Below are 56588 nucleotides of genomic sequence, written 5' to 3'. Positions count from 1 at the left end.
TGCCAACCGGATGGCCGAACGCGCCGCCGACGTGGTCAAGAGCCTGATGAAGATGGGCATGATGGTCACGATGAACCAAGCCATCGACGCCGACACCGCCGAACTGGTGATCGAGGAATTCGGCCACAAGGCCGTCCGCGTCTCGGACGCCGACGTCGAGCAGGTCATCGACACCGTCAAGGACCTGGACGAAAGCCTGCTGTCGCGCCCGCCGATCGTCACGATCATGGGCCACGTCGATCACGGCAAGACCTCGCTGCTGGACGCGATCCGGAAGACCAGCGTCGTCTCTGGCGAGGCTGGCGGGATCACCCAGCACATCGGTGCCTATCAGGTGAAGACGCCCAACGGGCAACTCGTCACCTTCCTCGACACTCCCGGTCACGCGGCCTTCACCTCCATGCGTTCGCGCGGGGCTCAGGTGACGGACATCGTGGTCCTGGTGGTCGCAGCCGACGACGCCGTGATGCCGCAGACGATCGAGGCGATCAACCACGCCAAGGCCGCCAAGGTCCCGATGATCGTGGCGATCAACAAGATCGACAAGCACGAGGCGAACCCGACCAAGGTCCGCACCGACCTGCTCCAGCACGAGATCGTGGTGGAAGCGATGTCGGGCGACGTGCAGGATGTCGAGGTTTCGGCCAAGACGGGTCTGGGTCTGGACGACCTTCTGGAAGCCATCGCGCTGCAGGCCGAGCTTCTGGAACTGCGGGCCAACCCGAATCGGGCGGCCTCTGGTGCGGTGATCGAAGCCAAGCTTGACGTGGGCCGGGGTCCGGTCGCGACGGTGCTGGTCCAGAACGGCACGCTCCGCAAGGGCGACATCTTCGTCGTCGGCGAGCAGTGGGGCAAGGTTCGGGCGCTGATCAACGACCAGGGCGAAACGGTGGCGGAAGCCGGTCCCTCGGTTCCGGTCGAAGTGCTGGGCCTGTCGGGCACGCCGTCCGCAGGTGACACGCTGAACGTCGTCGAGACCGAGGCGCAAGCCCGCGAGATCGCCGACTACCGGATCAAGGCCGCCAAGGACAAGCGCGCCGCCGCAGGGGCTGCGACCACGCTGGAACAGCTGATGGCGAAGGCCAAGGCCGACCAGTCCGTCGCCGAACTGCCGATCCTGATCAAGGCCGACGTGCAAGGTTCCGCCGAAGCCATCGTTCAGGCAATGGAGAAGATCGGCAACGACGAGGTTCGCGTCCGCGTGCTGCACTCGGGTGTGGGTGCGATCACCGACACCGACGTGGCACTGGCCGAGGCCTCTAAGGCTCCGATCATCGGCTTCAACGTCCGCGCCAATGCGACGGCCCGGGCGTCCGCCACCCAGAAGGGGGTCGAGATCCGCTACTACTCGATCATCTACGATCTGGTCGACGACATCAAAGCCGCCGCGTCGGGTCTTCTCAAGGCCGAGGTCCGCGAGACCTTCATCGGCTACGCGAAGATCCTGGAGGTCTTCAAGGTGTCGAACGTCGGCAAGGTCGCGGGTTGCCTGGTCACCGAGGGTGTCGCTCGCCGGTCGGCTGGCGTGCGTCTCCTGCGCGACAACGTGGTGATCCACGAGGGCACGCTGAAGACGCTGAAACGCTTCAAGGACGAGGTGAAGGAAGTCATCTCGGGCCAGGAATGCGGCATGGCTTTCGAGAACTACGAGGACATCCGTCAGAACGATGTCATCGAAATCTTCGAGCGCGAGGAGGTCCAGCGCACGCTGGACTGATCCCCCGCCACGATGGCGAACCGCGGCTGACCCCGTATTTTCAAGGGGTTGGTCGTGGGCGTTCAGGAAATCTCAAGAATTGCGCCGGGCCCTTGGGTCCGGCGTTTTTCTTTGCGGAACGACGGGTCAAAGCCAGTCGCGCAGGATCGGGATCAGCGGCAGGTCGGCGGGGGGCATCGGGTAGTCGCGCAGTTGGTTGGGCCGGACCCAGGCCAGCGTCTGCCCCTCGGTCGCGCGGGGGGTGCCCTGCCAGCGGCGGCAGGCGAAAAGCGGCATCAACAGATGGAAGTCCTCGTAGGAGTGGCTCGCGAAGGTCAGGGGCGCCAGGCAGGACGACCAGGTGTCGATGTCCAGTTCTTCCTTCAGCTCCCGGATCAGCGCGGCCTCGGGCGTCTCGCCGGGTTCGACCTTGCCGCCGGGGAACTCCCAGAGGCCGGCGAGCGACTTGCCCTCGGGGCGCTGGGCCAGGAGGACGCGGCCGTCAGGGTCGATCAGCGCGACGGCGGAGACGAGGATGATTTTCATGGGCGGTCCTTGTGGGGAACCCCGGGGGCCAGCCCCCGGACCCCCGGGATATTTTCGGACAGATGAAATCAGGAGCGGTAGTCGGCGTTGATTTCGATGTAGCGGGAGGTCAGGTCGCAAGTCCAGACGCTGCGCTTGCTCTTCCCGAGACCCAGATCTACGGCCAAGACCAGCTCCTGGCCCTGCATGTAGGACGCGCCGTCGTCTTCCTTGTAGTCCGGGTTCCGCCAGCCGTTTTGCGCCACGAGAATGTCGCCAAAGCGGATCGTCAGCTTGTCGCGGTCGGCCTGCGCGCCGGACTTGCCGATGGCCGCAACGATGCGGCCCCAGTTCGGGTCCTGCCCCGCAACGGCGGTCTTCACCAGGGGCGAGTTGGCGATGGAGAAGGCGACCTTGGCCGCGTCTTCATCCGTCGCGGCACCCGTGACGCGCACCTCGACCAGCTTGGTCGCCCCTTCGCCGTCGCGCACCACTTGCAGGGCTAGGTCGCGCATCACTCCGGCCAAAGCGGTCTCGAAAGCCTTCAGCGCCGCGCCTTTCAGCTCGGCAGCAGGGGATTGCCCGGTCGCGGCAATCAGCAGCGTGTCGGACGTCGAGGTGTCGCTGTCCACCGTGATCGAGTTGAACGTCGCATCGACGTTGCGCGACACCATCTTCTGCAATGCAGGCGCGGAAATCTTCGCGTCGGTGAAGATGTAGACCAGCATCGTCGCCATGTCGGGCGCGATCATCCCCGAACCCTTGGCGATGCCGGAGATGTGGATCATCCCGCCCTCGCCCTGAACGGTGGCGGCGGCACCTTTCGGGAAAGTGTCGGTGGTCATGATCGCCTGGGCGGCCATTTCCACGGCGTCTTCTTGCAGCGCGGCCACCAGATCGGGGACCTTTGCGGTGATCTTGTCGTAAGGCAGCGGTTCGCCGATCACGCCGGTTGACGACGAGAAGACGCGCGAGGCCGGAACGCCCAGTGCTTCGGCCACCGCGCCGGTGACGGCAGCTACGGCCTCATCGCCCACTCGCCCGGTAAAGGCGTTGGAATTGCCGGAGTTCACGATGATCGCGGCGCCCGCGCTGTCGGGAACCTTCAGCGCCAGCTTGGCCTGGCAGTCGCGCACGCAGCCCGACCGGGTGGAAGACCGGGTGAAGACCCCGGCCATCGTGGCGCCGGGGGCAAGCCGCACCAGCATCACGTCCTTGCGGTTCTGATAGCGCACGCCCGCCTCGACGGCGGCGAATTCGGCGCCCTTGATCGCGGGCAGGACCGGGAAACTGGCCGGCGCCAGAGGCGAAACCGGCTTCATCGCCTTTTTCGCTGCCGCGACCACATCACCGACGGCTTCCGAAACGGCATCTGCCACCGGACCTGCCGCCGAGGTCAAACTGTCCCTGAGTTTGCGGACCTTCTTCTTCAGGGCCTTCGCTTCGGCCTTCCAGTCAGTCTTCGCCATGTCCGTCCCCCCGGGTTGCCGTGCGTTCAGTCGATCAGGGCCGAGTTCTTGAGCAGCGTCGGGTCAATCCCTTCGCCGTCCCGCGTGACGGTCGCGCCCTTGGTCAGCTCTTCGATCTTCGCATTGATCGCGGCGGTTTCAACCTCGGCGGCAAGTTCGTCGCGCAGCTGGTCCAGCGTGGGCTTTTCGGCCACGCGGGTTTCCTTGACCAGGATCAGGTGGAAACCGAAGTCGGTCTGGATCGGGCCAGCCACTTCGCCGACCTTGGCGGCGATGACGGCGTCCTCGAACGGCTTGACCATCATGCCCGGTCCGAACCAGCCCAGATCGCCGCCATTGGCGCCCGACCCGGTATCGGTCGACTTGGCCTTGGCGATCTCGGCGAAGTCGGCCCCACCGGCCAGCTCGGTCTTGATCGCGTCGGCTTCTTCCTTGGTGGCGACAAGGATGTGCGCGGCGCTGTATTCCATCTGCGGGGCGGCGTCCTTGAAGCGGGCGTCATAGGCAGCCTGCAAGGCCTCGTCCGTCACGGCCGACGCGACAATTCCTTCGATCGCGATCCCCGAAACCAGGCCGCGCTTGTCGTTGTCCAGGGTTGCCAGCACGCGCGGCCCAAGCTCACCGACCGACTGGGCCAGCACTTCCTGCTGGATCAGCTGGTCGTAGATGCCCTTGAACAGGACATCGTCCGGCAGCGACAGGTATTCCTGCGGCAGCGTTTCGCGCAGGGCGATCATGTGGCCAAGGGTGATATTCACCCCGTTCACGGTCGCGACGACGGTCTCTGCAGTCTCGCCTTCGGCCAGCGCAGGACCGGACAAAAGGGTCGCCAGAGCCAGTGACGACCAGAACCTCGAGTGTTTCGTCATTTTCACCTACTCCTGATCGGGGCCACGGGCCTGCTTAAGTTGACTATGCCGATGCTTCCCCTTACATCGCGACAGTCGCGTGGAACGGGCTTGACCGGTCATGCTCTGGACCTTCTAGGGAAGGCCGTGGGGGCGGGCAAGCCCAACGGCCACACGATGATGTCAGAGAAGCCGCCCACGGAGAAAACATGCTGGGACTTGGATCGATTGCGCGGAAGGTGTTCGGGAGCCCGAACGACCGCAAGGTAAAGTCCGTCCGCCCCATCGTGGCGCAGATCAATGCGCTGGAGCCAGAGTTCCAGGCACTGACAGACGAAGGCATCATCGCCAGGACGCACGAGTTTCAGAAGCGGGTGCAAGAGGGCGGCGAAAGCTTGGAGTCGATCCTGCCGGAAGCCTTCGCCAACTGCCGGGAAGGCGCGCGCCGGGCCTTGGGCCTGCGGGCCTTTGATGTGCAGCTGAAGGGCGGGATGTTCCTGCACCAGGGCAATATCTCCGAGATGAAGACCGGCGAGGGCAAGACGCTGGTGGCGACCTTCGCGGCCTATCTGAACGCGCTGACCGGCAAGGGCGTGCATGTGGTCACGGTGAACGACTACCTGGCCAAGCGCGACGCGGAATGGATGGGCAAGGTCTATGCGGCGCTGGGGATGACCACCGGCGTGGTCTATTCGCAGCAGCCCGATGACGAGAAGAAGGCCGCCTACCGCGCTGACATCACTTATGCCACGAACAACGAACTGGGCTTCGACTACCTGCGCGACAACATGAAGGCCTCGCTCGAGGACATGGCGCAGCGCGGGCACAACTATGCCATCGTGGACGAAGTGGACTCGATCCTGATCGACGAGGCGCGGACGCCCCTGATCATCTCGGGTCCCAGCCAGGACCGCAGCAAGCTTTACGAGGCGGTCGACGCGGTGATCCCGCATCTGCAGCCCGAACACTATGCGGTGGACGAAAAGACCCGCGGCGTGACCCTGACCGAAGAGGGCAACGACGTCATCGAGGACCTCTTGCGCCAGGCCAGCATCCTGCCCGAGGGGCAAAGCCTTTATGCGGCTGAAAGCACCTCGATCGTGCACCACGTCAACCAGGGCCTGCGGGCGCACAAGCTGTTCTTCAAGGACCAGCAGTACATCGTCCGTGATGGCGAGGTGATGCTGATCGACGAATTCACCGGTCGCATGATGAAGGGCCGCCGTCTGTCGGACGGCCTGCACCAGGCGATCGAGGCGAAGGAGCGGGTGAAGATCAACCCCGAGAACGTCGCCTACGCCAGCGTGACCTTCCAGAACTACTTCCGCCTGTACGAAAAGCTGGGGGGCATGACCGGCACCGCCGCGACCGAAGCCGAGGAATTCCGCGAGATTTACGGTCTTGGCGTGGTCGAGGTTCCGACCAACCGCCCCGTCGCCCGGCTCGACGAACATGACCAGGTCTTCCGCACCGCGCGCGAGAAGTACGACGGCATCTTGGTCGCGATCAAGGAAGCGCACGAAAAGGGTCAGCCGATCCTGGTCGGCACGACGTCCATCGAGAAGTCCGAACAGCTGTCCGCGCTGCTCAAGGGCGCCGACATCGCCCATAGCGTGCTGAACGCGCGCCAGCATGAGCAGGAAGCCAAGATCGTTGCCGATGCCGGTAAACTCGGCTCGGTCACCATCGCGACGAACATGGCGGGTCGTGGCACCGACATCAAGCTGGGCGGCAACGTCGAGTTCAAGGTGATGGAAGCCATCGCTGCCGATCCCGAAGGCGACCACGTCGCCATCCGCGCCCGCATCGAGGCCGAGCACACCGGCGAGGAAGAAGCCGTCAAGCAGGCCGGCGGCCTGTTCGTCCTGGGCACCGAACGCCACGAAAGCCGCCGGATCGACAACCAGCTCCGCGGCCGTTCGGGCCGTCAGGGCGACCCCGGCCGTTCGGCCTTCTTCCTGTCGCTGGAAGATGACCTGATGCGGATCTTCGGGTCCGAACGACTGGACAAGATCCTGTCGACGCTGGGCATGAAGGAAGGCGAATCCATCGTTCACCCCTGGGTCAACAAGAGCCTGGAAAAGGCGCAGGCGAAGGTCGAAGGCCGCAACTTCGACATCCGCAAGCAGCTTTTGAAGTTCGACGACGTGATGAACGACCAGCGCAAGGCGATCTTCAGCCAGCGCATGGACATCATGCAGGCCGAGCACGTCGCCGACGTCGCCGCCGACATGCGCGAACAGGTGGTCGAGGACCTTGTCAACCTGGCCATGCCGCCGAAGTCCTATCCGGACGCCTGGGACACCGAGGCACTGACCGCCTCGGTTCGCGACATGCTGAATCTGGACCTGCCGATCTCTGCCTGGGCCGCCGAAGAGGGTGTGGATCAGGCCGTGATCCTGGAGCGGATCGTCGAGGCCTCGGACAAGATGATGGCCGAGAAAACCGAAGCCTTCGGCCCCTCGACCATGCAGACGATCGAGAAGCAGGTCCTTCTGCAGGCCATCGACGGCAAGTGGCGCGAACATCTGATCCGGCTGGAGCATCTGCGATCGGTCGTCAACTTCCGCGGCTACGCGCAGCGCGACCCGCTGAACGAATACAAGACCGAAGCCTTCCAGCTGTTCGAGGGCCTGCTGAACTCGCTGCGCGAGCAGGTGACACAGCAACTGTCGCGCATCCGGCCGGTGACCAAGGAAGAGCAAGAGGCGATGATGCGGCAGATGGCAGCCGCACAGCCGGCGGCCGAGGCGCCGAAGGTGGTGGAAGCCGCTGCAGAGGCCGCCCCGGCGACCCCTGCCTCCGCCCCGGCGGTCGCAGCATCCGCCGCCGCACTTGCTGCCGCACCCGCAGCCGAGGCCGCGACGCGGCTGGCTGGCTTCGACGAGGCCGATCCGACCACCTGGGGCAACCCCGGCCGCAACGACGCCTGCCCCTGCGGATCCGGCGAGAAGTTCAAGCACTGCCACGGTCGCCTCGCCTGAGGCGGCCTTTCGGCCGGGGTGACTCCCGGCCGAAAGGGCAGCTGGCCGTAAGCCTTCCCCATTAATGCCTTTTCTCCGCCCCTATTGGGCTTTAACCCAAAACGGTAACGATTCCTGACCGGGGCACTGCCATGCTTTGGGGCAAAAAGGTTCTGCGCATCTCCGCCGTCGTGGCGGTTGCATTCGGAGCCGCCCATACAGCGGAACATCTGAAGGCCCCTGCGGCCCAGCACTCGCTTCTGCAGACCGCAGCGGAAGCGGCGCGTGAGGCGCGTCCTGTCATCACCGCAGGACTCGCCGTCCCGGAATCCGCCTCGCTGAGCAGCACCGTCGATCCCGGCATGGGCCAGGTCACTGGCATTACCCCGGTCGCAGCCGCTGCTCCAATGGCGTCCGGCGGGACGTGCCAGGCGCAACTGTCTTTGGCGCCGCTGCCCGGTGCGATGATCCAAGCCCAGCTGACCGCGCCCTGCAACCGTGGCGAACGTTTTGTCGTGCGGCATTCCGGCCTGTCCTTCTCGGCGCAGATCAAGGCCGACGGATTGGCGGTCGTGGCCTTGCCCGCCTTGCGCTCTGACGCGATGGTCGCGGTCTACCTGCAGGATTCCCAACTGGTCCTTGGCAAGGTCACGGTGCCCGATGCCGCGTCCTATACCCGCTATGCCATCACCTGGGACAGCCCGGTCGAGCTTGAACTGCGCGTCACCGACGGCGACCGCGTGCTGATCGGCAGCTCGGCCGTGGCCGGGTCAGAGCAGGGCGTGATTGCCCTGGGCCAGGAGGACCTTCCGTCGCCGGTTCTGGCACGGGTCTATTCGGTCCCGGGCAAGGACTTCGGCAGTGCCGATATCACCGGCGAACTGCGGATCACCCCGGCGACCTGCGGCCGCACCCTTCGGGTCGAAACCGTGCATTCTGCTGGCGGTGTCGCCGTCACGGCCGAGCAGACCATCGCAGTTCCGCTGTGCGGCACGGTGGGCGACATTCTGGTGTTGAAGAATCTTGCGCCTGCCCTGAAACTCGCCGTTCCTAACTAAAGGGTTCGAAACGGTCGATGGGTGTGAAGGCAGGACTCGCGGCGCTTTGCGCTGCGCTGTGCATTTCGGGGCCCATTGCTGCCCAGGATGTCACCCTGGTCGCCCGTGAGGGTGGCATTGTGCTGACCGGAACCCTGCAGGGCTATGACGGCGAGTTCTACCGCATCGACACGGCCTATGGTCCCCTGACCGTCGACGGGCAGGGCGTCATCTGCGAGGGTCCGGCCTGTCCTGACCTGATCGCGCCCAAGGCGGTGATGCGGGTCGTCGGCTCGCCCGATGCAGCAGGGCTGTTGCCGGCGCTCTTCCAGGCCTTTGCCCAGGCGCGCGGGCTGGTCTACGAGCCGGGCGGGGGCAACGCTTTCCAGGCCCGCATCCTGGACCCGGAAAGCCTGCAAGAGCTGGCTGTGATCTCTTTCCTGCCAATGGCGCCCGACGCGGCCACGACGGCGGTGCAGGACGGCGCGGCTGACCTGAAGCTTGCCTTCCGGGCCGAGCCCGACCTTGGCAGCCACGCGGTGGCGACAGAGGCGCTGGTGGTCCTGGTGGCTCCGGACAATCCCACTCCGGACATCTCGACCGCCGAACTGGCGATGGTGTTGCGTGGCGAGGTCGACAACTGGGCGCAGATCGGTGGGCCGGACATGCCGGTGGTGCTGCATGCGCTGGCGGGCGAGGCCGACCTGCAACAGGCCCTGGCTCAGCGTCTGGGTGCGCAAGTGGCAACAGCGGTGCTTCACCCGGACCTTGCATCGCTGGCCGAAGCGGTGGCGAAGGACCCTTGGGCGATCGCGATTTCCGGCCGGTCCGCGATTGCGCCCGCGCGGCGGATGCCTTTGACGGATTCCTGCGGTTTCCCTCTGTTGCCGACCGCGCTGGCGATCAAGGCCGAGGATTATCCGCTGGCCTTGCCCGTGATGCTGCTGACCCCCAAGCGTCGCCTCCCGCTTCTGACGCGCGAATTCCTGGATTTCCTGCGCACGCCCGAGGCGCAGGCGGCGGTCGCGGCATCGGGGTTCGTGGACCGCTCGGCCAGCCGCCAGCCGATGACCGCGGACGGGCTGCGCCTGATCAACGCGATCCAGGGCGCCGGCGAGGATGTGACGCTGGACGACCTCAAGCGGCTGGCGGGGATCATGGACGGGGCCGACCGGGTGTCGCTGACCTTCCGGTTCGAGGATGGGTCCTCGACGCTGGATCCGCAGTCGCAGGACAACCTGGTGGACCTTGCCCAGCTGATCGCCGCGGGGCAATTCCGCAATCAGAAACTGGTGCTGGCCGGGTTCTCCGACGGGTCGGGCGCGGCCGAGGCCAACCTTGCGCTGTCGGTGGAACGCGCGGCCAAAGTGGCGCAAGAGCTGGCTGCGGTGGCTCCGGACCTGGCGCCCGCCGATCTGCCGGTGATCGAAGGCTTCGGCGAGGCGCTGCCGATGTCCTGCGACGAGACGGCTATCGGCCGCCAGCTGAACCGGCGGGTCGAGCTTTGGGTCGTCCCGGACTTTGCCCCCGCCGAGGCCCCTGCGCCTTAGGCCAGGTATTCGCTCAGCGTCTGCGCCGTGCCGACGGCCCAAAGCCGGGTCAACTGCCGGTCGAAAGCCTGCACAAACCGCGCGTCCTGTCCCAGGTCGCCGTAGACAGTGGTCATCTCCAGCCACGCCGCCGGCCGCGCCTTCGCCGCCCTGGACCGGGTGACCAAAGCGTCCCAATCGGGATCGTTGGGCGGGATATGCGTGCCGCTGTCCGTCTCGCCATAGCAATACCGGCACCACAGCGCGCTGACCAGGGCCAAGCCCTCCACCGATCCGCCCGCGGCCAACGCGTCGCGGATCGAGGGCACGATGAACTTCGGCTGGCGGTTCGACCCGTCGAGGCACAGCCGCCGCTCGGTATCCGCGACCTCGGGGTTCGAGAACCGCTCCACGATAAGGCGGTAGTAGTCGCCCAGATTGGTGTCGGGGACCGGCGGGATGTAGGGGATGATCTCGTCCATCTCGACCTTGTCGAGCAGGCCCCTGATCAGCGGGTTCGCCATCGCTTCGTGGACAAACTCGATGTCCAGAAGCCCGCCCGGATAGGCGATGGTCGCGTGACCGCCGTTCAGGATGCGGATCTTCATCATCTCGAAGTTGTGGACATGCGGGGTCAGCGTGACCCCCACCTTCTCGAAGTCCGGGCGGCCGGTGGGGAAGTTGTCCTCCAGCACCCATTGCCGGAACGGCTCGCAGGTCACCGGGACCGGATCGTCGCCCAGACCGAAGGATGCGGCCATCGCCCGTTCCCGCGGGCCGGTCGCCGGGGTGATCCGGTCCACCATGCCGTTCGGGAAGGCGACATTCGCCGCGATCCAGTCCGCCAGCGCCGGATCGGACAGACGCGCCAGCCCGACCACGGCATTTTCGGTCACATGGCCATTGCCCGGCAGGTTGTCGCAGGACATCACGGTGAACGGTGCCACGCCTGCCGCGCGCCGGGCCTTCAGTGCCGCGATGATTGCACCAAAGGCGGTGCGGTGCGGGTTCGGCCCGTCCGCAGCAATTTCGGGATGGGCCGGATCAAAGGCTCCCGTCGCCGGGTTGATGAAATAACCGCCCTCGGTGACCGTCAGGCTGACAATCCTGATCTCGGGTCGAGACATCGCCGCGATCAGCGCCGCGTTGTCCGCCTGAACCGGCAGGAAGTCGATCATCGACCCCACCCGCCGAGCGGATTTGCCCTTCGGGTCCAGCTCGATCACCGTGGAGAGACAGTCCTGCGCCCTCAGCGCGTCCCGCATCCGTGCGTCACCCTCGCGCACGCCGGCCCCCAGGATCGCCCAGTCGTGGCACAATCCCATCGCAAAGAGGTCGTCCAGATAGACGGCCATATGCGCCCGGTGAAAGTTCCCCAGCCCGATGTGGACAATACCCGGCGTCAGTTTTGAACGGTCATACGCGGGAAGGCGGGGGGCTGGCATTTGCACGGTCATCTTTCAGCTCATCCAGTTTCCGCCGTCGACGTTGAACGTCTGGGCGACGATGTAATCGGCCTCGGACGAGGCAAGGAACACGGCCGCGCCCGTCATGTCCTCGGGGCGGCCCATCCGGCCATAGGGGACAGCCTCGCCCACCTCACGCTTCTTCTGGCCCTTGGGCTTGCCCTCGTACTTGGCGAAGAGCGCATCAACCGCGTCCCACATCGGAGTGTCGACCACGCCCGGAGCGATGCCGTTCACGTTGATCTTGTGCTTGATCAGGTCCAGCCCCGCCGACTGGGTCAGGCTGATGACGGCGGCTTTCGAGGCGCAGTAGACGCCCACCAGCGCCTCACCACGCCGTCCGGCCTGCGAGGCCATGTTGATGATCTTGCCGCCGCGCCCCTGCGCGATCATCACCTTCGCCACCGCCTGCAACGGAAACAGCGTCCCCGCCACGTTCACGGCAAAGACCTTGTCATAGCTCGCCCGCGTGATGTCCACGATGGGGGCCAGATCGAAGATCGCCGCGTTGTTCAGCAGGATGTCGATGCCGCCGCCCCAGTCCGCCGCCGCCTTCACCCCGGCGTCGATGGACGCTTGATCGGTCACGTCCATCGTGATGCCCAAGGTCTTGTCGCCCAGCTTCGCCGCCGCCTCTTGCGCGCCGCCGACGTCGGCAATCGCCACCCGCGCGCCTTCCCTTACGAACGCCTCGACGAAGGCCAAACCGATGCCCCGCGCACCCCCGGTAACAAGGGCCGTCTTTCCTGCCAGTCTCATATCGCCAGTCCATTCGTGTCAAAGCGGTGAATTTTCCCGGCCGGAGCCAGCCGGATGCGGTCGCCGTGGCGGGCGTGAACCTCGCCCGGAGCGCGGACGGTCATGGTGCCCAAGCCCTCGACCGCGACCTTCAGGAAGCTGTCCGATCCCAGATGTTCCGACAGGCCGACGACACCCTCCCAAGGGCCGTCGCCCACGGTGATATGCTCGGGCCGGATGCCGATGGTGTGGGCGTTGTGTTTGGCCGCCTCGGCGCCTTCGATCAGGTTCATCTTCGGGCTGCCGATGAAGCCCGCGACGAACAGGTTGCGGGGGAAGTTGTACAGCTCCAGCGGCGCGCCGACCTGTTCGATGTGGCCTGCGTTCAGGACCACGATCTTGTCAGCCATTGTCATGGCTTCGACCTGGTCATGGGTCACGTAGATCATCGTGGTTTTCAAGGACTGGTGGAGTTCTGAAATCTCCTGCCGCATCCCGACCCGCAATGCGGCGTCAAGGTTGGACAGGGGCTCGTCGAACAGGAACGCCGCCGGTTCGCGGACGATGGCCCGCCCGATGGCGACCCGCTGGCGCTGACCGCCCGAAAGCTGGCCGGGGCGACGATCCAGGTAGTTCGACAGGTTCAAGACCTTGGCCGCGCGTTCGACCCGCTTGTCCTGCTCCGCCGGGTCCATCCCGGCCATCTTCAGCGGGAAGCCGATGTTCTTCCTTACCGTCATGTGCGGGTACAAGGCGTAAGACTGGAACACCATCGCCAGACCGCGCTTGGCGGGCGGCAGGTTCGTCGCGTCCTTGCCGTCGATGTCGATCACACCGCTGGTCGTATCCTCCAGCCCCGCGATCAGCCGCAGCAGCGTGGATTTCCCGCAGCCCGAGGGGCCGACGAAGACGACGAACTCGCCGTTTTCGATGGTCAGGTCGATGCCGGGGATGACGTCGACCTCGCCGAACGACTTGCGGACCTTGGTCAGTTGGATCTTGCCCATGTTACCTCACTTCACCGCGCCAAAGGTCAGGCCGCGGACGAGTTGCTTCTGGCTGAACCAGCCAAGGATCAGGATCGGCAAAATCGCCATCGCCGATGCCGCCGAAAGTTTCGCGTAGAACAGGCCCTGCGGTGCCGAGAAGCTGGCGATGAAGGCCGACAGGGGGGCTGCTTTGGTGGTGGTCAGGACAATGGTCCAGAACGCCTCGTTCCAGGCGAGGATGATGTTCAGAAGCATGGTCGAGGCGATGCCGGGCAGGGCCATCGGGGTCAGGACATAGATGATCTCGCCCCAGAGGGTTGCGCCGTCCATGCGGCTGGCCTCCAGGATTTCCCCAGGGATTTCCTTGAAGTAGGTGTACAGCATCCAGATGATAATCGGCAGGTTCATCAGCATCAGCGCGATGACGAGGCCGATCTTGGTGTCAATCAGGCCAAGCTGCTGGAACAGAAGGTACAGCGGGATCATGACCGCGACGGCGGGCATCATCTTGGTCGACAGCATCCACATCAGAAGGTCCTTGGTCTTCTTTCCCGGCACGAAGGCCATCGCCCAGGCGGCGGGAATGGCGATCAGAAGGCCCAGCAGGGTCGAGCCGACCGAGATCACGACCGAGTTCCAGAAGAAGCGCGGATAGTCTGACCGCGACCAGACCTCGGTATAGTTCTCCAGCGTCCAGTCGGCGGACAGGAATTCGGGCGGCATGGCAACGGCGCTGGCTTCGGTCTTGAAGCTGGTCAGGATCATCCAGAGGACCGGGAAGAAGATGATCAGCGCGACCGTCCAGGCGGCGACGGTGGTGATCAGCAGACGGCGGGGGGACAGGGCGCGGGCCATCTCAGTTCTCCAGGTTCCGGCCAAGGCCGCGCATCAGGAAATAGGCCACGATGTTCGCCAGGATCACCGCGATGATCCCGCCCGCCGCCGCCCGCCCGATGTCCTTGGCGGCGATGGCCTGTTTGAAGATCATGTAAGGAAGCGTGGTCGAGGCCGACCCCGGCCCGCCTTGGGTGGTCGTGAAGATCTCGCCGAAGATGCCCAGAAGGAAGATCGTCTGGATCAGGATCACCACGGTGATCGCCCGGGTCATGTGCGGCAGGATGATGTAGCGGAAGCGGGCGAAGGGGCTGGCGCCGTCCATCTCGGCCGCCTCAAGCTGTTCGGACGACAGGGATTGCAGCGCGGTCAGCAGGATCAGCGTGGCGAAGGGCAGCCACTCCCAGCTGACGATGCCGATGATCGACCACATCGGATACTGCTCCAGAAACAGGATCGGCTGCGCCCCGAAGCCCTGCGCTACCGCAGCGAACAACCCGTTCTGCGGGTGCATGAACAAGTTTTCCCAGATCGAAGCGGCGACGGGGGGCATGACGAAGAAGGGCGCGATGACCAGGATGCGCAGGAAGCCCTGCCCCTTGATCGGCTGGTCGATCAAAAGCGCGATCAGGGTGCCCAGGACCACGGTGATGAACAGCACTCCGCCCACCAGCGCCAGCGTGTTGAACAGCGCCAGCCAGAAGTCGGGGGAGTTGAAGAACCACAGATAGTTGTTGAACCCGACCCAGTTCGTCCGGTCCGGCGACAAAAGGCGGTAGAAGCGGAAGGAATAGTACAGCGTCATCGCCAGCGGCACGATCATCCAGATCAAGAGCAGGACCACCGAGGGCGCGACCATCATGCGGGCGGCAAGGCGGCTGGAATGCGTGGACATGGGGCGGTCTCCCGACAGTCGGATGACGATGAGCAAAGGGTGCGGCCCCCAAGGCGACCGCGCAAGCGAAGAAGCAGGTTGTCGGTTTGGAAGGCTCGGCTTGCAGGCATCGCGGCCCGCAAGCCGAAGGTGATCCCGGGGACTGGGGAGACACCCCCCGGGGTCGGGCTTTACTGGATGTAGCCGGCGGCTTTCATCTCGTCGGCAACGGCGGTCTGGGCTTCGGCCAGCGCCTCGTCAGCGGTCTTCGACCCGGCCAGCGCGGCCGAGAAGATTTCGCCGACCGTGGTCGCCACGCCCGCAAACTCGGGGATCGCGACGAACTGGACGCCGACGTAAGGCACCGGCTGCACGGACGGAGCGGTCGGGTCAGCCGAGTTGATGCTGTCCAGCGTCATTTTGGCGAACGGCACCTTGGCGTATTCCTCGTTGGAATACAGCGAGGTCCGCGTGCCCGGAGGAACGTTCGCCCAGCCTTCCTTGGACGCGACAAGCGCCAGGTAGTCCTTGTTGGTCGCCCAGTTCACGAAGGTCTTCGCCGCGTCCTTGGCATCCGACGACGCCGGGATTGCCAGCGACCAGGCCCAGAGCCAGTTGCCGCGCTTGCCCAGTCCATTGTCGGGGGCGAGGGCGAAACCAACCTTGTCGGCCACGGTCGAATCCTTGCCGGTCACGAACGAAGCTGCAACGGTGGCGTCGATCCACATGCCGCACTTGCCCTGGTTGAACAGGGTCAAGTTCTCGTTGAAGCCGTTGTTCGAGGCGCCGGGCGGGCCGTAGCTGTTCATCAGGTTCAGGTAGAAGTCGAGCGTCGCCTTCCATTCCGGGCTGTCGAACTGCGGGTTCCACGCCTCGTCGAACCAGCGGGCGCCAAAGCTGTTGGACATGGCGGTCAGGAAGGCCATGTTCTCGCCCCAGCCGGCCTTGCCACGCAGGCAGACGCCGTAGATGCCGGCATCCTTGTTGGTCATCGCGGCCGCGGCCTTCTCGATGTCCGCCCAGGTCGGCGCGTCGGGCATCGCCATCCCGGCGGCGTCCATCAGGTCCTTGCGGTACATCACCATCGACGATTCGCCGTAGAAGGGCGAAGCGAAGAGGTTGCCGTCCACGGTCAGACCGCCGCGGATCGCCGGCAGCAGGTCGTCGACGTCATAGTCGGCGGGCAGGTCGTTCAGGCTTTCCAGCCAGCCCTGCTTGCCCCAGATCGGGACCTCGTAGGTGCCGATCGTGATCACGTCGTACTGACCGCCGCCGGTGGCGATGTCGGTCGTCACGTTCTGGCGCAGGACGTTCTCTTCCAGCGTCACCCACTCGACCTTGATGTCGGGGTGCTTGGCATAGAAGTCGTCCATCAGGCCCTGCATGCGCACCATGTCGCCGTTGTTCACGGTGGCGACGGTAATGGTGGTTTCGGCCATCGCCGCGCCCGCAAGCGCGACAAGAGCCGTTGCGCCCATAAGGGCGCGAAGCGTCTTGGTCATGTAATCCTCCCTGGATCAGCGTATGAGCAAATCATCGCCTATTGGGTAAATGCTCACAAGTTGACCAGAGTCGTCAAGCCCCCTCTTCCGCCGCACCTGCGAAGGTCAGGTCCGGTCCAGCAGCAGTCGGGCGCTTGGCTCGTCAGTCACAAGCCCGTTGATGATCCTGGATTTTAACGCTGCGTGGATCGCCGGAACCTTGGATGCACCTGCAGCAACGCCAATCGAGGGCCGGTCCAGATTCTGCGCAACCCGCACCCCGCCGGTCCGGCGGTTGGTCCCAAGATCCAGATACCGCCCCTCCGAGTCGAAGACCCAACCCGCCACTTCGCCCGAGGCTCCGGCGGCCTGCATCTCGTCCAACTCGTCGCGGCTGACGAAACCATCGGCCAGCAAGGGCGCATCGTTCGACATCTGGCCGACGCCGACAAAGACCACATCAGCGGCCTTGGCCAGTTCCACCACCTTCTGCACCGGGCCAAGCCGGTGGAAGGCGGCGTTCTCTTCCGGCGTGGTGCTGATCACCGGGACCGGCATCGGGTAGTGCGGCGCCCGAACCTTGTCGGCGATCCGCATCACCACGTCGAAGAAACTGGCCGAGCCGTCGGGCGCGATATTTCCGATCAGAGAGACCAGGCGGTGCTGTGGCGCGTCGATCTCGGTCAGCGCATCGACCATCCCGCGCATCGCCCGCCCGGTCCCAAGCGCGATGACCAGGGGGTCCGGCATCCGCAGGAACCGCTCCAGTTCCGCTGCCGCAGCGGGGGCGATGGCGCGCACCGGATCGGCTCCGGCGCCAAGTGCGGGGGCCACGCGCACCCGGTCCAGACCGAAGCGGTCGCGCAAAGCGGCCTCCAGGTCCAGGCAGGCGCCGATGCGGTGGTTCAGGCGGACGTGGATCAGCCCCTCGGTCATCGCCCGGCTGACCAGGCGCTGCGCCCGCTGGCGGCTAACCCCCAGTTCGGCGGCAATCTGGTCCTGGGTCATCCCCGCGACGTAGTATAGCCAGCCCGCCCGGGCTGCTTCGTCCTGCAGAGAAGGTTCGCTGCTCATGCTGCCTGCCTGCCCAAACCGGGCGCAATCTGGAAAAAATCCGCAAAGCTGACAAGCCTGCGGTGGGGCAGGGCGTCCTGTGGCTCTTCCGGAGTTGTCGCGCCCAGATGGCTGCCACCGACAAAACGCCAGACGGTCATCCCGGCGGCCAGCCCGGCGCGGATGCCGGTCAGACTGTCCTCGATCACCAGGGTCCGCTCTGGGGTCGCGCCCATCTTTTCAGCCGCATGAAGGAACAGGTCGGGCGCGGGCTTGCCACGGGCGACGAGAGTGGAGGTAAACACCTTGTCGCCAATCAGCGGCGCGAGGCCGACCAGGGACAGCGACATCTCCACCCGGCGCGGACTGGAAGAGGTGGCGACACAGAACGGGACACCGATCTGGGACAGGACCTCGTGGACATGGGGGACGACCTTCAGCTCCTGCTGGAAGGCCGCCAGCAGCGCCTCGCGGTACTGCGCCTCGAAGTCGGGCGGCAGGTCCAGGCCGAACTCGCGCCGGATCGTCTCCATCACCACGGGATAGCTGCGGCCAAGGAAGTTGCGTTCCACGTACGCGAGATCAATGGTCAGGCCCAGCCGCATGAGTTCGGCCACCAGCATCCGTGCGCTGATGATCTCGCTGTCGATCAGCACGCCGTCGCAGTCGAAGATGACAAGGTCGAACTCGCTCATGCGCTATGCCTAGCGCAAGGCGTGGGCTAAAGGTAGCCCTGTGAGCGGAAGCTCAACTCACGGCTCTTGCCGATGATCAGATGGTCGTGCAACGTCAGACCCAGCGCCTCGCAGGCGTCCTTGACCTGATGGGTCATCGACAGGTCCGCGTCCGATGGGGTGGGGTCGCCGGAAGGGTGGTTATGGACCAGGATCATCGCGCTGGCGTTCAGCTCCAGCGCGCGCTTGACGATCTCGCGCGGGTAGACCGGGACATGGTCGACGGTGCCGCGGGCCTGCTCGTCGTCGGCGATCAGCACGTTCTTGCGGTCAAGAAACAAGACCCGGAACTGCTCCGTCTCGCGGTGGGCCATCGTGGTATGGCAATAGTCCAGCAGCGCGTCCCACGAGGACAGGATCGGCTTCTGGATCACCCGCGCCCGCATCATCCGTTGCGCGGCGGCTTCCACCAGCTTCAGCTCCAGCACCACGGCAGGGCCGGCGCCCTTCACCATCTGCAGACGGGCGGGCGAGGCGGTGACGACGCGGTTGAAGTCGCCGAAGGTGTCGAGAAGAAGCCGGGCCAACGGCTTGACGTCCTGCCGCGGGATGGCGCGGAAGAGGACGAGCTCCAGAAGCTCGTAGTCCGGCAGTGCTGCCCCGCCGCCTTGAAGAAAGCGGTCGCGCAGCCGCTGGCGGTGGTCGGCGATATAGGAGGGCAAGCGCCCGGTCAGCGCCTGCGGTTCGGCCTCATCGGCGTCTCCCGCAGGCGCGACCAAGGGTAGAAAGGGTTCGTCGAACGATTGCACCATGCGGGCAAGACTGCCGCGTCATGGTTGAGAAACGGTTAACGGAGTGAGGAGGATGGTAGGGTGGGCGCTATCGCCCACCCTACGCCCGTTCCAGGCTTGTCACCCCTTCATTCCGTCCCAGAAGCCCTTGACCTTGGAAAAGAAGCTGGAGCTTTCCGGGTTGTTCTCCTCGCTCAGCTTCTCGAACTCGCGCAGAAGCTCGCGCTGGCGCGTGGTCAGGTTCACCGGAGTTTCCACCGCCAGTTCGATCACCATGTCGCCGGTGTTCGAAGACCGCAACGCCGGCATGCCCTTCTGCCGGAGCCGCATCTGCTTGCCCGACTGCGCGCCCGACGGGACCTTGACCCGCGCCTTGCCGCCGTCGATCGTCGGCACCTCGATCTCGCCGCCCAAAGCCGCGGTCGGCATCGACACCGGAACCCGGCAGAAGAGATGCACCCCGTCGCGCTGGAAAAGCGCGTGCTCCTTCACCTCGATGAAGATGTAGAGGTCCCCGTTCGGCCCGCCGCGCATCCCCGCCTCGCCCTCACCGGCCAGACGGATGCGGGTGCCCGTCTCCACCCCTTGCGGGATGTTGACCGACAGCTGCTTTTCCTTCTGCAGCCGCCCCTGGCCACCACAGGTGCGGCAGGGGTTCTTGATGATCTGGCCCATGCCGTTGCACTGATGGCAGGTCCGCTCGATCGTGAAGAAGCCCTGCTGGGCACGGACCTTGCCCATGCCATTGCAGGTCGGACAGGTGACCGGCTCGGCCCCGCCTTCCGCCCCGGACCCGTGGCAGGTATCGCAGCTGACCGAGGACGGCACGGTGATCGTCTTTTGCGACCCGGTAAAGGCTTCTTCCAACGAAATCCGCATGTTGTAACGCAGATCCGAGCCGCGCTGGGCGCGCGACCGACCGCCGGCACCACCGCCACCCCGGCCCATGAAATCGCCAAACAGATCCTCGAACACGTCGGAAAACGCCGAGGCGAAATCACCCTGCTGGCCGCCATAGGCACCGGGTCGCGGGCCGCCGCCCATCCCGTTCTCGAACGCGGCATGACCAAAGCGGTCATAGGCCGCCTTCTTCTGTTCGTCCTTCAGGACCTCGTAGGCCTCGTTCACTTCCTTGAACTGGGCCTCGGCCTGCGGATTGTCGGAATTCCGGTCGGGGTGCAGTTCCTTGGCCTTCGTCCGATAAGCCTTCTTCAGCTCTTCGGCCGATGCGCCCTTCTGAGCCCCGAGAACGTCGTAGTAATCGCGCTTTGCCACGGCAAAACCCCCATATGGAACCGAGGAGGGGCGGTCCGTTTCCGAACCGCCCCTTTTCCCGTTCCTCGCGGCTTACTTCCGCTTGTTGTTGCCCAGGTCTTCGAAGTCGGCGTCGACGATATCATCGTCATCGACCGGCCGCGGCTCGTCTTCCTTGTCGCTGCCTTCGGACTGGCTGGACTTGTAGATCGCCTCGCCCAACTTCATCGCGGCTTCGGTCAGGTTCTGGATACCGCTCTTGATCTTGCCGGCATCCTCGCCTTTCAGCGCATCTTCCAGCGGGCTCATCGCCAGTTCGATCGCCTCGACCGTGGATGGATCGACCTTGTCGCCATGCTCGGTCAGCGACTTCCTGGTCGAATGCAGCAGGCTTTCACCCTGGTTCCGGGTTTCCACCAGCTCGCGACGTTCCTTGTCGGCTTCGGCATTCGCCTCGGCGTCGCGGACCATCTTCTCGATCTCGTCGTCCGACAGACCACCCGAAGCCTGGATGGTGATCGCCTGTTCCTTGTTGGTGCCCTTGTCCTTGGCTTTCACCGACACGATGCCGTTGGCGTCGATGTCGAAGGTCACCTCGATCTGCGGCACGCCACGCGGGGCGGGCGGGATCTGTTCCAGGTTGAACTGGCCCAGCATCTTGTTGTCGGCAGCCATCTCGCGTTCGCCCTGGAACACGCGGATCGTCACCGCGTTCTGGTTGTCCTCGGCGGTCGAGAAGACCTGAGACTTCTTGGTCGGGATCGTCGTGTTGCGGTCGATCAGGCGGGTGAAGACGCCGCCCAGGGTCTCGATGCCCAGGGACAGCGGGGTCACGTCCAGAAGAACCACGTCCTTGACGTCGCCTTGCAGAACGCCAGCCTGAATGGCCGCACCCAAAGCCACGACTTCGTCAGGGTTCACGCCCTTGTGCGGTTCCTTGCCGAAGTACTTGGTCACTTCCTCGATCACGCGGGGCATGCGGGTCATACCGCCGACCAGCACGACCTCGTCGATGTCGTCCTTCGAGACGCCAGCATCCTTCAGCGCGGCCATGCAGGGCTTGATCGACTTCTTGATCAGGTCCTCGACCAGGCTTTCCAGCTTCGACCGGGTCAGCTTGACCACCAGGTGCAGGGGCTGCCCGGTGTTCTTGTCCATGCTGATGAACGGCTGGTTGATCTCGGTCTGCTGGCTGGACGACAGCTCGATCTTGGCCTTTTCCGAGGCCTCCTTCAGACGCTGCAGCGCCATCTTGTCCAGCGTCAGGTCGACGCCGTGCTCTTTCTTGAACTCATCGGCCAGGTACTGGACGATCCGCATGTCGAAGTCTTCGCCGCCAAGGAAGGTGTCGCCGTTGGTCGACTTCACTTCAAACAGGCCGTCGTCGATTTCGAGGATGGTGATGTCGAAGGTACCGCCGCCAAGGTCATAGACCGCGATGGTCCGCGATTCCTTCTTGTCCAGGCCATAGGCCAGCGCGGCCGCCGTGGGTTCGTTGATGATGCGCAACACTTCAAGACCGGCGATCTTGCCGGCGTCCTTGGTGGCCTGACGCTGGGCGTCGTTGAAGTAGGCCGGAACCGTGATGACGGCCTGCGTCACCGGCTCTCCCAGGTAGGATTCCGCCGTTTCCTTCATCTTCTGCAGGATGAACGCCGAGACTTGGCTGGGCGAATACTTCTCGCCGCGCACCTGGACCCAGGCGTCGCCGTTCCCGCCATCGACGATGGAATAGGGGACCAGCTTCTTGTCCTTTTCCACTTCGGCGTCGCCCAGGCGGCGGCCGATCAGGCGCTTGACGGCGAAGACGGTGTTGGTGGGGTTGGTCACGGCCTGGCGCTTGGCGGGCTGGCCGACCAGGCGTTCGCTTTCCGTGAAACCGACGATCGAAGGCGTCGTGCGCGCGCCTTCCGAGTTCTCGATCACCCGAGGCTGCGAACCATCCATGATGGCAACGCAGGAGTTCGTGGTTCCGAGGTCAATACCGATGACTTTGGCCATATGTGTATCCCTTTACTTCAGGCGATGTTCTGGCGAGGACCCTTGCAAGCAGGCATCCCCACCCAGGAGTGGATGACAGGTCTGGCGGCCTGGCACCCGTGTGAGGCGTATATAGGCAGGCCGTTTCGGGCCTGCAACGGTTGGCGCGCAGGCGGACCCGGGATTCTTCGGCGATGATGCGCAAAATCCGGGCAGTTTGATGCGGCCTTACGGTTGGGCCAGGAGACAGCAGCCCGACAACCGGTCCCCGCCTGCCGGTCCGGTGCGGAAGATGTCTACGGCAATGCCGTAGCTGCGGTCGGACATGCCATCGGAACACTCTGCCCCGGTCAGGACCGCCATGCCGTCCGCGAGTCCGACGGCCGCCGATCGGGCCCAGGGCTTGGCGGGCCAAAGGTCGGTTATCGGCTGGCTGGCTGGCGCCTGATCATCCGGCGTCAGGAAACGCGTGATACCGCGCTGCGGATCGATTTCCAGGGACCAGAAGGGTTCGGTTCCAAGGCAGGTCAGCGGCGACTGCAGCACGTTCCAGGCCGGACCGGGTTCCCGCGCCAGAAAGCGCATCGAGGCATAGCCCGACCCCTCCTCCGAGTTGACAAGCGCCCAGTTGCCCCGGGTTGCGATCACCTCGACCCCCGTCGCATCCGGCGCGAGGCTGCCGATGATCGGAGACCGGGCGTCCGGTCGGGCGCGAATGTTCAGCACGTCGTCGGCAGCGACGCCGGTGACGGCGTACAGCGCGGGGAACTCCTCGGCTTTCAGGGGGAGCGCCAGGAAAAGGAAAAGACACAGAAACCGGATCATCGCCGCTTGTTCCAACTGGCCGAGGCATGCTGGCGGGTAAAGAACTCCGCCATAAGACCGATCATCATGCAGACCAGAGCATAATAGATCGCATAGTGATAGTCGGTGTAGCGCGGGGTGTAGTTCAGGAACATGAACCCTCGCGCCTGATCTATTGTGTGAAACAGCGGGTTCCAGTCGAACCAGTCGCGGCGGTTGGTCGCCAGGTTGTTGGCCAGCACCATCTTGCCCGAGGCGATGACATTGGCCCGCTGGTAAAGCGTGACAAGGATTCCCACCGCCTCGGGCTGCCAGGGCTTTGCGGACAGGAAGACCATCCCGATCCCGATCCCGCTGAACCAGGACAACAGGAACATTCCCAGCATCCCCACCGGCTCGTCGATGGTGATGGGGTTCCAAAGCGTGTGGTAGACGAACAGGATCACCGCCGCCGCCAGCGTCTGCTGGTACAGCGACCCCAGCGCCGCGCCCATGATCGAGATGATCGGGTTCATTGGTGCGTGCATCATCATCTGCGAGGTCGGCCCGTCGGCATGCGACACCGCGCCGATGGCCTTGATGTGGGTCATGAACATGAAGACGCCCGACATCACGTAAAGCATGAAGTCGCCGCGCACCGCGATCCTGCGCATGCCGAACAGGCTCATCATGAAATACATGACCAGAAGCATGATCAGCGACTGCACGATCGACATCACCAGGCCCAGGACCGCATTGTTGTGCGTCTTGCGCAGGTTGCGCACAGCGACATGATAGACCAGCTCCAGGGTTTCGAACCCCAGGCCGATCCATGACCGCTCTTGTGGCTTGTGCCGGAACATCAGGCCTTCTCCTTCGGTCGGCATCCTGCATCAGCAAATCTTGCCGTTCCGTTGACGGCGAAGGATAAGGGCCACAAAACCTTTGATCAATCGCCGCAGGAGATATGATGGATTTTGCCAAGGCAGTGCCGCTTTTCCGCCGACTGGCGCTGGAAGCCGGTGAGCGCATCCTTCAGGTCTACCACGGCCCCGACTTCGAGGTGCGCGCCAAGGGCGACGCCTCGCCGGTGACCGAGGCGGACGAGGCCGCCGATGCCGTGATCTCCGCCGGTCTTCGCGCCGCTTTCCCCGATGTGCCGCTGATCACCGAAGAACAGGCCGCCTCCCACGCCCTGACGGCCACGACCTTCTTCATCGTCGACCCCCTGGACGGCACCAAGGAGTTCGTCCAGCGCCGCGGCGACTTTACCGTCAACATCGCCTACGTGCAGGACGGCGTCCCCACCCTTGGCGTCGTCTATGCCCCCGCCAAGGACCGGCTTTTCTACACCCTGCCCAACGGCCAGGCGGTCGAGGAAACCGGACCCTTCGGCCCCGAGCCCGGCCCTCTGACCCCGCTTAAGGTCGCCACCCCCGACAACGCCGCGCTGATGGTCGTCGCGTCGAAGTCCCACCGCGACCAGGCGACCGACGATTACATCGCCCGCTACGCCGTGCGCGACATGACCTCCGCCGGCTCCAGCCTCAAGTTCTGCCTTGTCGCCACCGGCGAGGCCGACCTGTATCCCCGTCTTGGTCGCACGATGGAATGGGACACCGCTGCCGGAGACGCCGTGTTGCGCGGCGCCGGGGGCCACGTCCTAAGGTTCGACGACCATACTCCCCTCGCCTATGGCAAACCCGGCTGGGACAACCCCTTCTTCATCGCCTACGCTCCGGGAGTGTTGCTGAAATGACCACCCTCATCGCCATTCCGGCCCGCTATGCCTCGACCCGCTACCCCGGCAAGCCGCTGGTCAGCCTCACCGGCCCCGACGGTGCCAAGACCCTGATCCGCCGCAGCTGGGAGGCCGCGATGGCCGTGCGCGGGGCCGACCGCGTCGTCGTTGCCACCGACGACGACCGGATCGCCGATCACGCCACCAGCTTCGGGGCCGAGGTGGTGATGACCTCCTCCGATGCCCGCAACGGCACCGAGCGCTGCGCCGAGGTCGCCGCCAAGCTGCCGGGCTTCGACATCATCGTGAATCTGCAGGGCGATGCCCCCCTCACGCCGCCCTGGTTCGTCGAAGACCTGATCGCCGGCCTGAAAGCCGACCCCGCCGCACAGATCGCGACCCCGGTCCTGCGCTGCGACGGGCAGGCGCTCGCCAGCCTTCTGGCCGACCGCAAGGTCGGGCGGGTTGGCGGCACGACGGCAGTCTTTGATACGAACCGCCACGGACTTTACTTCTCGAAGGAAGTCATTCCCTTCACCAGCAGCGCCTACGCACCCGACGCCCCGACACCAGTCTTCCACCACGTCGGCGTCTACGCCTATCGCCCCGCCGCGCTTGCCGCCTATCCCGCCTGGCCGCTGGGCACGCTGGAGCAGCTTGAGGGCCTGGAGCAGCTTCGCTTTCTCGAGAACGGCCACCCCGTCCTTTGCGTCGAGGTTCAGGCCCATGGCCGCCAGTTCTGGGAGCTAAACAACCCCTCTGACGTTGCGATCATCGAACGGATGTTGGCGCTGCAACCATAGGGTGAGTGTCTGACCTGATGGTCCATCTATGCTTTCGAATGGCCATTGCCCTGTCGTTTTTTGGTGCGAAACCTTCCCGTATGGGGCAGGTTACCAATATTGCCGCGGGACTGCCCGCATTAGGTCAGATTCGCCTGCGAATGCATTTACACCGGAGCTATTGATCACGATCAGACAGGGTTGGAACGAGTCATGAAGCCAAAGAAAATCACCAAGGCAGTATTTCCCGTCGCGGGTCTTGGGACGCGCTTTCTCCCCGCCACCAAGTCGATCCCCAAAGAGATCATGACCCTCGTCGACCGGCCGCTGATCCAGTACGCCATCGACGAAGCCCGCGCCGCCGGGATCAAGGAATTCATTTTCGTGACCTCGCGCGGCAAGTCCGCGCTTGAGGATTACTTCGACAACGCGCCAGAGCTGGAATCCGAGCTGCGTCGCAAGAACAAGACCGACCTTCTGGATGTCCTGAAGGACACCAACATGGATTCGGGTGCCATCGCCTATGTCCGGCAGAACCGTCCGATGGGACTAGGCCACGCCGTCTGGTGCGCCCGCCGCCTGATCGGAAACGAGCCCTTCGCGGTCCTGCTGCCCGACGACGTGATCGCCGCCGAAAAGCCCTGCCTGCAACAGATGGTGGAAGCCCACGCCGAGACCGGCGGCTGCATGGTCGCGGCGATGGAAGTCGCGCCGAAGCGGACCTCCAGCTACGGCATCCTCGACATCGGCGAGGACAATGGCCAGATCGTCAAGGTCAAGGGCATGGTCGAAAAGCCGCCAGCCGGCGAAGCGCCGTCCAACCTGGCCGTGATCGGCCGCTATATCCTGACGCCGCAGGTGCTGACCAACCTGAACAAGATCAAGCAGGGCGCGGGCGGGGAAATCCAGCTCACCGACGCGATTGCGCAGGAAACGAAGAAGAAGGGCGGCGTCTACGGTCTGCGCTTCCGGGGCCAGCGCTATGACTGCGGCTCGAAGATAGGGTTCCTCCAGGCGACCGTTGCCTTCGGCCTGTCGCGGCCCGAATTTGGCGAGGAATTCTCCGGCTTCCTGCACGAGATGATGGCCATGCAGAAGGCTGCGCAATAGGTTTGGGATCGGAGCTTTCGCCTGTCCGGGGGCTCCCCCGTGCCTGTCCAATTGGCACACTCACGCCACCGCGTGGCCTGACCGGCGCGCTACTGGCCTTCAGGCTGCGCAACCGCCGCCAGCGCCTGCTGTGGCGCGCCTGGCGCAAGCGAGGCCAGCTTCAGTCCGTGACCAACCGGACCACGCAGATCGGGACCGGCGATGTGCTGTGCTTCCTTTGCGTCCGGAACGAATCCGACCGCCTGCCACATTTCCTGCGCCATCACCGCGCGCTGGGCGTGCGGCACTTTCTGATCGTGGACAACGGCAGCACCGATGGCACACCAGACCTGCTGCGGGGCCAACCTGACGTTTCACTGTGGCAGACGCAGGCCAGCTACAAGGCATCGCGCTTCGGCATGGACTGGCTGACCTGGCTCATGATGCGGCATGGGCACGGACATTGGTGCCTGACGCTGGATGCGGACGAGCTCTTGATCTACCCCTACTGGCAGGCCCGGCCCCTGCCTGCCTTGACCGGCTGGCTTGACCGGCAGGGCCGCGACAGTTTCGGGGCCTTGACGGTGGACATGTATCCCGAAGGTCCGGTGTCGCAGGGTGTGGTCGGGCCGGACCGCGACCCGATCACGCATCTCGCCTGGTTCGATGCGGGGAACTACCTGGTCCAGGTCCAGCCCCGCATGCGCAACCTCTGGATCCAGGGTGGGGTGCGGGCGCGGGCCTTCTTCGGACAGACCCCGCGGCGGGCGCCGACGCTGAACAAGACCCCGCTGGTGCGCTGGAACTGGCGCTATGCCTATGTGAACTCGACCCACGCCCTCCTACCTCCGCGCCTCAATCAGGTCTACGCGACTGACGGGGGCGAGCTGACTTCGGGCGTGCTCCTACACACGAAGTTTCTGCCTGGCATCACCGAACGTTCGGCCGAGGAGAAGACACGTGGCCAGCATTTTGGCAATGCTGCCCAATATGCAGCCTACTACGACCGCCTGACGGACGACCCGGTCTTGCATACGATTGCATCCACCCGCTACACTGGCTGGAGACAGATGGAGGCTTTGGGCCTCATGTCCCGGGGTGGTTGGGTTTGAGGTGCTTGGTAAAGTGTTCCGCTAGGGACAGGCGGGCCACAAGATGGGCCTGACAGCGCTTCTGCGACTTCGCACAAGACGCCAGTACCTTCTTGCCAGGGCGGTTCGCCGCCGCCGCCAACTGACTCCGGTCGCCGACCGCACCGACAGCCTGCCCGCGCAACCGATCCTTCTGTTCTCGACCGTGCGCAACGAACGCGTCCGGCTTCCGTACTTCCTTGCCTACTACCGCCGGCTCGGGATCGATCACTTCCTGATCGTGGACAACGGGTCCGATGATGGCACGCGCGAGTTTCTGGCCGAACAGCCCGATGTCTCGGTCTGGTCCACCACCGCCGGCTACAAACAATCGCGCTTCGGCATGGACTGGATGATGCACCTTCTGCGCCGCCACGGTCACGGGCGCTGGTGCCTGACGGTCGACGTGGACGAATTCCTTGTCTACCCCTTCTGCGAAACCCGCCCCCTGCGCGCCCTGACCGACTGGCTCGACAGCGCCGAGGCCCCCAGCTTTGCCGCGATGATCCTGGACATGTATCCCAAGGGCGCGATGCATGAACAACCCTACCGCGAGGGCCAGAACCCCTTCGAGATCGCCCAGTATTTCGACAGCGGCAACTACGTCATCAGCCGCAATCCCCTGTATCGCAACCTCTGGATCCAGGGTGGCCCCCGCGCCCGTCTGTTCTTCACCGACCGCCCGCAGCGCGCCCCCGCGATGAACAAGGTGCCGCTGGTGAAATGGGACCGCGTCTACGCCTATGTATCCTCGACGCACATGCTGCTCCCGCCCCGGCTGAACCTGGTCTACGATGACCAGGGCGGCGAGAAACCGTCGGGAGTGCTTCTTCACGCCAAGTTCCTCGACACCTTCGCTGCCAAGGCGGCCGAAGAACTCGCCCGTGGCGAGCACTATGCCCAAAGCGTCGAATACCGCGCCTACCGCGAAGGGATCGCCCGCGAACGCGATCTTTGGTGCAATTGGAGCGAGAAGTATATCAACTGGAGACAACTCGAAGTCCTGGGCCTGATGTCGAAAGGAAACTGGGCATGACGCAGGCCAGCACTCTGGGCGTGGTCATGCTGTGCCACGCGGCGCTTGACCGCGCCGCGCAGCTGGCCCGGCACTGGGCGATGCACGGCTGCCCCGTGGTGATCCACGTCGACGCCCGCACGCCGCACGCGCAGTTCGAGGGACTGCGTTCGGCCCTGAAGGACCTGCCGGACATCCGCTTCACACCGCGCCTGCCTTGCGAATGGGGAACCTTCGGCCTCGTCCAGGCGACGCTTGACGCCGCGACGCGGATGCTTGCCGACTTCACCCAGGTGAGCCACGTCCTGCTGGCCTCCGGCTCCTGCCTGCCGATCAAGCCGGTTCGCGCCCTGCAGGCCCATCTTTCGGCCGAGCCGGGCATCGACTTCATCGAAAGCGTCACCACCGCCGATGTCGGCTGGACCATCGGCGGCCTCAACGAGGAACGCTTCACCCTGCGCTTTCCCTTCTCGTGGAAACGCCAGCGCCGGTTCTTCGATGGCTACGTCGCGCTGCAACGCAAGCTTGGCTTCCGTCGCAGCCTGCCCAAGGGCCTTGTTCCACACCTTGGCAGCCAGTGGTGGTGCCTGACCCGCCGCACGCTTGAGGGAATTCTGAACCTACCCGACCGCGGCCGGATCGACCGGTACTTCAAGCGCGTCTGGATACCCGATGAAAGCTATTTTCAAAGCCTGGTGCGACAGGTCTCGACTTCGATCGAAAGCCGCTCGCTGACGCTGTCCAAGTTCGACTACCAGGGCCGACCCTACATCTTCTACGACGACCACCTGCACCTGCTGCGCCAAGCCGACGCCTTCATCGCCCGCAAGGCCTGGCACCAGGCCGACGTGCTGTACCAGACCTTCCTGACCCGCGACGGGGACCGCGCCCACGCGACCGAACCCAGCCCCGGCAAGATCAACCGCCTCTTCGCCAAGGCGGTGGAGCGTCGGGTCAAAGGCCGTCCGGGACTTTACATGCAAAGCCGCTTCCCGGTCCGGGCCCGTGGCGCCGCACTTGCCGCAGCGCCCTATGGCGTCTTCTCGGGCTTCGCGCCGCTTTTCACCGACTTCCAGCCCTGGCTTGGCCGCGCGCTGGATGCCCGTGTCCACGGCCACCTCTTCGCCTTCGACCGCGTCCAGTTCGCGGGCGGCGAAACGGTTTACAAGGGCGGCCTCTCCGACAGCCCGACCTTGCGCGACTACAACCCGCGCAGCTTCCTGGCAAACCTGATCTGGAACACCCGCGGCGAAACCCAGTGCTTCCAGTTCGGTCCCGAGGACGAACAGGACATCGCGCCGACCATCGCCTCGGACCCCAACGCGTCGATCTTCCTGATCTCCGGCGCCTTCGCCGTGCCGCTTTGGCAATCCGGCCGCAGCGCCCAGGAGGTCCGGGCCGAAGCGGCGCGGCTCCAGAAGGTGGAAAGCGATTTCATCTACATGCTGAAGGGTGTCGAGACCAAGGCCCGCATCCGGATCTGGTCGCTGGCCGAATTCATCGAGAACCCGGCCGAACCGCTGGAGCAGCTTGTGGATCTTCTGAACCCCCGCGCCGCGCATCGCGTGACCGAACTGCCGCAGCTTCTGGACCTGCGCGGCTTCGGGTCGTTCCTGCAGGATCTGCGCAACCAGGGCATGGCCCCGGTTCTGATGGGAGACTTTCCCTCGGACGTCGAGCTGGCCCAGCCGAACCCTCCCTTTGCGCGGCCCCGGATCGTCCGATGAGCCGCTTCCACAGCTTCGTGGTCTTCGCCGAAATGCGCACCGGGTCGAACCTGCTGGAAGCGAACCTGAACGCGCTTCCGGGTGTCACCAGCCACGGCGAGGTCTTCAACCGCTATATCCTGGGCAAGAAGGACCGGACCGAGCTTTTCGGCATAACGATGGAAGAACGCGACCGCGACCCGCGCCCGTTGCTGCGCAAGCTGCGCGAAAAAACTGATGGACTGCCGGGCTTTCGCTTCTTTCACGACCACGACCTGCGCATCCTGGATGACGTGCTGCCAGACCCCGGCTGCGCCAAGATCATCCTGACCCGGAACCCCCTGGAAAGCTATGTCAGCTGGAAGATCGCCCAGGCCACCGACCAGTGGAAGCTGACCAATCCCAAGCGGCTGAAAACCACAAAGGTGCGCTTCGACGTGCCCGAGTTCGTCGGCCTCCTGCGTGAATTCCAGGCCTTCCAGCTGCTTTTGATGCAGTCGTTGCAGACCACCGGGCAAACGGCCTTTTATCTGGATTACGAAGACCTAGGCTCGCTTGAGGTGATGAATGGCCTTGCAGCCTTTTTGGGGGTCGAGGGCCGGCTGAAGCAGTTGGACGACACGCTGAAGAAGCAGAATCCCGGGCCGCTGGAAGACAAGCTGGAAAACCCCGAGGCCCTGGCCGAAGCCGTCGCCGCCATCGACGTCTTCAACCTTGGCCGGACCCCAAGCTTCGAGCCGCGGCGCGCAGCCGGTGTGCCGACGGCGCTTGCCTCCGACGCCGGGCTTCTCTTCTTTCCGATCCGCTCGGGCCCAGAGGCTGCGATCCGCGACTGGTTCGCATCACTTGGTCCCATCTCAGAAGGCTTCGAACAGAAGTCGCTGCGTCAGTGGAAGCGCAAGCACCCCGGCCACCGCAGCTTTACCGTGCTTCGCCACCCGCTTCTGCGCGCACATGCCGCCTTCCGCCGCAAGATCTTGATGGGCGAAGCGCAGGACCTGCGCCGCATCCTGATCAACGGCTTCCGGGCCGAGTTGCAGCCGCCGGGCGAACCCTTTGCAAGCGTCGAGGCCGAGCGTGCGGCGTTCCTGATCTTCCTGAACTATTGTCGCCTTGCGGTGGGCGGTCAGACCGGTGCGCGCGTCGACCCCAGCCTCGCCAGCCAGACCGCTCTGGTGCAGGGCTTCGCCACCTTCCAGCCGCTGGACTACCTGCTGCGCGAGGACCGCCTGGGCGAAGGGCTGGCGATGCTGGCCGACGAGATGGGCGTCGACGCCCCGTCCATTCCGCGCAGCCTGGAACCGGCCGCACTCCTGCCCATCTGGGACGAACGTCTGGAAGCCGCCGCCGCCGAGGCCTACCAGCGCGACTACATGGGATTCGGCTTCACCCGCTGGCGCAAGTGACTGCTCCCGCGTCGCGCGTTTGGTTAAGCAGACCTGAACGCCGGCAACCAAACCGTTGATTTCATTGCACCAGAAAAAGCGCCACGCGCGGGCAGCTCACGCCGCCTGCGGGGCCCGCGCCTCGGTCAGGATCGCATACAGTTTTGCCGGGTCCGAATTGGCGCGCAGCTTTGCCACCACCGAGGGGTCCCGCATCGTCCGGCTGACCAGTGCCAGCGCCTTCAGATGGTCCACCCCGGAATCCTTCGGCGCGAACAGGCCGAAGACCAGATCGACCGGCTGCCGGTCGACGCTGTCATAGTCCAGGGGCTTCTCCAGCCGCAGGAAGACGCCGATGATGCCCTTCAGATCCTCCAGCCGCGCATGGGGCAGGGCGATGCCATGTCCCACGCCGGTCGGTCCCAGCGACTCACGCTCCTGCAAACCATCGATGGCCGCCGCCCCGCTCAGCCCATAGGCCTGCGCCGCGATCTCGCCCAGCTCCTGAAACAGCCGCTTCTTGGAGGTGAACTGCCCGACAACCCGAACGGCGCCTGGCACAAGTAGCTTGGATAGTTCCATGAGGGGGCGTTGTTCCTGCGCCAGTCCAGGCGCGTTACTTTGCGTTGCGAGGATCGATCCAGCCGATGTTTCCGTCATCCCGACGGTACACGACGTTCACGCCCCCATGTCCTTCGTTCCGGAACACCAGCATCTTCTGCCCCGCCAGCTCCATCTGCATCACGGCCTCGCCCACGGTGATCGAAGGAATCTTCGTCTCCATCTCGGCGATGACCACGGGCTGCAGGCTGTCAGGCTCAGCTTCCTCGGCGTCCTCGGTTCCGGCGAGGATATACGAGGACGCCCCGCCGAATTCAACCGGTCCCGGACGGTTCGAGTGATGGTTGCGGATCCGCCGCTTGTAACGCCGAAGCTGCTTGTCCAGCTTCTCGCGGCAGGACTCGAAGGCCGCATAGATTTCCGAGGCATGCCCCTTGGCCTGCGCAGTCAGGCCGGTGGACAGGTGGATCACCGACTCGCAGACGAATTCATGCGCAACCCGCGAGAAAACAACGATACATTCGGTCGGACGCTGGGCGTACTTCTCGATAACTTCGCCCATTTCCGCCTTTACATGGGTCTGAAGAGCCTCACCGACGTCGATCTGTTTCCCACTGATCTGATAGCGCATAGCCTCTCCTCTCAGATGCTTCCGACGATTTCGGGATCAGCCCGGGCGGACCGCTTCCCTACAGAATAGATGGAAGGAACGTAGCGTCACGCAAGGTCGGCCGACTGAAGTCTTCGCGGCACGATGGGTCAAACCGATGGCATATGACGCACGCATTACGGGTATTTGGCGCAGTCCCGTGGCCCCTTGTCAACCGAATCGATGTGACCGGCTCAGACGATGCGGAAGTTCTCGCCGAGGTAGACACGCCGCACGGTTTCATCGCGCACGACCTCATCCGTGGTGCCCGACATCAGCACCTTGCCATCGTGCAGGATATAGGCGCGATCCACGATTTCCAGCGTCTCGCGGACGTTGTGGTCGGTGATCAGGACGCCGATCCCACGGCTTTTCAGGTCATGCACGAGGTGGCGGATTTCCCCCACCGCGATGGGATCGACCCCCGCGAAGGGCTCGTCCAGCAAGAGGTACTTCGGGTCCGCCGCAAGACAACGCGCAATCTCGACCCGCCGCCGCTCGCCGCCCGACAGGGCCAAAGCAGGGGTCCGCCGCAGGTGGGTGATCGAAAATTCCGACAGCAACTCCTCCAGCCGCTCACGCCGCTTGTGGCGGTCGGGCTGCACGATCTCCAGCACGGCAAGAATGTTGTCCTCGACCGAAAGGCCCCGGAAGATCGACACTTCCTGCGGCAGGTAGCCGATCCCCAGCCGGGCGCGGCGGTACATCGGCAGGGCGGTGACGTCCTTGCCGTCGATCAGGACCTGACCGCCTTCGGGCATCACCAGACCCGCGATGGAATAAAAGCAGGTCGTCTTGCCCGACCCGTTCGGGCCCAGAAGTGCCACCACCTCGCCCCGGTGCAGATCCATGCTGACATCGCGGATCACCGGCCGCTTCTTGTAGCTTTTCCGCAAGGACCGGATCTGCAACCCGGCCTGGCCGTCGGTCACCGTCAACTCTGGACGGCCCGGGGACGCTGACGCGACCATCAGTCGCCCCCCGGCTGGAAGGTCGTGGTCACGCGCCCCTCCATCAGCCCGGTCCCGTCCCTGAGGTTGATCGTCAGCTTCTGCCCGGCCATCGCCGAAGGCCCTTGCGTCAAGAGCACGTCCCCCGACAGAACGATCACCCCGCTGTCGATGGTATAGACCGCCTCTTGCGCCTCGGCCGCGTCGCCCAGGTTAGTGACCGTGACCCCGCCCGACGCGATCAGGCTGTCGATCTCGTTCTGCTCTGTGCCGTAGGTGACCTTTACCTCTCCGGCGGCCAGCTTCATTTCACCCTGGACCACGATGACATTGCCGCTGAAGACGGCGGTGCCATCCGCGTTGTTCACCGCAAACTGGTCGGCGGATACCTGCACCGGTAGGGTCGTGTCCTGGTCCAGCTCGCCAAAGGCGATCTTCTGCTGCGCCTCGGCGCTTGCCGCCAGCGTCAGGGTCAGAACCAGAAAGCCAAGCCGAAATGCCATGCGTCGAACCTCTGCAGCCGTTTCAGCTGCCCGGTTGGTATACCAGCCGGACGCTGCCCTTGAAAACCAGAACATAGTCACCCGGGGTGCGGTTGTCCTGACTTAAGCTCATGCCGTCGGCCGTGATCTCGCCAGCAGGCCCCGTGGCCCTGACCGGCGCGCGGCTTTCCAGCCCCGTCCGGTCCAGCTTGGCCGCGATTTCTGCCGTTTCCAGCCGGTAGCCGGTCGACGTCGTCAGCGCGACCCCGCCCGACAGCACCACTTCCCTTGCCGTGTCGTCCATGCGCGCGTCCGCTGCAAGCAGCTCGGTCCGCCCCCCGTCCGGAGTGGCAAGGTCCAGCCGAAGCCCCGCTGCCTGGGCCGGAGATCCTTCGGACGCCGGTCGCGCTTCGTCAGCCGACAAGGTCAGTGCTGCACCGTCCTCGGTCGTGCCGGCATAGGTTGGGGCTGTCATGCGCGGCTCGCGCGCCAGATCCTCGACATCGACCTCGGCGTAGGGCAGGGCGGCTTCGGGATCGATCCGCCGCGCCACCAGAAACAGGGTGGACAGGATCGCCAGCGCGGTCAATGGCAGGACCACCTTCAGCCAGCCCACCACCCGCGTATGCCGGTCGACCCGTGCCATCGTCAGGCGACACCCGCCCGCAGGCAGTCATGGACATGCAGGATGCCGATGGCCCTGCGGCTTTCGGGTGCGGTGACCAGAAGGCAGGTGATCTTGCGGTCGTTCATCAGGGCCAGCGCCTCACCCGCCAGGGCTTCGGGCCCGATGGTGCGGGGGTTCGGGGTCATCACCTCGCCTGCGATGTGCAACATCAGGCCTTCCAGATGCCGCCGCAGGTCACCGTCGGTGATGATCCCGACGATGTCGCCATATGGATCGGTCACGCCGACGACGCCATAGCCGCGCTTGGTGATTTCGACCAGGGTTTCGCCCATGGCCAAGTCGGCGGCCACCAGGGGAGGGTCCTTGTGCATCAGGTCGCCGACCTTCAGCAACCGCGCGCCAAGCTTGCCGCCGGGATGGAACATGCGGAAATGCTCGGGCGTGAAGGCGCGATGCTCCATCAGCGCGATGGCCAGCGCATCGCCCAAAGCCAGCGTCATGGTGGTCGATGTTGTCGGCACGATCCCCTTTTCGCAGGCTTCGGGCACCTGAGGCAGCAAGAGCCCCACGGTCGCCTGCCGCATCAGGGTCGATCCGTCCCGGCTGGTGATCCCGATCATCGCGATGCCAAAGCGTTTGGCATGGGCCAGTAGGTCGGCAAGCTCGGGCGTTTCGCCTGAATTGGACAGCACGATAAGGACGTCCCCCTCGGCCACCATGCCCAGGTCGCCATGGCTGGCCTCGGCCGGGTGCACGAAATGGGCGGGAGTCCCGGTGCTGGCAAAGGTCGCTGCGATCTTGCGGGCGATGTGGCCCGACTTCCCCATGCCCGAGACGATGACCCGCCCCTTGGCGGCCATCAGAAGACCCACGGCTTTCGCAAAGCTGTCGTCCAGCGCCTTGGCCAGCGTGTCCAGCGCCCCCGCCTCGCGGTGGATCACCCGACGTCCGGTTGCAAGGAAGTCAATGGAGGAAGATGTCATTGGTGTTTTCCCAACCCATCAGGTCCAGTTCGGCCCGCGTCGGCAGGAAGGCGAACAGCCGCTGCGCCAGGTCCAGCCGATCCTCGCGGATCAGCCGCGCTTCCAGTTCGGCCTTCAACTGATGCAGATACAGGACGTCCGACGCGGCATATTCCTTCTGGGCCTCGGTCAGGACCTCCGACCCCCAGTCGCTTGTCTGCTGCTGCTTTGACACATCGACGCCGACAAGGTCGGCCAGGAGGTATTTCAGCCCATGCCGGTCGGTGAAGGTGCGCACCAGTTTGGAGGCGATCTTGGTGCACCAGACCGGCGCAGTGGTCACGCCGAAGGCGCGTTTCAGCATCGCAATGTCGAAGCGTCCGTAGTGGAACAGCTTCAGCACCTGCGGGTCCGCCAGCAACCGCTCCAGGTTCGGCGCGCGGGTCTGGCCCTTGCCGATCTGCACCAGATGCGCGTCGCCGTTGCCGTCCGACAGTTGCACCACGCACAGCCGGTCGCGGCGCGCATCAAGGCCCATCGTTTCGGTGTCGATCGCGACGACCGGGCTAAGGGTCAGGCCGTCGGGCAGGTCGGACTTGTGCAGGTGAATGGCCAAGGGGATGCTCTTTGTTCTGGGGTGCTGGTTTTCCGATTACGCTTGCGGCCGCCAAGGGTCAACTGCGGCCCGCCTGGCTTGCACCGGCCCGCTGGGCGATGCACGGTACACAGGCCTATCCGGGGATGCCCTTGCGGACCCCAAAGCCGCGGTAATTCGAACGTCGTCCGTCCCCCGAGCCGGGACCGGAAGACGCGGCGGCCCTCTCTTCGCCAAAAAGAAGGTTCGGCGAGGGACAAGCGGCATCACGGTCAGGCGACCATGCACGCCCACCAGCAACCCGTTGATCTGGAGAGGATGCAGATTCGGTCCGCGCAGGACACCCGGTCAGTTCACGACGAACTCCGCGTGCAGCGCCCCGGCCGCATTGATGCTTTTCAGGATGTCGATCATGTCATGCGGGGCCACCCCCAGCGCGTTCAGCCCGGCCACGACCTCGGCCAGATCGGTCCCGCCCCGCACCTCGGCCAGCCCCGTCCCGTCCTTCGCGATCTCGGCGTTCGACCGCGGCACCACCACCGTCTCACCCTCGGCGAAGGGGTTCGGCTGGGATACGAGCGGGCTTTCCTCGACCCGCAGCGTCAGGTTGCCCTGAGCCACCGCTACCCGGCTGATCCGCACGTCGGCCCCCATCACGATCGTCCCCGACCGCTGGTCCACCACCACCCGCGCCCGCGTCTCGGGCTGGACCATGATACCCTCCAACCGCGCCAGCACATGCGCCGGAGACCGCATCCCTGTCGCCGCGATGTCGACCGCCACCGTCCCGGCGTCCGTCATCTCGGCAACGCGACCTCCGAATTCCGCGTTGACCGCCTGCTCGATCCGGGCGGCCGTGGTGAAGTCAGCCGATTTCAACGCCAGCCGCAGCGAGGACAGCCCAGCGAAATCGAACTCCACCTCCCGCTCCACCCGCGCGCCACTTGGGATCACCCCCGCCGTGGGCACGCCCTGCGTCACCCGCGCTGCATCGCCCTCGGCCACGATGCCGCCCGCGATGATCGTCCCCTGCGCCACCGCGTAGATCTGCCCGTCGGCCCCGTTCAGCGGCGTCATCACCAGCGTCCCGCCGAGCAGGCTTTTCGCGTCCCCGATCGCCGAGACCGTCACGTCGATCCGTCCCCCTGCCCGCGCAAAGGGCGGGAGTTGTGCCGTCACGAAGACCGCCGCCACGTTCTTCGGCCGGAACTCCTCGCCCGTGACATTAGCCCCCAGCCGTTCCAAGAGGTTGGCCATGATCTCTTCGGTGAACGGCGCATTCCGCAACCCGTCGCCGGTGCCGTTCAACCCGACGACCAGGCCGTAACCCACCAGATCGTTGCCCCGCACGCCGTCGAACTCGACCAGGTCCTTGATCCGGATCGGCTCGGCGAAGGCGGCAGTTGCCGTCAGGAACAGCGCCAGAAGGCAGCGGATCATCGCATGAACTCCGTTAGGCTTAGCCGCGAGACGCGGGCGGTGACGAGGTAGAGGGATTCGAGTTGCGCCCGGACGTTCTCCAGCCGCGTCGCCGCCTCATAGGAATCGACCGAGCCGATGTCGGACCGCAGGATACCAAGCGAGGTTGCCTCGGCCGCATTGCGCGTGCGGGCGGATTCGATCTGGCCCTCGACCGTCCCGATCCGGGCTGCAAGCGTGATCCGGGCGTCTTCGGTCTGGTGCAGGGTCTGGCCGGCGATCTGGGCCAGACGTCCACGCTCTTCGGTGTTGCCCGCAAGTAGGCCAAGGTCGATCAGTGCGGCCATCGCAAAGCCGGCCAGCGTATCCCTGATCGCCGGGTCCATCGCCGTGGTCGACAGGTCCGCGGCTTCTTCTGGCGCGATGGGGGCCGCCGAAATCGGCGCGCCGCCCTGGTAGAAGGTGCCGAATCCCAAGGGGTCCGCAAACCAGCCGTTCACCGCCGCTTCGACCTGCCCCGCCGTGGTGGAGGTGGCGGCGGCGGTCTGCAGTGCGGCCAGCATGTCCTCGACACGTCCCAGCGGAGCCGTATCGGTCGCCACCCCGGAAAACACCGCGCGGCCAGAGGCTTGCATGTTGATGAACCCCACGGCCGAGGCCAGCCGGCCACGCGCATCCGCGGCGGTGGCACTGATCTGGGCCGGCGTCGGGAAATCGCGCGCGCCCATCAGGGTCACGGTGATTCCGGCGGCAAGCTGGGACAGGCCCGCGACGGCGGACTGCTGGGCTGCGGTCTGGAAGGCGGCGTCCGTCGTGTTGGTCCTGTATGCCGCAAGCCGCGCCAGGCTTGCATCGACGGCCAGCAGCGGTGCCACGTCGCCGCGCATCACCTGCCCGATGTCGGAGTGCCTGCCCGTTGCGATCTCTTGCGAGGCGCGCTGCACCTGGCCCCGCAGCTCGGCCCCCTGTCGCGCCAGGACGTTCGTCAGACTTGCATCGCCCACCGAGATCCGCGTCATCCGTCCAGCCTTATGAGAGTGTCGATCATGTCGGCCACCGCCTGGATCACCTTGGCGTTGGCGGCATAATTCCGTTCGATCACCAGAAGCTCCTGCATCTCCTGGTCGGTATCGATGCCGTTCTGCGCCTCAAGATCGGTCAGCGCTGTCAGACGGGCGGTCGAGAAGCTTTGCTCGGACTGGGCCGACAGCCGCAGTGCGGAAGCGTCGGACAGGATATCGGCGGTCAGGACCGCAAAACTGCGGTTGCCGGCAGTGAAGCCAGCCGAGGACAAGGGCCGCGCGCCGGTCAGTGCGGCGTGAAGGGCCCCAAGCAGTGCGCCGTTCCCGGGCGGGCCTTCGGTCGTGGCGCCAAGTCCGTCGCGCAGGCGGAAAAGCGCGCCGCCCTGGGCGGGATCGGCGGCCGGGTTCAGGGCCAGGCGGCCGGCCAGACCGACTTCGTTCAAGGGGTCGAAGGCGGCACCCCGGTCGGTGAACAGTCCCGCCGCACCGGGGGCAAGGGTCGGGTCTAGACCGCCGAAGCGCTCCACCAGGTCGCGGGCGGCTGCGTCCAGCTTGCCCTGTGCGGCCACCGCAAGGTCGTCCCGGACCGCAAACAGCGCGCCAAGCGTGCCGCCAAGGATCGGGCTGGACGCGCCCGCGGTGTCATACGGCCGCCCGTTGATGGTGATCCCCGACAGCCCGCCAAGCGCCTGCGTCATCTCTGGCGTGATGGTGTGGACAGGGGTGAACCCGATCACCGCCGCCGAGCCTTCCAGCAAGGGTGCCCCGCCGGTGGTGAACAATGCGATCTGGTTCAGGTCGCGCGGCACCTCGCGCACCGGGACGATGGCCGAGATCTGGTCGACAAGCCGTTGCCGTTCGTCCAAGAGCGCCGAGACATCCCGCCCGGCGCCGGTGAAGGAGCGCAGGTTCACGTTCAGCTCGTGCAGTTGCTGCAGCGTGGAGTTCAGCTTGCCCACCTCCTCGCCGATGCGGCGGTCGGCCCTGGCCCGGGCCTGCTGGATGTCGGTCGAGGCTGTCGCAAGTCCCGCCATCAGTGCCTTGGCGGTCGTGGCGATGCCGTTCAACCGGGCCTGCGACTCGGGTCGCCCCGCCGCCTCGACAAGGGCCTGGTCGAAGGCGGCAAGCCGTGCGGCCAGGGACGCCGGATTGTCCGCGGTGCCCAGCGTCTGCTCCACCCGCTTCATGAACTGGGCCCGGACATCCCGGTCGCCGGTCCCGGCCTGCGCCAGCCGCCGTTCGCCCAGAAGCTGCCGGTCCACGTCGCGGCTGATGCCCAGGACCTGAACGCCCTGCCCGTGACCGGCAAGGACCGCCGCCCCCAGGCCCACCTGGCGACGGACGTAGCCTGGCGTCGTGGCATTGGCCACGTTCGACGACAGGATCTCGGCCTGGCGCGAGGTGGCCGACAGCCCCGACAGGGCACCAGCAAGGGCGGAGGTGACGCTCATCCTCTATCAGCGCTTGATGTTGGTGGTTTCCTGCAGCATCTCGTCCACCGTCTGGATCACCTTGGCATTGGACGAATAGGCCCGCTGGGTCTGGATCAGGCTGGTGAGTTCGGCTGCAACGTCGGTCTTGGAGCCTTCGCGGGAGTAGCCCTGGATCGACCCCGTCGGCCCGGACCCCGCATCCCACAGGAAGAACGAGCCGGAGTCGGGCGAGACCTGGTAGGTCTGGTTCGACAGCGACAGCAGGCCGTTGGGGTTTGGAACGTCAACAAGCGGGATCTGGAACAGCCGCCGGGTAAAGCCGGTGTCATAGGTGGCGTTCACATAGCCCTTTTCGTCGACCTCGACCGTGGTCAGGTTGCCAACCGGCGAGCCGTTCTTGGTGATCGAAACCGGCGCGAAGTTGTCCGAAAGCTGGGTCAACCCGTTCGGGTCCCCGGCACGACCGATGCCCACGGTCAGCGGCCCGCCGTCCACGGTCAGCGCCAAGGTGCCGTCGAGGGGGTTGTAGGCCCCGCCGGAAACTACCGTGACCGAGGCCAGCGTTCCGCCCGCACCGCGGCTGTCGTCGAAGGTCAGGTTGTATTCGCCGATCAGGTTGCCGCCGCCCGCACTGTCGCGGATCTGCATGGTCCACTGGTTCGACGCGCCCGTGGCCGGGACGGTCGGGATGAAGGTGACCTCCAGCGATTCCGACGTGCCAAGGTTGCCGAAATACTCGACCGAAAGGGGCGGGGGAACGGCGGTCGATCCCGCCTCGGTATAGGTGGCGGGCAGGTTGACCCCGAGGTTCATCATGGTGGTGGGGTCGCCCGCGGTCTGGTTGGTGTTGATCACGATGGGCACCAGACCGGAAAGCGTGTCGCGCGGGTTGGACGGAATGGTTCCGTCGGCATTGGCGGGCCAGCCCAGCAGCACCAGCCCCGAATCGGTTTTCAGCACGCCATCGGCATCGGTGCGGAAGCTGCCGGTGCGCGTCATCAGAAGCGGCGTGTCGGACAGGGCATTGCCCAGCGACACCTCGTTGATCACCGGCAGCATACCGCGGCCGGCGATGGCCAGGTCAAGCGGATTGCCGGTTCCGACAAGATCACCGCGTTCATCAATCAGCCGGATGGTCGAAGCCCGGACCCCGCCGGCGGAATAGGTGCCAGACCCCCGCGACCCGGTGATAACCATGCTGGTGAAATCCGTGGAGGCACGCTTGTAGCCGAACGTGCTGGAATTCGCGATGTTGTCGGAGATCGAGGCCAATCGCGTGGCATTCGCGTTCAGCCCGGCCACACCCGCGCTAAGCGAGGAGGATATCGTCATGGGAAAGCGCCTTTCTGCAGCTTCGACCTTCTGGTGGATCGACCCTGCAGCACCGCGTCTTAACATGGCCCTAATGGATAAAAGTCGAAGGATTATCGGTCGCGCCGCAAAAGGATGACCTCGATCCGGTTGTTGCGTTCGGCTGCCGGGTCGGCGACGGCGGGTTTGCGGTCGGCATAGCCCGAGACGCGCTGCATCCGGGCGGCGTCGATCCCCGCCTCCTCCAGCATTTCCCGGGTGCGCTGGGCGCGCAAGGCTGAGAGGGTCCAGACCGGATTGTCGATCAGCGTCACCGGATGGGCGCGCAGATGACCCGCAACGGCAAGCTCGTTCGTGGTCAGGTTCAGGATCTCGGCCAGAAGATCGGACAGGGCCAAGGCGACTGTCGTCGGCTGGGCCGTGTCGACGTCGAAAAGCGGTGCGCCCGGAAGATCGAAGATTTCGATCACCAGACCCTCGTCGGTGATCCGGGTCACCACGTGGCGCATCAACCGCTCCATCGTGTTGCTTTCACCGCCACGGGCCAGAAGCGCCTTTTCGACATCCTCAAGCTCGGACTGGGCCTTGCCTTCGCCGGCCGCGCCCTTGCCGGCATCGTCACCGGCTTCATCCGCGGAACTGGCGGCGGTCTTGCGATCCATCGCGCCGGTTCCGGTATGGGCCATCGTCTCTTCGGCAAAGACGCTGTTGCCGCCGAAAGCGCCGTCGCCCCCGCCCGAGATTCGGTTCACCGGGATCGTCGGATTGAAGTAATCCGAAATCCCTTTGCGTTGCTTTTCCGTCGTCGCGTTCAGCAGCCACATCAAAAGGAAGAACGCCATCATGGCGGTCACGAAGTCTGCGTAGGCCACTTTCCATGCCCCGCCGTGGTGGCCCCCGCCACTGACTACTTTCTTCCGTTTGATGATGACCGGCGCCGCATTCCCTTGCGCAGCCATCCACATCACCCAAGTCTTACACCCAGGATCAGCAATAGCAGCAACAGGCTTTACACCCGCTTAACCCATTGCGTTTTAGGGAAGTTTCACAATCCTGCCCCGGTCGTCGGCGCTCGCCCTAGCGCAGCGCCGCCCGCCACGCGCCCAGAACGGCGGTGGTGGCGTCGCCCTCGACCACACCCAGGAGGACCGCCGGGCCCAGGCGCGCGCCGATTATGCTGTGGCCCTCGACCAGGGTTGCGCCCAGGATCATGCAGATCGGATCGCCGGGCAGGGCGGACAGAAGGTCGAACTGCCGCTCCAGCGAGTCGCGCTCGTCGGCGAGGAAGCCCTGCAGGTGGGATACCATCTCGTCCGGCCCATCGGACCGGCCATCCTCGGCCCCGCCGTCGATCAGCCAGGCGATCAGGGACGGACCCATGGCGGCCGCGAAACCCTGGAAGCCGGACCCCGAAACGTCGGCCTCCTCGACCTGCGGTTCGGTCGGTGCTTCTGCAAGGGCCGCAGGCTCTTCGTCGGGGCCGATGGGGTTCAGCTCGACCAGAAGCAGATCCGCCAGCAGCGCGACCGGAAGGCCGACGCTGACCGCCTCACCGCCGCGACCGATGGGACCGGTGGCGACGTGGAGTTCGTGACGCTGGACGGCGACCCCCTGAAGAAGCTTGATCAGCGCATCCTTATGCTCGTCCTCCAGGGCGCCGACGCCAAGGCAGTCCTGGGCCGAGGGGAGCCCCTGGGCATCGGTCACCCGCAGGATCCTGCGGCCTGCGACGTCCAGCGTCAGGCTGGGTCCGGACTCCGAGAAGAAGCGCAGCGACCGGGGAAGCATCGTCTCATTCGCCGCGCGCAGAATCTGCGCAACCGGATTGCGGTCCGTCGCTTCGGCAAGCACCCTCGTCCCGCCCGCAACGAAGCGACCGGACGTCTGCAGGCTTTGCAGACGCGCAAGAATGGGAAGCGTACCCCTGTTCAACGGTTTGTCCGGCCCTCGTCACCCAGCATGAGTGATGCTTTCAAGCGTCCCGCGGATTTTGGCTACAAACGCGGGAAGGTCAATGCCGTGGTCGCAGATGCAGCACAGCGCATCGGCCGGCTCGACGTCCGAACGCAGGAAGATGCGGACGGTATCGGGTCCCATGACCACCGCGGCATTCGGTTCGCCGAAAGCTTCGACCGACAGCGAAAACAGCGGATCGTCGAAACTGGTACGTGCCTGGTCGCACAGCCGGTCCAGGTATTCCTGCGTCGTGGACAAGGGGCCGGTGCTGGACAGGATCATCCGCGACGACAGATCGGCAAATGCCACCAGGTGGGCCTGTGGAAATGCCTTCACCACCGCGCCAAGGCTTTCGTTCACGCCCAAGGAAGCATCCTCTCCAGCTTAAAGGCCCTTCAGCCGGCTCATTTGAGGGGCATCGGGCACCCCCATGATCTGGTCCGAGAAGGATACCTGCGTCGGTCCACTTTCATCGGTTGGACGTTCGGTGCGCAGCAGACGCTCGCCCGCCGCCACGCGACGCGGCAGAACCTTCACCACCGGCGTGTTGCGGATCGCCATCAGACGCTCGAACGTCAGGGCGATGAGGCTTTGGCCGACTTCGGTTTCGTCCGCCGGATCGGGGCGGATCATCGCCTTGCCCTCGTCGCCGGGTTCGGGGTGACCGTTGTCGATGATGCGGTGGATGATCTCGAACAGCGCCGTGCTGAACGTCTCGACGCCGCTTTCCAGCCATTTCTCTTCGTCGTCACCGGCCCGCATCGCTTGCAACAGCGAGACGGGATAGACTTCGGAGAACAGCTCCTCGGTCTCCTGCTTGACGCGCTTCAGAACCTTGGCCTTGTCGCTTTCCCCGAGAATCTTGTCGAAGCGGGTCACCAGAAGCAGGCTGTTCTGACGCATTTCCTTGGGGAAGGTCGACCAGACGCCCGATTCCGACTGGCGCCAGGCTTGGGTCGCATGGGTGCACCACAGGACTGCATCGGCCAGGTAGGCCATCCGCTCCCAGACTTCCGAGGACATCGACGGGTCCGAGATCCCCGGCATGTCGATCAGGTCGCAGTACCGCAGGATGTCGCTTTTCATGAAGATGCGGATGTGTTCCGTCGTCTCCAGGCTGACCTGCTCAAGTTCGGCGAGGTCAAGGTCGTAGGCATGGCCATCCAGGCCCATGGTATAGGCATCGTCCGGGCCATAGGACAGCCAGACCGGCGGCAGCTGCGTGGCCGTCACCTTCTCCAGAAGCGGCTTCGCCCCCATCAGCACGTTGCAAAGCGTGCTCTTTCCCGAGCTGAATTCGCCCATGATGGCGATGCGGGGTTTGCGGGTCAGCGGCATTCCTCAGGTCCTTTCGTACCCTTCGACCGTCCTAGTCGGCGTAAATGGCAAGTTCGTCCATGATCGAGGCCAGGCATTCCTGCCGGTCCTCCCAGGCGTTCACGCCAAAGAGTTCCTTCATCTCTTCCATCGAAATCTCGGAAGATGCCAGAGCACTCATCAGAAGTTCGCGCTGTTCCTGCAGGAAGTCCCGCAGGGTCGCTTGCGTCCGTTCACGGAAGAGACCGATCTGGATCGTCTTCAGGTCATTGATGATCGGATCGGTTTCGGCCCGGATCAGCTTGTTGAAGTCCTGCGCAAAGGCCTTGTACCCGCGGCGGCGCTGCCACCAGCCCTTCCACCAGCCGACCTGAAGGTCCAGCGCGATGGTCTGGCCCAGGTTGATCGGCGGCGGGATGTAGGACACCACCGGCGTCTCGATCTTGAAGCCTTCGACCGTGATCGAGAAGGTCTTGCCGTAAAGGTCGGCGATCCGCACCGCGGTCTCGTTGTTCACTTCGGCCGCGATGGCATGCATCTTCTTCAGGACGACCTGGTAGGACGAGCTGAGCAACATGCGCAGGCCAAGCGGGCTGTAGTGCCAGGTCGCATCCTCGCCGTTGGTCTGAAGATGTTCGATCAGGCTGTTCGTCGCGCGATCCAGGAAGCGTTCGTAGCTTTGGTCGATGCGGTTGGTGAAGTCCTTGCACACGTTGTTGGTCATGTGCGTCAGCTTCTCGACCGCGGCCAGTTCGATCTTGCGCAGCTCGCTGTCCAGCTGGTCGGGCGTCATCGTCCGGTTCAACTGGCCGTCCGATTCCAGGATGCGGACCTGATCGACCACGTCCAGCGACTGGGCAAGGTTCAGCGCCTGACGCGACGATTTCTGCAGCGCCTCGCGGACTGGGCCTTCGTACATCCGCTGCCCAAGCGCATCCAGCAGCGCCGGCACGCCCGAGGCATGCCAGACCAGCTGCTCGGCCGACCAAGCTTCCATCTTGTCCGCAAAGGCGGCGCGGGTCCAGTTGATGGCCGAATCCGTCGAATCCTCGGTCATCTCGTCGATCTTGCCTTCCAAGACCGCGTTGGCCCAGTGGGCCGAGCCGTAGATGATGTCGATATCCGGCGGCGCGTTGTTCTTTTCCAGCGTCTCCAGGATCGCGCGGTGGATCTCGGGGACCTGGTTCGCCGGGTCCGGCAGTTCGTCGATCCGGTTGACGAAGATGATGATCTCGCGCGACTGGCGATGGGCGATCAGGCGGATCAGCGCCATGTCCATCGTGGTCAGCGCCTGATGCGCCGAAAGGACAACGATACAGGACCGGCTGTCGCGCACGGCGTTGATCGTGATCTGCTCGCGCATCATGAACGTGTCGTTCACGCCGGGCGTGTCGCGGACACACAGCTGGACCGGGAAATCCTCACGCTCGATGTAAAGGTCGGCCGACTTGGTGATATCGGTGAAGCGGCCCTGCTCGGCGCCGCCGGTTTCCTCGTCGCCGACGCAGACATAGCGGCGCAAGAGTGCGTCATCCACGGTGCCATAGCGGTGCTCGGTGCCCAGCAGCATCTCGAACTTGCGGCCCAGGCGCGCCTGCGCCTTGTCGCGCATCTGCACCACCTGCAGGCGCAGCTTCTCAAGCTCGTCATCCGCCCCGGCGCGGGCCGCCAGCTGGCCGATCCGGCCGCCGTTCGACACCAGCTTTTCCCATTCGGCGTTGTCGAAGAATTTGAACTTCGCCTTCACGTTCAGCTCGGGCGAGGGTGTGTTGATGTGCAGCGAGGTGACGACCGAAGTCCAGGGGTTCACGTCCGTCGGCAACAGATTCGGCGCACCGATCATCGCGTTCAGAAGCGAGGTCTTGCCGGCCTTGATCTGCCCGATCACGGTCACGGAAGGCTCGACCTCCCGGACCTGGCTCATGATCCGTGTCACCTTCTTCGAGGTGTCGGGATCGGCCATGGTCACGAAATCGCGCAGAACGTCCTCGAACTGCGTGATGGCATCAGCAATGCGCGTGAGGCCCGGGAAATTGCGCTTCAGCGCAACATCGGTCTCCTGCACAGCGACGCTGTCCAGTTCATCCTGGTCCTCTGCTACGGCACCCAGTCCCATGATCACCTCATACCTGCGGGCTTGATCCGTCCGATTGGCCAGCACATCGACTCAAGGCCCCGCAATCATGTCATAAGTTTGGAAAGTGGTCCCAATTGGGCACATTCTTGACGATTCTACGCTCACAATGGTGTCACACCACGCGTAATGTTTCCAATTCGCGTTTAAGTTGTAGAAGAAGGGTTAGGGCGTCATCAGCGGGCGCATGACCTTTTTCCAATTGCATCAACATGATAATGTCCATGACCTCTCCCACGTCGCTGCCTATCCGGCGCAAGTCTTCCGACCCGCCGCGCGCCACCAGACCCTGAACCTGCTCGGTCGTTTCGCGCACATGTTCCAGAATCAGGTCCACTGGAATCTTGCCCTCAGGATCGACCACGCCGGCAAGCCCGGCCGCCCGCACGGCGATCAGGCCGACAGCCTCTTCCACCAAGGAATGATCGGTCGATGACACGGGATGGGTCGCAGCCGGTGCCGTCGTTGGCATGGCGCGTGGCGCAATCCGCGCACGCTCCCGCCGCGGGGCGGCGGTCTCGGCGACCCTTGGTTCCCGGCGCATGATCGCTGCGGGTGAAAACTGGTCTTCCGACACCGCGGCGGCGGGTGCGGCGGGCGCAGCCGGCATCGCCGCCCGCGGCAACCGCGAGATTGGTGTGGCACGGGGCAAAGCGGCAGCCGGGGCCGGCGCAGCGGACGGCGGGGCAGGTGTCGCCCGCGGCTCGCGATCAAAGAGCCGCGTCCGGTCCGGGGACCGTTCCACACGCGGCGGCGGAGGCAGTTCGGCCTCCGGTTCCGGTTCCGGCGTGGCTGGCTCTGGCACCGGGTCGGGCAAAGGCGCATCCACCTGACGGGACACCGGCGGTTCCACGACGTCGCGCGGTGTCTCTTCCAGCGCCGCTTCCATCTCTTCCGGCGTGGCCCGCAGGGACGACAGGTCGGGAAGCGGAGCCTCCTGGCCCCCTGCAGCCCGTCGCCCGCCAAAAAGCTGCGCCCGTTGTGGAGCTTCGGCGACAGGGTCAGGCCGCGGCGTCACCGCCCGGCCGGGACGGTCGCGCAGGGCAGGCCTTGCGGGTGCGGCACCTTCTTCCTGCGCTGGTTCGTCCGCAGGCAGATCGGCGGGCACATCGGCAGGCTCGTCCGCGAGAGGCGCCAGATCGACGACCGGCTCCGCGTCCTCTTGGGTCGCCTCGGTGGCGTCAACCTCCTTGATCACGGTCGAAGCCGGCTCTTCTGCAACCGGCGTCGCGGCACTGGCGCGAGGCCGCCGCGTGGCTTCCCGTGCAGGTTCCGGCTCGGGTTCCGGCGTCGGCGCAGCCTCGGGCTCGTTCTTGGACTTCCACGTGGTCCGCAACGGGACGGCGGGAGCGGCGGCCGTATCGGACTCCGATGCGACACGCTTGATCCGATCGGCGAAGCGACGGCGTGTTCCCTGCGGTTCAGGCTCGGGCTCGGGCTGCGGTTCCGGTGCGGCGGCCACGGGCTCGGGATGCGGCTCAGGCTCCGGTTCCGGCTCTACGACAGGACTCGGGGGGGCAAAAACGGGTTCCGGCTCGGGTGGCGCGGCGACCTCGGGCTCGACTGCCTGCTCCAAGATCGCAGGTTCTTCCAGCATCGGTTCAGGGTCAGGTTCGGGCGCAGGCGGTGCCACAGGCGCTGCCGCAGCCTCTGGTTCCGGGGGCGGAGTCCAGGGCGTCGGCGCTTCCTCCTCGGTCTCTGCGAAACGCTTCGCGACCAGTTCGCTGGCCTCGACATGCCGCGCCAGCAGAAGCTCGGCCGTGTCGGTGTCGGCACGGCGGCCGGACTGCACCCGGGTCTTGATCGCCGTGATCACGGCCGAAGCCCCGCTGTCGCGGAACAGCTCGCGGTTCACCTGGCCGCCCGGAGGCATCGCCGTGCGCGCCTGCTTGGCCGAGATCGACAGGATCTGGCGGAACTCCTCGCCCGCGCGCAGTTCGACCCGGTCATGCATCGCCTGAGCTGCGTCACGGCTGCCCAAGAGGTCGACCTTGGTCAGCAGCATGAAGCTGTTGTCCTTGACCGCATCCGGCAGGCTTTCCCAGACCGACTGCTCTTTCGGAAGATAGGACGTGGTGCACCAGATCACGATGTCGGCGCGCTTGCTGGCCCAGGTCGCCGCGCGCTTCTGCTCGGCCTCCATCGGGCCGGCGGAAACCTCCAGCAGGCTGATGACCCTTAGGGCTGGCAAGTCCATCTCCAGCGTCACCAGCGCCGGTGCCAGCGAGAGCACCTGGGCCAGGTCCGCGCCGGGGACGGTCTTAGTGGTGCCATCGGTCAGCGTGCAGAGCATCCGCGACACATCGCCGTGCTGCACGATGATCGTCGGCAGGCGCAGGGTTTCCGGCACGACGACGGACCCGACCAGCAGGTTCAGGATCGAGGACTTTCCCGACCCCGGCAGGCCCAGAAGCGCAATCCGCGCCGGACGCTCCAGCCGTTGGATCAGACGTTCCGCAGCCTCCGCCGGACCGCCGGCAGGAAAGAGCCCCCGGTCAAGTGCGCGGCCAAGCCGCTGGGCGACTGTCAGTTCTCCGTCCGCGTTTGCCATGAGTTACTTTATGACGGTGACTCGACGTGGCCGCAACCGTGCTGGGGACAAATCCTCAACCGACTGGTCGGGGTTGCTTTCTTGCACCGCCTCGGCCACCGACCGCGGCGCGCGACCGGCACGGCTGTCCGCCACAGAAGCTGGCGCCTCCGTCGGCGTCGGGGCTGGCAGCGGAGAGACCTGGGCCGTGCTGGTCGTGGGGGTTTGCCCGGGCACACGGACATGCTCGGGCGCCACCGTCGTCAGGCGGCGGGGCCGCGCCACGGCGGTCGACGGTCCCCGCGGCCGGTCCTCCGGCGCGCGGACCGATGCATCGTTCACCTTGATCACGGTGAAGCTGATGTTGTCCTGATCCGGGTCGCCCAGACGCTCAAGCTCTTCCAGAAGCCGCTCGGCGATTTCCGTCGACCGGGTCTTCCGGGCCTTTGTCAGCACCTTCTCGATCTGCGCGTTGGTCAGGAACTGCAGCCCGTCCGACGAGCAGACGACGATGTCGCCCGCCTTCAGTTCGAACGGCTTGGCCGGGCAGTCGATCTTCGGTATCCGCGTTCCCATCAGGACGGAAATCAGGCAGTTGCGGTCCGGATGGTTGGCGGCAACCTGCGGGTCCATCAGGCCGGATTTGACCATGAAGTCGATCTGCGGCGCCATCGAATGGTCTTCGTTCAGCTGGGTAAGCCGGCCGTTGCGGAACAGAAACAGCGGCGAATCTCCGATCGAGATCCACCACAGCCGGTTTTCCACCAGCGCCGGAACGACAAGCGTCGCGCCCATCCCCTCGGTCTCGGGGTGGCTCCGGGTGTGCTGGCGCAGCGCCTCGTTCGCAAGGTCTGCCACGCTGCGCAGGATTTCCGTCGCGCGCGACTCGAAGGACACGACATCCGCGAAATGAAACTTCAGCTCGCTGAAGACTTCCGTGAGGATGATCTTGGACGCGACGTCGCCCGCTGCGTGCCCGCCCATTCCGTCGGCCAGGACGACGAAGCCGGCTTCGGCGCCAACCGGAAAATCCGCGGTTATCGCGTCTTCCTGGTAATCGCGCGCGCCTTGGCTGATGCCCGATGCCACATCGAAGCGTGGCTCACGCGATCGCCATATCATTAGCGTCTCCCTCGGACTCAACCGCCGACCAGTTGAAGTCGGGCGTACACAACACTTTCAACACCAGGGTCGTCTCTCCGATCTGGATCTCGTCACGGTCCCCGACGACCGAAGTGGTCAGCAGGGGCTTTCCGTTCAAGCGCACCAGGTTCGATTTTCCGCCGTGACCCAGATGGAACTGATGCGTCGCCGGGTCATAGGCGATGGCGGCGTGGTTCTGGCGCGATATCGCCATGTCGCCGAAATCCAGCGAGATCGTCTGGTCCGTGCCGCGCCCGATCTGCGAGATGCCCCGCAGGACCGGGAAAGCCGCGCCACGGCCCGGACCGGCGGTGATCACCAGCCAGCCGGTCGGATACATGACCACGCCCGCCTTGTCGCCAGGCTCGATCGACTCGTCCATCCGGCCTTCGTCGAACAGCGGGACCACCGCCGCAGGCTGCGGCTCGAACCCCAGGACGCGCGTCTTCGTCCGCGTCGCCCGCCGCCGCGCGCTGGCATCAGCCGAGATTTCGCGGGCCGGGGTCGGAACCGGAGCGGCGGGAGCCTGCTCCTCCTCCATCTCCCAGATGTTCACGGCAGGGGCCGGGCCTTCCTTGGCCACCACCGAGCTGTTCTGGGTCTGGGTCAGCACTTCGGCAGCGCCGCCGGCCAGTTTCGGGAACCGCCCGGCAGCCGGCCCATTGCCCTGTGCGACCGACTGGATGGCGGCCTTCGTAGCCTCGATCTGTTCAGCCTCATTGCCATCGAAACGCGCCGCGCGCTTCGATTTCGAAGACCGTCCAAAGAGCCAGCCAAAGAAGTTCATGTTCCGTACTCCGCGCCCCAGGCCGTGACCCGGGGTATCATCATTCTTGCCCGGCTTGGATTACCAAGGCCTGAACGGCCCACGGCGGCACCTGCCGAATGTCTGCATCCAGAACAACCCGCACCACCCGCGAACCCACCGGCTGCCTTGCAGCCCCGAGGCCCACTGACGTGCAGACCACCCCGATGCTGTTCTGATTATTCACGAACTTTGTTCAAAAAATGATCCTAATTCGGTCATTTCACGGATCAAGCCTTTCCCGCAGATCAGGACACGCGGCTGACGACGAAGTCCGCAAGTTGCGCAAGAATGTCACGCAGGGGATGCTCGGGCAAGTTGTTTACGGCCGCCTTGGCCTTCGCCGCCCAGGCCAGTGCATCTGTGCGACAAGCCGATATTGCGTCGTGGCGCTGCAGAATCACCACTGCCTGTGCCAGATCGCCTTCGTTCTGGTCGCCCTTCTCGATCACCCGGGTCCAGAAGGCCCGTTCCTCCGGCGTAGCCTTCGCCACCGCCTTGATCAGCGGAAGCGTAAGTTTCCGTTCCCGGAAGTCGTCTCCGGTGTTCTTGCCGATCACGGTGGCCGAGCCGCCATAATCCAGCATGTCGTCAACAATCTGGAAGGCGATGCCCAGGGCATCGCCGAATTCCCGCAGCGCCGCCGTATGGGCTTCGCCAGCATCTGCGATGACGCCGCCCACCTCGGTCGCGGCGGCGAAAAGCGCGGCCGTCTTGCCGCGGATCACTTGCAGGTAGATCCGCTCGTCCGTCGCCAGGTCCTGCGCCGCAGTCAACTGCAGCACCTCGCCCTCGGCGATGGTGGCCGAGGCGTCGGCCAGGATGTCCAGCACCCGCAGGCTTCCCGTCTCGACCATCAGCTGGAAGCTGCGGGCAAAAAGGTAGTCCCCCACCAGGACCGAGGACTTGTTGTCCCACAACAGGTTCGCCGTGGGCCGCCCGCGCCGCCGCTTGCTTTCGTCGACCACATCATCGTGCAGCAGCGTGGCGGTGTGGATAAACTCGACCGTTGCGGCCAGCTTGACGTGGTCCTGCCCCGCGTAGCCCAGCATCCTTGCCGCCGCCAGCGTCAGCAAGGGCCGCAGCCGTTTGCCCCCGGCCTCGACCAGATGTGCCGTGACCTCCGGGATGCGGGGGGCATGTTCGCTGGCCATCCGCTCCCGGATCAGGACGTTCACTGCCGCCATGTCCTCGGCCAGCAGGTCGCTTAGCCGGTCCTGCGGCGCCATTGCCTTGTCCACCGCCGTCTCGCCCGAACCGTCCATGCCTTCTGCCGCCCTTGCCCCGCGCGAAGGGCGGGATTAACTGAAATCCATGAAGGAACTTCTGCGCACGACCGACCCCACCGTGATCGCCTTCGCCACCGTCCTTCTTGAGGGCGAGGGTATAGCGGCGTTTCCGCTGGACGTCCACATGAGCATCCTGGACGGCAGCCTGGGCATCCTGCCGCGCCGGTTGATGGTGGCGGACCGCGACCACTTCCGCGCCACAGCCGTCCTGCGCGACAACGACATTCCGGTCGAGTCCTGATGTTCGACGACGCAGAGCTTACGGACGACAAGTTCCTTTGCGGCCGCCTGCGTCTTCTTCAACCAGCAAAGGGCTACCGTGCTGCGACCGACCCGGTGCTGCTTGCCGGCGCCTGCCCGGCCGAAGCCGGCGAAAGTGTCCTCGATCTTGGTTGCGGGGCCGGCGCTGCGGCGCTGTGTCTCGGCCATCGGGTGCCGGGCCTGCTGCTGGCGGGGCTGGAATTGCAGCCTGCCTATGCCGATCTTGCCCGCCGAAATGCCCTTCGGAACGGAATCCCACTCGAAGTGCACGAGGGCGACCTTGCCCGCATGCCCAAAGCGCTGCGCCGCGACTTCGATCATGTGATCGCCAACCCGCCCTATTTCCACGCGGGGGGCAGCCCCTCACCGGTTGCCGCCCGCGCCCGCGCAATGCAGGTCGAAACGCCGCTTTCCGACTGGGTCGCCGCCGCGACCCGGCGCTTGCGGCCTGGTGGCTGGCTGACCCTGATCTGCGGTGCCGACGGCCTGCCCGAGGTCCTTGCGGCGCTGCCGCCCAAGCTTGGCTCTGCCGCCGTCCTGCCCTTAGCCGCGCGCGAAGGCCGTCCTGCCCTGCGCGTCATCGTCCAGGCGCGCAAAGGCGGCCGCGCGCCGTTCCGCCTGCTTGCACCCCTGGTCATCCATCAGGGTCTGGCCCATGACGGTGACCGTGAAAGCTATACCGCCGAAGCCAACGCAGTGTTGCGGGATGGCGCCGATCTCCTTGCGTCATTCCGCTGAATTGGACGCATCATTCTGTCACAGGGCCGTAACAACTGATGACACGACTCGTCTTTCGTGGTGCACTTGAGGGGCAACAACCAAGGAGGACGACCATGACGATCCAATCCCATCTGGTGGAACTGCGCAGGAAGCACGAGACGCTCGCCGAAATGGTCGAAAAGGCTCAGCGCAGCCCCGGAGTGGATGATCTGAAGATCGCCGAACTGAAGAAGCAGAAGCTGAAGCTCAAGGAGGAAATCACCCGGCTCAGCGCTCACTGATCCTTTCTGGCGCTGGCTTTCGCGGCCAGCGCCGCACCGCCCGCGATCAACACCGCCGCCAGGGCGATGGTCCATGTCGGCTTTGCAATCCCGGCGGTCACCAAGGCCAATGTCGACAAGAGCGGGGCCGCGTAGCTCGCTACCCCCAGCAGTTGGATATCGCCGCGCTTCATGCCGATATCCCAGGTGAAGAAGGCCGCGCCGACCGGCCCGATCCCCAGCGCCAGAACCGCCGCCCAACCGAGCGGAGTTTCCGGCCAGACCGTCTCTTCCAGCGCCAGATGGGCCACCACTGACAGCGCCGCTGTCGCCAGGCAGAACACGGTGACGCTTTCCGTCGGCACCGCGCCCAGCCGCCGCGACACCACCGAATACCCCGCCCAGGTCACCGCACAGACGAAGGCCAGCGCCAGCCCCAGTGCCGAACCGCTTCCCTCATCTCCCCGCCCCAGAACGATCACTGCCGCCCCGGCAAAGGCGATCAGCGCCCCGACCACATGCGGCGTCCGCAGTCGCTCGCCTGGCAGCAGGCCGGACAGAAGCACGATGAACAGCGGCCAGAGATAGGCGATCAACCCCGTCTCGGCGGTGGGCGACAGGCGGAAGGCGGTGAAGTACAGGAAGTGGTATCCGAAAAGACCCAGCGTGCCAAAGGCATAGACCTTCCAGCTGATCCCCCTCAGCACCCCGAACCCTTGCCGAGCCGTCCAGACCAGCCCGATCAGCCCACCGATCCCGAAGCAGATCGCGTTCAGCATCAAGGGCGGCACCGGCGCACTGCCGATGGTGAACAACGCCAGCAAGGACCACATCAGCACGGCGGTGAAGCCGATCAGCGTTGCCTTGCCCTTGGTCACTTCGCGCGCTCCCTTGCCATGCCGGTCCATAACCGTCCGACGGCAAAAGGAAAAGGCCGCCCCGAAGGACGGCCCGCTATGCTTCCCCGTCCCGACATTCCGACGGGAAGACGAAGTCGCACCAGAAGGCGTCAGACGAAGAACTGCCCGCCGTTCGCGCTGATGGTCGATCCGGTGATGAACCCCGCATCCTCGGACGCCAGGAACACCACGATCCGCGCAATCTCCTCGGGCTCGCCCAGGCGACCGACCGGGATCTGCGGGATGATGCGTTCGTTCAGCACCTTCTCGTCGATGGCCCGCACCATTTCGGTGCCGATGTAGCCCGGGCAGATCGCGTTCACCGTGATCCCGGCCCGTGCACCTTCCTGCGCCAGCGCCTTGGTGAACCCGAGGTCCCCCGACTTGGCCGCCGAATAGTTCGCCTGCCCGGCCTGACCCTTCTGTCCATTGATCGACGAGATGTTCACCACCCGCCCGAACTTCCGGTCCCGCATCCCCGACCACAACGGATGGGTCATGTTGAAGAGGCCCGTCAGGTTGGTGTCGATCACCTCTTTCCACTGGCCCGGAGTCATCTTGTGGAACATCGCGTCCCGCGTGATGCCCGCGTTGTTCACCAGCACGTCCACCGGCCCCAGATCCGCCTCGACCTTGGCGATGCCCGCGGCACAGGCGTCATACTCGGCCACCGACCACTTGTAGGTCGGGATGCCGGTCTCCTTGGTGAAAGCCGCCGCCGCCTCGTCGTTGCCGGCGTAGTTCGCCGCGACCGTGTAGCCCGCCGCCTTCAATGCGACCGAGATCGCCGCCCCGATTCCGCGGGACCCGCCCGTCACCAATGCCACCCGTGCCATTTTGCCTCCTCCCGGCATATTGTTGTATTCCTTGAAATACCGTTACCCAAACGAAAGCGGGCGCGCAAGATTATTGCGCGCCCGTTTATGAAATCATCCGCGAGAATTCACGGCGCGAGGTCTGGAATGAGCACACCCTGTTCCCGACCCAACCGCCCGCAGTAGCCGAACCAGTCCAGATTGGACTTGACCGAAAACAGCCGGTCGATCCGGTTTTCCCAGCGCGGCTCGAGGTAGACCATGATCGAGGCGACATCCGCCTCGGCCTCGGTCTGACCCATTTCGCCCGCGACTTCGACCGCACGCGCGCGGAAAGCGGCCGCGGCGGTCTCGGCGGCGGCGATCTGCTCCGCCGTCACGCCGCCGTAGCCCGCCGAAAGGGCCGTCGCCCGGAAGACCGCGCTGCATTCCGCAAGATTGGCCCAGAGCGGAGGCTCCTGGGCTGGGGCAGCACTTGCCGCCAGCGCAAGGCCTGCCGCAAGAGCCGCCCGCATGTCAGGCGCGTTCCAGGCACATGGCGACGCCCATGCCGCCGCCGATGCACAAAGTCGCAAGACCCTTCTTCGCGTCCCGACGCGCCATCTCGAACAGAAG

General features: G+C 65.1%; 54 protein-coding genes (2 of these 54 only partly in view). 14 read left to right on the top strand and 40 right to left on the bottom strand.

Annotation, left to right across the window (positions count from 1 at the left end; all coding sequences use genetic code 11):
• Positions 1-1717: the 3' portion of a translation initiation factor IF-2 gene (infB, locus tag Q0C42_RS03720; RefSeq protein WP_295072128.1), read on the top strand. It extends 875 nt beyond the left edge of the window; the window shows 1717 of its 2592 coding nt (coding positions 876-2592); its start codon lies beyond the left edge, outside the window; the stop codon is at positions 1715-1717.
• 126 nt (positions 1718-1843) lie between these two features.
• Here the strand turns inward: infB and Q0C42_RS03715 are convergent, their stop codons facing one another.
• The 3 genes from Q0C42_RS03715 to Q0C42_RS03705 form a co-directional block, all read right to left on the bottom strand.
• Positions 1844-2242, bottom strand: coding sequence for a (deoxy)nucleoside triphosphate pyrophosphohydrolase (locus Q0C42_RS03715; protein ID WP_295072125.1), 399 nt, complete (start codon positions 2240-2242; stop codon positions 1844-1846).
• Positions 2243-2310: 68 nt separating this feature from the next.
• Positions 2311-3690, bottom strand: a complete 1380-nt coding sequence (gene argJ / locus Q0C42_RS03710) for a bifunctional glutamate N-acetyltransferase/amino-acid acetyltransferase ArgJ (RefSeq protein WP_295072123.1) — start codon at positions 3688-3690, stop codon at positions 2311-2313.
• A gap of 26 nt (positions 3691-3716) precedes the next feature.
• On the bottom strand, positions 3717-4559 hold the full coding sequence (locus Q0C42_RS03705) for a peptidylprolyl isomerase (protein WP_295072120.1): 843 nt from the start codon (positions 4557-4559) through the stop codon (positions 3717-3719).
• Between the two features lie 188 nt (positions 4560-4747).
• Here Q0C42_RS03705 and secA point away from each other — a divergent pair, with 188 nt between their 5' ends.
• The 3 genes from secA to Q0C42_RS03690 all read left to right on the top strand — a co-directional run bounded on the left by secA (position 4748) and on the right by Q0C42_RS03690 (position 10088).
• Complete coding sequence (secA, locus tag Q0C42_RS03700; RefSeq protein ID WP_295072117.1) at positions 4748-7522, top strand: preprotein translocase subunit SecA; 2775 nt, start codon at positions 4748-4750, stop codon at positions 7520-7522.
• Between the two features lie 131 nt (positions 7523-7653).
• Positions 7654-8559, top strand: coding sequence for a hypothetical protein (locus Q0C42_RS03695; RefSeq protein WP_295072115.1), 906 nt, complete (start codon positions 7654-7656; stop codon positions 8557-8559).
• A 17-nt stretch (positions 8560-8576) separates the two neighbouring features.
• Positions 8577-10088 carry a phosphate ABC transporter substrate-binding/OmpA family protein gene (locus tag Q0C42_RS03690; RefSeq protein ID WP_295072112.1) on the top strand — a complete coding sequence of 504 codons (1512 nt, stop codon included), beginning with the start codon at positions 8577-8579 and terminating at the stop codon, positions 10086-10088.
• Here the strand turns inward: Q0C42_RS03690 and Q0C42_RS03685 are convergent.
• From Q0C42_RS03685 to Q0C42_RS03625, 13 genes are all read right to left on the bottom strand, one after another.
• On the bottom strand, positions 10085-11524 hold the full coding sequence (locus Q0C42_RS03685) for a mannitol dehydrogenase family protein (protein ID WP_295072109.1): 1440 nt from the start codon (positions 11522-11524) through the stop codon (positions 10085-10087). The genes Q0C42_RS03690 and Q0C42_RS03685 overlap by 4 nt on opposite strands.
• Positions 11525-11527: 3 nt before the next feature.
• Positions 11528-12292 carry an L-iditol 2-dehydrogenase gene (locus Q0C42_RS03680; protein WP_295072106.1) on the bottom strand — a complete coding sequence of 255 codons (765 nt, stop codon included), beginning with the start codon at positions 12290-12292 and terminating at the stop codon, positions 11528-11530.
• Positions 12289-13278, bottom strand: a complete 990-nt coding sequence (locus tag Q0C42_RS03675; protein WP_295072104.1) for an ABC transporter ATP-binding protein — start codon at positions 13276-13278, stop codon at positions 12289-12291. The genes Q0C42_RS03680 and Q0C42_RS03675 overlap by 4 nt, the downstream gene beginning before the upstream one ends.
• Positions 13279-13284: 6 nt before the next feature.
• Complete coding sequence (locus Q0C42_RS03670; RefSeq protein WP_295072102.1) at positions 13285-14115, bottom strand: carbohydrate ABC transporter permease; 831 nt, start codon at positions 14113-14115, stop codon at positions 13285-13287.
• A gap of 1 nt (position 14116) precedes the next feature.
• A complete protein-coding gene (locus Q0C42_RS03665) occupies positions 14117-14989 on the bottom strand; it encodes a carbohydrate ABC transporter permease (RefSeq protein WP_295072100.1) in 873 nt (290 codons plus the stop codon).
• A 170-nt stretch (positions 14990-15159) separates the two neighbouring features.
• The gene (locus tag Q0C42_RS03660) at positions 15160-16470 is read right to left on the bottom strand and encodes a sugar ABC transporter substrate-binding protein (protein WP_295072097.1); all 1311 of its coding nucleotides are present in this window, start codon (positions 16468-16470) and stop codon (positions 15160-15162) included.
• Positions 16471-16575: 105 nt separating this feature from the next.
• Positions 16576-17523, bottom strand: coding sequence for a sugar-binding transcriptional regulator (locus Q0C42_RS03655; protein WP_295072094.1), 948 nt, complete (start codon positions 17521-17523; stop codon positions 16576-16578).
• The gene (locus Q0C42_RS03650; RefSeq protein WP_295072091.1) at positions 17520-18197 is read right to left on the bottom strand and encodes an HAD family hydrolase; all 678 of its coding nucleotides are present in this window, start codon (positions 18195-18197) and stop codon (positions 17520-17522) included. The genes Q0C42_RS03655 and Q0C42_RS03650 overlap by 4 nt, the downstream gene beginning before the upstream one ends.
• Positions 18198-18223: 26 nt before the next feature.
• Positions 18224-18988, bottom strand: a complete 765-nt coding sequence (gene radC, locus Q0C42_RS03645) for a DNA repair protein RadC (protein ID WP_295072088.1) — start codon at positions 18986-18988, stop codon at positions 18224-18226.
• 99 nt (positions 18989-19087) lie between these two features.
• Entirely contained in the window at positions 19088-20242 is a 1155-nt protein-coding gene (gene dnaJ / locus Q0C42_RS03640; protein ID WP_295072085.1) for a molecular chaperone DnaJ, read from the bottom strand.
• 72 nt (positions 20243-20314) lie between these two features.
• Positions 20315-22222, bottom strand: a complete 1908-nt coding sequence (gene dnaK, locus Q0C42_RS03635; protein WP_295072083.1) for a molecular chaperone DnaK — start codon at positions 22220-22222, stop codon at positions 20315-20317.
• Between the two features lie 207 nt (positions 22223-22429).
• Complete coding sequence (locus tag Q0C42_RS03630; protein WP_295072080.1) at positions 22430-23026, bottom strand: SH3 domain-containing protein; 597 nt, start codon at positions 23024-23026, stop codon at positions 22430-22432.
• On the bottom strand, positions 23023-23847 hold the full coding sequence (locus Q0C42_RS03625; protein WP_295072078.1) for an ABC transporter permease: 825 nt from the start codon (positions 23845-23847) through the stop codon (positions 23023-23025). Before Q0C42_RS03625 ends, Q0C42_RS03630 begins: the two co-directional genes overlap by 4 nt.
• A gap of 107 nt (positions 23848-23954) precedes the next feature.
• On the opposite strand from Q0C42_RS03625, the gene cysQ reads away from it, so the two are divergent.
• The 7 genes from cysQ to Q0C42_RS03590 all read left to right on the top strand — a co-directional run bounded on the left by cysQ (position 23955) and on the right by Q0C42_RS03590 (position 31853).
• Complete coding sequence (cysQ, locus tag Q0C42_RS03620; RefSeq protein WP_295072076.1) at positions 23955-24743, top strand: 3'(2'),5'-bisphosphate nucleotidase CysQ; 789 nt, start codon at positions 23955-23957, stop codon at positions 24741-24743.
• Positions 24740-25528 (top strand): manno-octulosonate cytidylyltransferase, encoded by a 789-nt coding sequence (locus Q0C42_RS03615; protein ID WP_295072073.1) that lies wholly within the window; start codon positions 24740-24742, stop codon positions 25526-25528. The genes cysQ and Q0C42_RS03615 overlap by 4 nt, the downstream gene beginning before the upstream one ends.
• A 192-nt stretch (positions 25529-25720) precedes the next feature.
• On the top strand, positions 25721-26617 hold the full coding sequence (gene galU / locus Q0C42_RS03610) for a UTP--glucose-1-phosphate uridylyltransferase GalU (RefSeq protein WP_295072070.1): 897 nt from the start codon (positions 25721-25723) through the stop codon (positions 26615-26617).
• Between the two features lie 167 nt (positions 26618-26784).
• The gene (locus Q0C42_RS03605; RefSeq protein WP_367115713.1) at positions 26785-27708 is read left to right on the top strand and encodes a glycosyltransferase family 2 protein; all 924 of its coding nucleotides are present in this window, start codon (positions 26785-26787) and stop codon (positions 27706-27708) included.
• 43 nt (positions 27709-27751) lie between these two features.
• A complete protein-coding gene (locus Q0C42_RS03600; RefSeq protein ID WP_295072067.1) occupies positions 27752-28762 on the top strand; it encodes a glycosyltransferase family 2 protein in 1011 nt (336 codons plus the stop codon).
• The gene (locus Q0C42_RS03595; protein ID WP_295072065.1) at positions 28759-30468 is read left to right on the top strand and encodes a beta-1,6-N-acetylglucosaminyltransferase; all 1710 of its coding nucleotides are present in this window, start codon (positions 28759-28761) and stop codon (positions 30466-30468) included. Before Q0C42_RS03600 ends, Q0C42_RS03595 begins: the two co-directional genes overlap by 4 nt.
• Positions 30465-31853 carry a nodulation protein NodH gene (locus tag Q0C42_RS03590; RefSeq protein ID WP_295072063.1) on the top strand — a complete coding sequence of 463 codons (1389 nt, stop codon included), beginning with the start codon at positions 30465-30467 and terminating at the stop codon, positions 31851-31853. Before Q0C42_RS03595 ends, Q0C42_RS03590 begins: the two co-directional genes overlap by 4 nt.
• A gap of 96 nt (positions 31854-31949) precedes the next feature.
• Here the strand turns inward: Q0C42_RS03590 and Q0C42_RS03585 are convergent, their stop codons facing one another.
• The 20 genes from Q0C42_RS03585 to Q0C42_RS03490 form a co-directional block, all read right to left on the bottom strand.
• Positions 31950-32414 (bottom strand): PTS sugar transporter subunit IIA, encoded by a 465-nt coding sequence (locus Q0C42_RS03585; protein WP_295072060.1) that lies wholly within the window; start codon positions 32412-32414, stop codon positions 31950-31952.
• Positions 32415-32448: 34 nt separating this feature from the next.
• Positions 32449-33024: a ribosome-associated translation inhibitor RaiA gene (gene raiA / locus Q0C42_RS03580; RefSeq protein WP_295072058.1), complete on the bottom strand. Its 576-nt coding sequence runs from the start codon at positions 33022-33024 to the stop codon at positions 32449-32451.
• A 212-nt stretch (positions 33025-33236) separates the two neighbouring features.
• Positions 33237-34013, bottom strand: coding sequence for an LPS export ABC transporter ATP-binding protein (gene lptB, locus Q0C42_RS03575; RefSeq protein ID WP_295072056.1), 777 nt, complete (start codon positions 34011-34013; stop codon positions 33237-33239).
• A complete protein-coding gene (locus Q0C42_RS03570; protein ID WP_295072054.1) occupies positions 34013-34495 on the bottom strand; it encodes an LptA/OstA family protein in 483 nt (160 codons plus the stop codon). The genes lptB and Q0C42_RS03570 overlap by 1 nt, the downstream gene beginning before the upstream one ends.
• A 22-nt stretch (positions 34496-34517) precedes the next feature.
• The gene (gene lptC / locus Q0C42_RS03565) at positions 34518-35120 is read right to left on the bottom strand and encodes an LPS export ABC transporter periplasmic protein LptC (protein ID WP_295072052.1); all 603 of its coding nucleotides are present in this window, start codon (positions 35118-35120) and stop codon (positions 34518-34520) included.
• A 2-nt stretch (positions 35121-35122) separates the two neighbouring features.
• Positions 35123-36085: a KpsF/GutQ family sugar-phosphate isomerase gene (locus tag Q0C42_RS03560; protein ID WP_295072049.1), complete on the bottom strand. Its 963-nt coding sequence runs from the start codon at positions 36083-36085 to the stop codon at positions 35123-35125.
• Positions 36066-36680: a ribonuclease H-like domain-containing protein gene (locus Q0C42_RS03555; RefSeq protein WP_295072047.1), complete on the bottom strand. Its 615-nt coding sequence runs from the start codon at positions 36678-36680 to the stop codon at positions 36066-36068. Before Q0C42_RS03555 ends, Q0C42_RS03560 begins: the two co-directional genes overlap by 20 nt.
• A 327-nt stretch (positions 36681-37007) precedes the next feature.
• Positions 37008-38099 carry a flagellar basal body P-ring protein FlgI gene (locus Q0C42_RS03550; RefSeq protein ID WP_295072044.1) on the bottom strand — a complete coding sequence of 364 codons (1092 nt, stop codon included), beginning with the start codon at positions 38097-38099 and terminating at the stop codon, positions 37008-37010.
• Positions 38096-39097 (bottom strand): flagellin, encoded by a 1002-nt coding sequence (locus tag Q0C42_RS03545; protein WP_295072041.1) that lies wholly within the window; start codon positions 39095-39097, stop codon positions 38096-38098. The genes Q0C42_RS03550 and Q0C42_RS03545 overlap by 4 nt, the downstream gene beginning before the upstream one ends.
• Complete coding sequence (locus tag Q0C42_RS03540) at positions 39094-40551, bottom strand: flagellar basal body rod C-terminal domain-containing protein (protein ID WP_295072039.1); 1458 nt, start codon at positions 40549-40551, stop codon at positions 39094-39096. The genes Q0C42_RS03545 and Q0C42_RS03540 overlap by 4 nt, the downstream gene beginning before the upstream one ends.
• Before the next feature lie 6 nt (positions 40552-40557).
• Positions 40558-41865, bottom strand: a complete 1308-nt coding sequence (locus Q0C42_RS03535; RefSeq protein ID WP_295072036.1) for a flagellar hook protein FlgE — start codon at positions 41863-41865, stop codon at positions 40558-40560.
• A gap of 92 nt (positions 41866-41957) precedes the next feature.
• The gene (locus Q0C42_RS03530; protein WP_295072034.1) at positions 41958-42803 is read right to left on the bottom strand and encodes a flagellar motor protein MotB; all 846 of its coding nucleotides are present in this window, start codon (positions 42801-42803) and stop codon (positions 41958-41960) included.
• 118 nt (positions 42804-42921) lie between these two features.
• Positions 42922-43776 carry a hypothetical protein gene (locus tag Q0C42_RS03525; RefSeq protein WP_295072031.1) on the bottom strand — a complete coding sequence of 285 codons (855 nt, stop codon included), beginning with the start codon at positions 43774-43776 and terminating at the stop codon, positions 42922-42924.
• Between the two features lie 18 nt (positions 43777-43794).
• Positions 43795-44166, bottom strand: coding sequence for a hypothetical protein (locus Q0C42_RS03520; RefSeq protein ID WP_295072028.1), 372 nt, complete (start codon positions 44164-44166; stop codon positions 43795-43797).
• A gap of 18 nt (positions 44167-44184) precedes the next feature.
• Positions 44185-45138: a dynamin family protein gene (locus Q0C42_RS03515; protein ID WP_295072027.1), complete on the bottom strand. Its 954-nt coding sequence runs from the start codon at positions 45136-45138 to the stop codon at positions 44185-44187.
• A 31-nt stretch (positions 45139-45169) separates the two neighbouring features.
• Positions 45170-47233, bottom strand: coding sequence for a dynamin family protein (locus tag Q0C42_RS03510; protein ID WP_295072024.1), 2064 nt, complete (start codon positions 47231-47233; stop codon positions 45170-45172).
• 133 nt (positions 47234-47366) lie between these two features.
• A complete protein-coding gene (locus tag Q0C42_RS03505; RefSeq protein ID WP_295072021.1) occupies positions 47367-49802 on the bottom strand; it encodes a hypothetical protein in 2436 nt (811 codons plus the stop codon).
• Positions 49803-49805: 3 nt separating this feature from the next.
• A complete protein-coding gene (locus tag Q0C42_RS03500; protein WP_295072019.1) occupies positions 49806-50903 on the bottom strand; it encodes a protein phosphatase 2C domain-containing protein in 1098 nt (365 codons plus the stop codon).
• On the bottom strand, positions 50884-51711 hold the full coding sequence (locus Q0C42_RS03495; RefSeq protein WP_295072016.1) for an FHA domain-containing protein: 828 nt from the start codon (positions 51709-51711) through the stop codon (positions 50884-50886). The genes Q0C42_RS03500 and Q0C42_RS03495 overlap by 20 nt, the downstream gene beginning before the upstream one ends.
• 266 nt (positions 51712-51977) lie before the next feature.
• Positions 51978-52994 carry a polyprenyl synthetase family protein gene (locus Q0C42_RS03490; protein ID WP_295072013.1) on the bottom strand — a complete coding sequence of 339 codons (1017 nt, stop codon included), beginning with the start codon at positions 52992-52994 and terminating at the stop codon, positions 51978-51980.
• 49 nt (positions 52995-53043) lie between these two features.
• Between Q0C42_RS03490 and Q0C42_RS03485 the strand changes: the two genes are divergently transcribed.
• The 3 genes from Q0C42_RS03485 (at position 53044) to Q0C42_RS03475 (ending at position 54280) form a co-directional block, all read left to right on the top strand.
• Positions 53044-53259 carry a DUF2007 domain-containing protein gene (locus Q0C42_RS03485; protein ID WP_295072010.1) on the top strand — a complete coding sequence of 72 codons (216 nt, stop codon included), beginning with the start codon at positions 53044-53046 and terminating at the stop codon, positions 53257-53259.
• Positions 53259-54017 carry a methyltransferase gene (locus Q0C42_RS03480; RefSeq protein ID WP_295072007.1) on the top strand — a complete coding sequence of 253 codons (759 nt, stop codon included), beginning with the start codon at positions 53259-53261 and terminating at the stop codon, positions 54015-54017. The genes Q0C42_RS03485 and Q0C42_RS03480 overlap by 1 nt, the downstream gene beginning before the upstream one ends.
• A gap of 95 nt (positions 54018-54112) precedes the next feature.
• Entirely contained in the window at positions 54113-54280 is a 168-nt protein-coding gene (locus Q0C42_RS03475; RefSeq protein WP_295072004.1) for a DUF465 domain-containing protein, read from the top strand.
• Here the strand turns inward: Q0C42_RS03475 and Q0C42_RS03470 are convergent.
• From Q0C42_RS03470 to Q0C42_RS03455, 4 genes are all read right to left on the bottom strand, one after another.
• Positions 54274-55137, bottom strand: a complete 864-nt coding sequence (locus Q0C42_RS03470) for an EamA family transporter (protein ID WP_295072822.1) — start codon at positions 55135-55137, stop codon at positions 54274-54276. The genes Q0C42_RS03475 and Q0C42_RS03470 overlap by 7 nt on opposite strands.
• 131 nt (positions 55138-55268) lie before the next feature.
• Positions 55269-55994, bottom strand: coding sequence for a beta-ketoacyl-ACP reductase (locus Q0C42_RS03465; RefSeq protein WP_295072001.1), 726 nt, complete (start codon positions 55992-55994; stop codon positions 55269-55271).
• 107 nt (positions 55995-56101) lie between these two features.
• Positions 56102-56488, bottom strand: a complete 387-nt coding sequence (locus Q0C42_RS03460) for a hypothetical protein (protein ID WP_295071998.1) — start codon at positions 56486-56488, stop codon at positions 56102-56104.
• A gap of 1 nt (position 56489) precedes the next feature.
• Positions 56490-56588, bottom strand: the final stretch of a protein-coding gene (locus Q0C42_RS03455) for an acetyl-CoA C-acetyltransferase (protein WP_295071996.1). It continues 1077 nt past the right edge of the window; the window shows 99 of its 1176 coding nt (coding positions 1078-1176); the start codon falls outside the window, past its right edge; the stop codon is at positions 56490-56492.

Origin of the sequence: Tabrizicola sp., assembly GCF_022842145.1 — a bacterium.
Taxonomy (GTDB): Bacteria; Pseudomonadota; Alphaproteobacteria; order Rhodobacterales; family Rhodobacteraceae; genus Tabrizicola.
The sequence above is the reverse complement of the archived record's forward strand: the minus strand, read 5'-3'. Positions and strand labels throughout refer to the sequence as shown.

Bases quoted from the DNA above. Each gene is read 5' to 3' on its own strand.
- Q0C42_RS03715 (WP_295072125.1), bottom strand. From the start codon at position 2,242: ATGAAAATCATCCTCGTCTCCGCCGTCGCGCTGATCGACCCTGACGGC.
- argJ (WP_295072123.1), bottom strand. From the start codon at position 3,690: ATGGCGAAGACTGACTGGAAGGCCGAAGCGAAGGCCCTGAAGAAGAAG.
- Q0C42_RS03705 (WP_295072120.1), bottom strand. From the start codon at position 4,559: ATGACGAAACACTCGAGGTTCTGGTCGTCACTGGCTCTGGCGACCCTT.
- secA (WP_295072117.1), top strand. From the start codon at position 4,748: ATGCTGGGACTTGGATCGATTGCGCGGAAGGTGTTCGGGAGCCCGAAC.
- Q0C42_RS03695 (WP_295072115.1), top strand. From the start codon at position 7,654: ATGCTTTGGGGCAAAAAGGTTCTGCGCATCTCCGCCGTCGTGGCGGTT.
- Q0C42_RS03690 (WP_295072112.1), top strand. From the start codon at position 8,577: ATGGGTGTGAAGGCAGGACTCGCGGCGCTTTGCGCTGCGCTGTGCATT.
- Q0C42_RS03685 (WP_295072109.1), bottom strand. From the start codon at position 11,524: ATGACCGTGCAAATGCCAGCCCCCCGCCTTCCCGCGTATGACCGTTCA.
- Q0C42_RS03680 (WP_295072106.1), bottom strand. From the start codon at position 12,292: ATGAGACTGGCAGGAAAGACGGCCCTTGTTACCGGGGGTGCGCGGGGC.
- Q0C42_RS03675 (WP_295072104.1), bottom strand. From the start codon at position 13,278: ATGGGCAAGATCCAACTGACCAAGGTCCGCAAGTCGTTCGGCGAGGTC.
- Q0C42_RS03670 (WP_295072102.1), bottom strand. From the start codon at position 14,115: ATGGCCCGCGCCCTGTCCCCCCGCCGTCTGCTGATCACCACCGTCGCC.
- Q0C42_RS03665 (WP_295072100.1), bottom strand. From the start codon at position 14,989: ATGTCCACGCATTCCAGCCGCCTTGCCGCCCGCATGATGGTCGCGCCC.
- Q0C42_RS03660 (WP_295072097.1), bottom strand. From the start codon at position 16,470: ATGACCAAGACGCTTCGCGCCCTTATGGGCGCAACGGCTCTTGTCGCG.
- Q0C42_RS03655 (WP_295072094.1), bottom strand. From the start codon at position 17,523: ATGAGCAGCGAACCTTCTCTGCAGGACGAAGCAGCCCGGGCGGGCTGG.
- Q0C42_RS03650 (WP_295072091.1), bottom strand. From the start codon at position 18,197: ATGAGCGAGTTCGACCTTGTCATCTTCGACTGCGACGGCGTGCTGATC.
- radC (WP_295072088.1), bottom strand. From the start codon at position 18,988: ATGGTGCAATCGTTCGACGAACCCTTTCTACCCTTGGTCGCGCCTGCG.
- dnaK (WP_295072083.1), bottom strand. From the start codon at position 22,222: ATGGCCAAAGTCATCGGTATTGACCTCGGAACCACGAACTCCTGCGTT.
- Q0C42_RS03630 (WP_295072080.1), bottom strand. From the start codon at position 23,026: ATGATCCGGTTTCTGTGTCTTTTCCTTTTCCTGGCGCTCCCCCTGAAA.
- Q0C42_RS03625 (WP_295072078.1), bottom strand. From the start codon at position 23,847: ATGTTCCGGCACAAGCCACAAGAGCGGTCATGGATCGGCCTGGGGTTC.
- cysQ (WP_295072076.1), top strand. From the start codon at position 23,955: ATGGATTTTGCCAAGGCAGTGCCGCTTTTCCGCCGACTGGCGCTGGAA.
- Q0C42_RS03615 (WP_295072073.1), top strand. From the start codon at position 24,740: ATGACCACCCTCATCGCCATTCCGGCCCGCTATGCCTCGACCCGCTAC.
- galU (WP_295072070.1), top strand. From the start codon at position 25,721: ATGAAGCCAAAGAAAATCACCAAGGCAGTATTTCCCGTCGCGGGTCTT.
- Q0C42_RS03600 (WP_295072067.1), top strand. From the start codon at position 27,752: ATGGGCCTGACAGCGCTTCTGCGACTTCGCACAAGACGCCAGTACCTT.
- Q0C42_RS03595 (WP_295072065.1), top strand. From the start codon at position 28,759: ATGACGCAGGCCAGCACTCTGGGCGTGGTCATGCTGTGCCACGCGGCG.
- Q0C42_RS03590 (WP_295072063.1), top strand. From the start codon at position 30,465: ATGAGCCGCTTCCACAGCTTCGTGGTCTTCGCCGAAATGCGCACCGGG.
- Q0C42_RS03585 (WP_295072060.1), bottom strand. From the start codon at position 32,414: ATGGAACTATCCAAGCTACTTGTGCCAGGCGCCGTTCGGGTTGTCGGG.
- raiA (WP_295072058.1), bottom strand. From the start codon at position 33,024: ATGCGCTATCAGATCAGTGGGAAACAGATCGACGTCGGTGAGGCTCTT.
- lptB (WP_295072056.1), bottom strand. From the start codon at position 34,013: ATGGTCGCGTCAGCGTCCCCGGGCCGTCCAGAGTTGACGGTGACCGAC.
- Q0C42_RS03570 (WP_295072054.1), bottom strand. From the start codon at position 34,495: ATGGCATTTCGGCTTGGCTTTCTGGTTCTGACCCTGACGCTGGCGGCA.
- lptC (WP_295072052.1), bottom strand. From the start codon at position 35,120: ATGGCACGGGTCGACCGGCATACGCGGGTGGTGGGCTGGCTGAAGGTG.
- Q0C42_RS03560 (WP_295072049.1), bottom strand. From the start codon at position 36,085: ATGACATCTTCCTCCATTGACTTCCTTGCAACCGGACGTCGGGTGATC.
- Q0C42_RS03550 (WP_295072044.1), bottom strand. From the start codon at position 38,099: ATGATCCGCTGCCTTCTGGCGCTGTTCCTGACGGCAACTGCCGCCTTC.
- Q0C42_RS03545 (WP_295072041.1), bottom strand. From the start codon at position 39,097: ATGACGCGGATCTCGGTGGGCGATGCAAGTCTGACGAACGTCCTGGCG.
- Q0C42_RS03540 (WP_295072039.1), bottom strand. From the start codon at position 40,551: ATGAGCGTCACCTCCGCCCTTGCTGGTGCCCTGTCGGGGCTGTCGGCC.
- Q0C42_RS03535 (WP_295072036.1), bottom strand. From the start codon at position 41,865: ATGACGATATCCTCCTCGCTTAGCGCGGGTGTGGCCGGGCTGAACGCG.
- Q0C42_RS03530 (WP_295072034.1), bottom strand. From the start codon at position 42,803: ATGGCTGCGCAAGGGAATGCGGCGCCGGTCATCATCAAACGGAAGAAA.
- Q0C42_RS03515 (WP_295072027.1), bottom strand. From the start codon at position 45,138: ATGCCGCTGACCCGCAAACCCCGCATCGCCATCATGGGCGAATTCAGC.
- Q0C42_RS03510 (WP_295072024.1), bottom strand. From the start codon at position 47,233: ATGGGACTGGGTGCCGTAGCAGAGGACCAGGATGAACTGGACAGCGTC.
- Q0C42_RS03505 (WP_295072021.1), bottom strand. From the start codon at position 49,802: ATGGCAAACGCGGACGGAGAACTGACAGTCGCCCAGCGGCTTGGCCGC.
- Q0C42_RS03500 (WP_295072019.1), bottom strand. From the start codon at position 50,903: ATGATATGGCGATCGCGTGAGCCACGCTTCGATGTGGCATCGGGCATC.
- Q0C42_RS03495 (WP_295072016.1), bottom strand. From the start codon at position 51,711: ATGAACTTCTTTGGCTGGCTCTTTGGACGGTCTTCGAAATCGAAGCGC.
- Q0C42_RS03490 (WP_295072013.1), bottom strand. From the start codon at position 52,994: ATGGACGGTTCGGGCGAGACGGCGGTGGACAAGGCAATGGCGCCGCAG.
- Q0C42_RS03485 (WP_295072010.1), top strand. From the start codon at position 53,044: ATGAAGGAACTTCTGCGCACGACCGACCCCACCGTGATCGCCTTCGCC.
- Q0C42_RS03480 (WP_295072007.1), top strand. From the start codon at position 53,259: ATGTTCGACGACGCAGAGCTTACGGACGACAAGTTCCTTTGCGGCCGC.
- Q0C42_RS03475 (WP_295072004.1), top strand. From the start codon at position 54,113: ATGACGATCCAATCCCATCTGGTGGAACTGCGCAGGAAGCACGAGACG.
- Q0C42_RS03465 (WP_295072001.1), bottom strand. From the start codon at position 55,994: ATGGCACGGGTGGCATTGGTGACGGGCGGGTCCCGCGGAATCGGGGCG.
- Q0C42_RS03460 (WP_295071998.1), bottom strand. From the start codon at position 56,488: ATGCGGGCGGCTCTTGCGGCAGGCCTTGCGCTGGCGGCAAGTGCTGCC.